45 protein-coding genes, 1 tRNA gene and 3 pseudogenes (2 of these 49 cut by a window edge) are annotated in these 57671 nt (G+C 70.9%); 32 read left to right on the top strand and 17 right to left on the bottom strand.

Features of this window, described 5'->3' with window-relative positions; translation table 11 throughout:
- The 6 genes from ACZ45Z_RS12855 to ACZ45Z_RS12830 form a co-directional block, all read left to right on the top strand.
- Positions 1–872, top strand: the 3' portion of a protein-coding gene (locus ACZ45Z_RS12855; RefSeq protein ID WP_468360815.1) for a TIGR03619 family F420-dependent LLM class oxidoreductase. Its footprint begins 40 nt before the window's first position; the window shows 872 of its 912 coding nt (coding positions 41–912); its start codon lies beyond the left edge, outside the window; the stop codon is at positions 870–872.
- Positions 873–1038: 166 nt separating this feature from the next.
- Complete coding sequence (locus ACZ45Z_RS12850) at positions 1039–1824, top strand: SDR family NAD(P)-dependent oxidoreductase (protein WP_468360614.1); 786 nt, start codon at positions 1039–1041, stop codon at positions 1822–1824.
- A gap of 192 nt (positions 1825–2016) precedes the next feature.
- A complete protein-coding gene (locus tag ACZ45Z_RS12845; protein WP_468360812.1) occupies positions 2017–3147 on the top strand; it encodes an LLM class flavin-dependent oxidoreductase in 1131 nt (376 codons plus the stop codon).
- 107 nt (positions 3148–3254) lie between these two features.
- Positions 3255–4994 carry an N-acyl-D-amino-acid deacylase family protein gene (locus ACZ45Z_RS12840; protein WP_468360611.1) on the top strand — a complete coding sequence of 580 codons (1740 nt, stop codon included), beginning with the start codon at positions 3255–3257 and terminating at the stop codon, positions 4992–4994.
- Entirely contained in the window at positions 4991–6472 is a 1482-nt protein-coding gene (locus ACZ45Z_RS12835) for an aldehyde dehydrogenase family protein (RefSeq protein WP_468360608.1), read from the top strand. The genes ACZ45Z_RS12840 and ACZ45Z_RS12835 overlap by 4 nt, the downstream gene beginning before the upstream one ends.
- Positions 6473–6528: 56 nt before the next feature.
- The gene (locus ACZ45Z_RS12830) at positions 6529–6882 is read left to right on the top strand and encodes an antibiotic biosynthesis monooxygenase family protein (RefSeq protein ID WP_468360605.1); all 354 of its coding nucleotides are present in this window, start codon (positions 6529–6531) and stop codon (positions 6880–6882) included.
- 2 nt (positions 6883–6884) lie between these two features.
- On the opposite strand, the gene ACZ45Z_RS12825 is transcribed toward ACZ45Z_RS12830, so the two are convergent.
- Positions 6885–8447 (bottom strand): CehA/McbA family metallohydrolase, encoded by a 1563-nt coding sequence (locus ACZ45Z_RS12825; RefSeq protein ID WP_468360602.1) that lies wholly within the window; start codon positions 8445–8447, stop codon positions 6885–6887.
- Positions 8448–8607: 160 nt separating this feature from the next.
- On the opposite strand from ACZ45Z_RS12825, the gene ACZ45Z_RS12820 reads away from it, so the two are divergent.
- From ACZ45Z_RS12820 to ACZ45Z_RS12810, 3 genes are all read left to right on the top strand, one after another.
- Positions 8608–9432, top strand: coding sequence for a TIGR03619 family F420-dependent LLM class oxidoreductase (locus ACZ45Z_RS12820; RefSeq protein ID WP_468360599.1), 825 nt, complete (start codon positions 8608–8610; stop codon positions 9430–9432).
- A 234-nt stretch (positions 9433–9666) separates the two neighbouring features.
- A complete protein-coding gene (locus ACZ45Z_RS12815; RefSeq protein ID WP_468360596.1) occupies positions 9667–10086 on the top strand; it encodes a VOC family protein in 420 nt (139 codons plus the stop codon).
- Positions 10087–10212: 126 nt separating this feature from the next.
- Positions 10213–12876: a bifunctional FO biosynthesis protein CofGH gene (locus ACZ45Z_RS12810; protein WP_468360593.1), complete on the top strand. Its 2664-nt coding sequence runs from the start codon at positions 10213–10215 to the stop codon at positions 12874–12876.
- Between the two features lie 69 nt (positions 12877–12945).
- Here ACZ45Z_RS12810 and ACZ45Z_RS12805 read toward each other — a convergent pair whose 3' ends face one another.
- Entirely contained in the window at positions 12946–13203 is a 258-nt protein-coding gene (locus ACZ45Z_RS12805) for a hypothetical protein (RefSeq protein ID WP_468360590.1), read from the bottom strand.
- Between the two features lie 284 nt (positions 13204–13487).
- On the opposite strand from ACZ45Z_RS12805, the gene ACZ45Z_RS12800 reads away from it, so the two are divergent.
- Entirely contained in the window at positions 13488–14609 is a 1122-nt protein-coding gene (locus tag ACZ45Z_RS12800; RefSeq protein WP_468360587.1) for an ADP-ribosylglycohydrolase family protein, read from the top strand.
- A gap of 109 nt (positions 14610–14718) precedes the next feature.
- On the opposite strand, the gene ACZ45Z_RS12795 is transcribed toward ACZ45Z_RS12800, so the two are convergent.
- Together ACZ45Z_RS12795 and ACZ45Z_RS12790 are read right to left on the bottom strand one after the other, a co-directional pair.
- Positions 14719–15504: an SDR family oxidoreductase gene (locus ACZ45Z_RS12795; RefSeq protein WP_468360584.1), complete on the bottom strand. Its 786-nt coding sequence runs from the start codon at positions 15502–15504 to the stop codon at positions 14719–14721.
- Between the two features lie 202 nt (positions 15505–15706).
- Positions 15707–16960, bottom strand: coding sequence for an aminotransferase-like domain-containing protein (locus tag ACZ45Z_RS12790; RefSeq protein ID WP_468360581.1), 1254 nt, complete (start codon positions 16958–16960; stop codon positions 15707–15709).
- 183 nt (positions 16961–17143) lie between these two features.
- Between ACZ45Z_RS12790 and ACZ45Z_RS12785 the strand changes: the two genes are divergently transcribed.
- The gene (locus ACZ45Z_RS12785; protein WP_468360579.1) at positions 17144–18085 is read left to right on the top strand and encodes a hypothetical protein; all 942 of its coding nucleotides are present in this window, start codon (positions 17144–17146) and stop codon (positions 18083–18085) included.
- A 215-nt stretch (positions 18086–18300) separates the two neighbouring features.
- On the opposite strand, the gene ACZ45Z_RS12780 is transcribed toward ACZ45Z_RS12785, so the two are convergent.
- The 3 genes from ACZ45Z_RS12780 to ACZ45Z_RS12770 form a co-directional block, all read right to left on the bottom strand.
- On the bottom strand, positions 18301–18510 hold the full coding sequence (locus tag ACZ45Z_RS12780) for a DUF397 domain-containing protein (RefSeq protein ID WP_468360809.1): 210 nt from the start codon (positions 18508–18510) through the stop codon (positions 18301–18303).
- A 296-nt stretch (positions 18511–18806) separates the two neighbouring features.
- On the bottom strand, positions 18807–19673 hold the full coding sequence (locus tag ACZ45Z_RS12775; RefSeq protein ID WP_468360577.1) for a helix-turn-helix domain-containing protein: 867 nt from the start codon (positions 19671–19673) through the stop codon (positions 18807–18809).
- 450 nt (positions 19674–20123) lie between these two features.
- Positions 20124–20903 carry a GOLPH3/VPS74 family protein gene (locus ACZ45Z_RS12770; protein WP_468360574.1) on the bottom strand — a complete coding sequence of 260 codons (780 nt, stop codon included), beginning with the start codon at positions 20901–20903 and terminating at the stop codon, positions 20124–20126.
- Between the two features lie 238 nt (positions 20904–21141).
- Between ACZ45Z_RS12770 and ACZ45Z_RS12765 the strand changes: the two genes are divergently transcribed.
- Complete coding sequence (locus tag ACZ45Z_RS12765) at positions 21142–24027, top strand: D-alanyl-D-alanine carboxypeptidase (RefSeq protein WP_468360571.1); 2886 nt, start codon at positions 21142–21144, stop codon at positions 24025–24027.
- A gap of 312 nt (positions 24028–24339) precedes the next feature.
- Entirely contained in the window at positions 24340–25821 is a 1482-nt protein-coding gene (locus tag ACZ45Z_RS12760) for a glycosyltransferase family 39 protein (protein WP_468360806.1), read from the top strand.
- 137 nt (positions 25822–25958) lie between these two features.
- Here ACZ45Z_RS12760 and ACZ45Z_RS12755 read toward each other — a convergent pair whose 3' ends face one another.
- Positions 25959–26300: a hypothetical protein gene (locus tag ACZ45Z_RS12755; RefSeq protein ID WP_468360568.1), complete on the bottom strand. Its 342-nt coding sequence runs from the start codon at positions 26298–26300 to the stop codon at positions 25959–25961.
- A 474-nt stretch (positions 26301–26774) separates the two neighbouring features.
- Here ACZ45Z_RS12755 and ACZ45Z_RS12750 point away from each other — a divergent pair, with 474 nt between their 5' ends.
- Positions 26775–27566, top strand: coding sequence for a hypothetical protein (locus ACZ45Z_RS12750; RefSeq protein WP_468360565.1), 792 nt, complete (start codon positions 26775–26777; stop codon positions 27564–27566).
- Complete coding sequence (locus ACZ45Z_RS12745) at positions 27563–28837, top strand: sensor histidine kinase (RefSeq protein ID WP_468360562.1); 1275 nt, start codon at positions 27563–27565, stop codon at positions 28835–28837. The genes ACZ45Z_RS12750 and ACZ45Z_RS12745 overlap by 4 nt, the downstream gene beginning before the upstream one ends.
- 81 nt (positions 28838–28918) lie before the next feature.
- On the opposite strand, the gene recQ is transcribed toward ACZ45Z_RS12745, so the two are convergent.
- The 4 genes and pseudogenes from recQ to ACZ45Z_RS12725 all read right to left on the bottom strand — a co-directional run bounded on the left by recQ (position 28919) and on the right by ACZ45Z_RS12725 (position 33920).
- The gene (gene recQ, locus ACZ45Z_RS12740; protein ID WP_468360559.1) at positions 28919–31120 is read right to left on the bottom strand and encodes a DNA helicase RecQ; all 2202 of its coding nucleotides are present in this window, start codon (positions 31118–31120) and stop codon (positions 28919–28921) included.
- A gap of 873 nt (positions 31121–31993) precedes the next feature.
- Positions 31994–32293, bottom strand: a pseudogene (locus ACZ45Z_RS12735) (transposase); the annotation flags it as partial.
- 200 nt (positions 32294–32493) lie between these two features.
- Positions 32494–32928: a nuclear transport factor 2 family protein gene (locus tag ACZ45Z_RS12730; RefSeq protein WP_468360556.1), complete on the bottom strand. Its 435-nt coding sequence runs from the start codon at positions 32926–32928 to the stop codon at positions 32494–32496.
- 65 nt (positions 32929–32993) lie between these two features.
- The gene (locus ACZ45Z_RS12725) at positions 32994–33920 is read right to left on the bottom strand and encodes a zinc-binding dehydrogenase (RefSeq protein ID WP_468360553.1); all 927 of its coding nucleotides are present in this window, start codon (positions 33918–33920) and stop codon (positions 32994–32996) included.
- A 154-nt stretch (positions 33921–34074) separates the two neighbouring features.
- On the opposite strand from ACZ45Z_RS12725, the gene ACZ45Z_RS12720 reads away from it, so the two are divergent.
- Complete coding sequence (locus ACZ45Z_RS12720) at positions 34075–35049, top strand: LysR family transcriptional regulator (RefSeq protein ID WP_468360550.1); 975 nt, start codon at positions 34075–34077, stop codon at positions 35047–35049.
- A gap of 222 nt (positions 35050–35271) precedes the next feature.
- Here the strand turns inward: ACZ45Z_RS12720 and ACZ45Z_RS12715 are convergent.
- The 3 genes and pseudogenes from ACZ45Z_RS12715 to ACZ45Z_RS12705 form a co-directional block, all read right to left on the bottom strand.
- Positions 35272–35447, bottom strand: a pseudogene (locus ACZ45Z_RS12715) (IS1380 family transposase); the annotation flags it as partial.
- A gap of 702 nt (positions 35448–36149) precedes the next feature.
- Positions 36150–36605, bottom strand: coding sequence for a hypothetical protein (locus ACZ45Z_RS12710; RefSeq protein ID WP_468360547.1), 456 nt, complete (start codon positions 36603–36605; stop codon positions 36150–36152).
- Complete coding sequence (locus ACZ45Z_RS12705) at positions 36589–37719, bottom strand: hypothetical protein (protein ID WP_468360544.1); 1131 nt, start codon at positions 37717–37719, stop codon at positions 36589–36591. The genes ACZ45Z_RS12710 and ACZ45Z_RS12705 overlap by 17 nt, the downstream gene beginning before the upstream one ends.
- Before the next feature lie 257 nt (positions 37720–37976).
- On the opposite strand from ACZ45Z_RS12705, the pseudogene ACZ45Z_RS12700 reads away from it, so the two are divergent.
- A pseudogene (locus ACZ45Z_RS12700) lies at positions 37977–38543 on the top strand (tyrosine-type recombinase/integrase); the annotation flags it as partial.
- A gap of 119 nt (positions 38544–38662) precedes the next feature.
- Here ACZ45Z_RS12700 and ACZ45Z_RS12695 read toward each other — a convergent pair.
- Positions 38663–38738: transfer RNA gene (locus ACZ45Z_RS12695), tRNA-Arg, on the bottom strand.
- Between the two features lie 814 nt (positions 38739–39552).
- Between ACZ45Z_RS12695 and ACZ45Z_RS12690 the strand changes: the two genes are divergently transcribed.
- Positions 39553–39705 carry a hypothetical protein gene (locus ACZ45Z_RS12690; protein ID WP_468360541.1) on the top strand — a complete coding sequence of 51 codons (153 nt, stop codon included), beginning with the start codon at positions 39553–39555 and terminating at the stop codon, positions 39703–39705.
- Between the two features lie 10 nt (positions 39706–39715).
- On the opposite strand, the gene ACZ45Z_RS12685 is transcribed toward ACZ45Z_RS12690, so the two are convergent.
- A complete protein-coding gene (locus ACZ45Z_RS12685; RefSeq protein WP_468360538.1) occupies positions 39716–42817 on the bottom strand; it encodes an AfsR/SARP family transcriptional regulator in 3102 nt (1033 codons plus the stop codon).
- Positions 42818–43069: 252 nt separating this feature from the next.
- Here ACZ45Z_RS12685 and ACZ45Z_RS12680 point away from each other — a divergent pair, with 252 nt between their 5' ends.
- The 14 genes from ACZ45Z_RS12680 to ACZ45Z_RS12615 form a co-directional block, all read left to right on the top strand.
- Positions 43070–43264, top strand: a complete 195-nt coding sequence (locus tag ACZ45Z_RS12680) for a lysine biosynthesis protein LysW (RefSeq protein ID WP_468360535.1) — start codon at positions 43070–43072, stop codon at positions 43262–43264.
- On the top strand, positions 43261–44130 hold the full coding sequence (locus tag ACZ45Z_RS12675) for a RimK family alpha-L-glutamate ligase (RefSeq protein ID WP_468360532.1): 870 nt from the start codon (positions 43261–43263) through the stop codon (positions 44128–44130). The genes ACZ45Z_RS12680 and ACZ45Z_RS12675 overlap by 4 nt, the downstream gene beginning before the upstream one ends.
- A gap of 14 nt (positions 44131–44144) precedes the next feature.
- Positions 44145–44774 (top strand): DegT/DnrJ/EryC1/StrS family aminotransferase, encoded by a 630-nt coding sequence (locus tag ACZ45Z_RS12670; protein WP_468360528.1) that lies wholly within the window; start codon positions 44145–44147, stop codon positions 44772–44774.
- On the top strand, positions 44771–46090 hold the full coding sequence (locus tag ACZ45Z_RS12665; RefSeq protein WP_468360525.1) for a DegT/DnrJ/EryC1/StrS aminotransferase family protein: 1320 nt from the start codon (positions 44771–44773) through the stop codon (positions 46088–46090). Before ACZ45Z_RS12670 ends, ACZ45Z_RS12665 begins: the two co-directional genes overlap by 4 nt.
- Positions 46083–47150 (top strand): N-acetyl-gamma-glutamyl-phosphate reductase, encoded by a 1068-nt coding sequence (gene argC / locus ACZ45Z_RS12660; protein ID WP_468360522.1) that lies wholly within the window; start codon positions 46083–46085, stop codon positions 47148–47150. Before ACZ45Z_RS12665 ends, argC begins: the two co-directional genes overlap by 8 nt.
- A complete protein-coding gene (locus tag ACZ45Z_RS12655) occupies positions 47147–49003 on the top strand; it encodes a M20/M25/M40 family metallo-hydrolase (RefSeq protein WP_468360519.1) in 1857 nt (618 codons plus the stop codon). The genes argC and ACZ45Z_RS12655 overlap by 4 nt, the downstream gene beginning before the upstream one ends.
- Positions 49000–49818, top strand: a complete 819-nt coding sequence (locus ACZ45Z_RS12650; protein WP_468360516.1) for a thiamine pyrophosphate-dependent enzyme — start codon at positions 49000–49002, stop codon at positions 49816–49818. The genes ACZ45Z_RS12655 and ACZ45Z_RS12650 overlap by 4 nt, the downstream gene beginning before the upstream one ends.
- Positions 49815–50762, top strand: coding sequence for a transketolase family protein (locus ACZ45Z_RS12645; RefSeq protein WP_468360513.1), 948 nt, complete (start codon positions 49815–49817; stop codon positions 50760–50762). Before ACZ45Z_RS12650 ends, ACZ45Z_RS12645 begins: the two co-directional genes overlap by 4 nt.
- A 56-nt stretch (positions 50763–50818) precedes the next feature.
- Entirely contained in the window at positions 50819–52081 is a 1263-nt protein-coding gene (locus ACZ45Z_RS12640) for an ATP-grasp domain-containing protein (protein WP_468360510.1), read from the top strand.
- Positions 52078–53373: an amidohydrolase family protein gene (locus tag ACZ45Z_RS12635; protein WP_468360507.1), complete on the top strand. Its 1296-nt coding sequence runs from the start codon at positions 52078–52080 to the stop codon at positions 53371–53373. The genes ACZ45Z_RS12640 and ACZ45Z_RS12635 overlap by 4 nt, the downstream gene beginning before the upstream one ends.
- On the top strand, positions 53370–54617 hold the full coding sequence (locus ACZ45Z_RS12630; protein ID WP_468360504.1) for an MFS transporter: 1248 nt from the start codon (positions 53370–53372) through the stop codon (positions 54615–54617). Before ACZ45Z_RS12635 ends, ACZ45Z_RS12630 begins: the two co-directional genes overlap by 4 nt.
- Positions 54610–55569, top strand: coding sequence for an NAD-dependent epimerase/dehydratase family protein (locus tag ACZ45Z_RS12625; protein WP_468360501.1), 960 nt, complete (start codon positions 54610–54612; stop codon positions 55567–55569). The genes ACZ45Z_RS12630 and ACZ45Z_RS12625 overlap by 8 nt, the downstream gene beginning before the upstream one ends.
- Positions 55569–55865: a putative quinol monooxygenase gene (locus ACZ45Z_RS12620; RefSeq protein ID WP_468360498.1), complete on the top strand. Its 297-nt coding sequence runs from the start codon at positions 55569–55571 to the stop codon at positions 55863–55865. The genes ACZ45Z_RS12625 and ACZ45Z_RS12620 overlap by 1 nt, the downstream gene beginning before the upstream one ends.
- 120 nt (positions 55866–55985) lie before the next feature.
- Positions 55986–57671, top strand: the start of a protein-coding gene (locus ACZ45Z_RS12615) for a type I polyketide synthase (protein ID WP_468360495.1). It continues 7488 nt past the right edge of the window; only the first 1686 of its 9174 coding nucleotides appear in the window; it begins with the start codon at positions 55986–55988; the stop codon falls past the right edge of the window.

Below are 57671 nucleotides of genomic sequence, written 5' to 3'. Positions count from 1 at the left end.
AGAGCTGGGAAGCCGCGGCGGGGCCCGCCGAACTGGTCGAGGTCGCGCGGGCCGCCGACCGGTACGGGTTCGCGTACATCGCCTGCTGTGAGCACATCGCGATCCCGCGGCGGCTGGCCGGTGCGATGGGGACCGTCTGGTACGACCCGGTGGCCACGCTCGCGTATCTGGCGGCCGTCACCGAGCGGGTGTGGCTGCTCAGCCATGTCGCGGTGGTGGGCCTCAAGCACCCGCTGGTCGGTGCGAAGCAGTACGCGACGCTGGACCGGCTGTCCGGCGGGCGGCTGATCCTGGGGGTGGGGGCCGGGCACGTGCGCGAGGAGTTCGAGGCGCTCGGGGTGGACTTCCGGCGGCGCGGAGTGGTGCTCGACGAGACCGTCGACGCGCTGCGGGCGGCGCTCGGGCCGGAGGAGTTCCCCGAGTTCGAGGGGGAGCGGTTCGCGTTCGAGGGGCTGGGGCAGGGACCTCGGCCCGTGCGGATGCCGCGGCCGCCGATCTGGGTGGGCGGCTCGTCACCGGCCGCCCTGCGCCGGGCCGCGGTCCGCGGCGACGGCTGGCTTCCGCAGGGCGACCGGCGCGATCAGATGCCGGAGCGGATCGCGACCTTGCGCCGGCTGCGGGAGGAGGCCGGCATCGCGGAGCCGGTGGAGATCGGGGCCATCGCCGAGCCGCTGTACGTCGGCGAGCCGGGGTGGGAGGTCGGGCGGCGGACCCTGACCGGGAGCGCGGACCGGATCGCCGCGTCGTTGCGGGAGTACCGCGCGATGGGCGTGGGGCAGGTCCAGGTGCGCTTCCGCAGTCGTGACCGGGCCGAGCTGGTGGATCAGATGGCGGCGTTCGGGGCGGAGGTCGGGCCGCTGTTGGAGGACTGAGGGCGGGCGAGGGGGTCCGTCGCATCGGGCAACGGGCTCGCCGTACAGGCGGCCCGTCGCACCGAGAAGCGCGAACTTCTCCGCACGCGAAGCGGGCCTTCCGCACGCGAAGCGGACCGCTTCCGCACATGACGTCGGCGCGTGACAACACACGAGGAGTGCAGGCATGGGCAAGCTCGACGGTCGGGTCGTCATCATCACGGGTGCGGCGCGCGGGCAGGGGGAGCAGGAGGCGCGACTGTTCGCCGCGGAAGGGGCGCGGGTGGTGCTCGGGGACGTCCTCGACGGGCAGGGCGAGGCGCTCGCCAAGGAGCTGGGAGAGGGCTCGGCGCGGTACGTCCGGCTGGACGTGACGCGGGAGGAGGACTGGCGGGCCGCTGTCGTCGCCGCGAAGGACGCCTTCGGGAAGATCGACGGGCTGGTCAACAACGCGGGGATACTGCGGTTCAACGAGCTGGTGTCCACCCCGCTGGAGGAGTTCCAGCAGGTGGTGCAGGTCAACCAGGTCGGCTGCTTCCTGGGTATCCGTACGGTGGCGCCCGAGATCGAGGCGGCCGGCGGCGGCACGATCGTCAACACCGCGTCGTACACGGCCCTGACGGGCATGGCGTTCGTCGGCGCGTACGCCGCGACCAAGCACGCGGTCCTGGGGCTGACCAGGGTGGCCGCGGTCGAGCTGGCGGCGAAGAAGATCCGGGTCAACGCGGTGTGTCCGGGGGCGGTGGACACCCCGATGACGAATCCGGCCGCGCTCGACCCGGACGCCGACCCGGTCGAGGCCGGGCGCGCGGTGGACGAGCTGTACCGCAAGCTCGTGCCGATGGGACGGATCGGGCGGCCCGAGGAGGTCGCCCAGTTGGCGCTCTTCCTGACGGGTGAGGACTCCGCGTACATCACCGGGCAGCCGTTCGTCATCGACGGCGGGTGGCTGGCGGGCGTCAGCCTCTTCTGACGCGCCTGCTTCGAGGCGCCTGCTTTGAGGCGCCTGCCGCGACGCGCCCGTTCTGACGCGCCTCCTCTGATGCGGCGGTACTGATGGGTCGTCAGCTATTGACGGCCCCCGGTGCCGGTGGAACAGTCGACCACATTCGAATCTGACGCTCCGTCAGTTCGGTTGGGCAAAGACTTCGGGACGGTGAACCCCTTGGAATTCGGGCTGTTTGTGCAGGGATACGTGCCGGCGGCGCGGGCGGCTGTGGACCCCGAGGCCGAGCACCACGCGCTGATGGAGGAGACCGAGTACGTCATCCAGGCGGACCGGTCGGGCTTCAAATACGCCTGGGCCTCCGAGCACCACTTCCTGGAGGAGTACTCGCACCTCTCGGCCAACGACGTCTACCTCGGCTACCTCGCGCACGCCACCGAACGCATCCACCTCGGCTCGGGCATCTTCAACCCGCTCGCCCCCGTCAACCACCCGGTGAAGGTCGCCGAGAAGGTCGCCATGCTCGACCACCTCTCCGGCGGACGCTTCGAGTTCGGCTCCGGGCGGGGAGCCGGCAGTCACGAGATCCTCGGCTTCATGCCGGGCGTGACCGACATGAACCACACCAAGGAACTCTGGGAGGAGACCATCGCGGAGTTCCCCAAGATGTGGCTCCAGGACGAGTACCCGGGCTTCCAGGGCAAGCACTGGCAGCTCCCGCCGCGCAAGGTCCTGCCCAAGCCGTACGGAAAGTCGCACCCGGCGATGTGGTACGCCGCCGGATCGCCCACCTCCTACGCGATGGCCGGCAAGAAGGGCCTGGGCGTTCTGGGCTTCAGCGTGCAGAAGGTCTCCGACATGGAGTGGGTCGTCGACTCCTACAAGACGGCCGTGAAGGAAGCCGAGCCGGTCGGGGACTTCGTCAACGACAACGTCATGGTGACCTCGACGGCCATCTGCGCCGAGACGCACCAGAAGGCCGTCGAGATCGCGGTCGGCGGCGGGCTCAACTACCTCCAGTCGCTGCTGTTCCGCTACCACGACACCTTCCCGCGCCCCGACGGCGTCCCGGAGTGGCCCGAGCTGCTGCCCGAGTACACCGAGGAGATCATCGAGCTGCTGATCGCCGAGGAGTTGATGATCTGCGGCGACCCCGACGAGGTGCTGCGGCAGTGCAAGCGCTGGGAGCAGGCCGGAGCCGACCAGCTCTCGTTCGGCCTGCCGATCGGTGTCGGCTACGAGGACACCCTCACCTCGATCAAGCTGATCGGCGAGCACGTCATCCCCAAGATCGACACCGATCCGGTGCACCGCACCAGCCGCTTCCGCCGGGCCGCGGGCACCGCGTAGCCACCGGGGGCGGGAGGGGCCCGGCCCATGCGGCCCACCCGGCCCGGCCCATACGTCCCAGCAGCCCCAGACGGTGCCCCCGCGCACGCACCGGAAAGGAGCCCGCCATGCTCGACCACCTGATCCGGGGCGCGACCGTCGTGGACGGCACCGGCGCCCCCTCCTACCCCGCCGACCTCGGCATCCGGGACGGGCGGACCGCGATCGTCGCGGAACCGGGGACGGTCGCCGAGCCCGCCCGCACCGGCGAGGACGCCACCGGCCTGGTCCTCGCCCCCGGCTTCGTCGACCCGCACACCCACTACGACGCCCAGTTGTTCTGGGACCCGTACGCCACCCCCTCGCTCAACCACGGCGTGACCACCGTCGCCGGCGGCAACTGCGGCTTCACCCTCGCCCCGCTGCACCCCGACCGCCCCCAGGACGCCGACTACACCCGGCGGATGATGAGCAAGGTCGAGGGCATGTCCCTGGTCGCCCTGGAGGAGGGCGCGCCGTGGAACTGGCACACCTTCGGCGAGTACCTGGACGCGCTGGAGGGCCGCATCGCGGTCAACGCGGGCTTCATGGTCGGCCACTGCGCGCTGCGCCGCTACGTCATGGGGGCGGACGCCATCGGCGGACAGCCGTCCCCGGAGCAACTGGCGGCGATGCTGCGGCTGTTCCACGACGCGATGGACGCCGGCGCCTGGGGCCTGTCCACGACGCAGTCCGCCACCCACTCCGACGGTGACGGGGCGCCGGTCGCCTCCCGGCACGCCCGCCCCGACGAACTCCTCGCCCTGTCCCGGGCGGTGGCCGACCACGAAGGCACCCAGCTCGAAGCCATCGTCGCGGGCTGCCTGGACCAGTTCGGCGACGACGAGATCGACCTGCTGGTGGAGATGTCGGCGGCGGCCGGGCGCCCACTGAACTGGAACGTGCTGACCATCGACGCGGCCGTGCCCGAGCGGGTGCCGCGCCAGCTCGTACCCAGCGCCCGCGCCCGGAAGGCCGGCGGCCGGATCGTGGCGCTGACCATGCCCATCCTCACGCCCATGAACATGTCCCTGGGCACCTTCTGCGCCCTCAACCTCATCCCCGGCTGGGGCGAGATCCTCGCCCTTCCGGTGCCCGAGCGGATCGCGGCCCTGCGCGACGATGCCGTACGCGCCGGGATGCTGCGCCGCGCCGACAGCAAGGAGGCCGGGGTCTTCCGCCGGCTCGCGCACTTCGACCGCTACGTCATCGGGGACACCTACTCCCCGGCCAACGCGGGGCTCAGCGGCCGGGTGGTCGGCGACATCGCCGCCGAACGCGGCCAGGACCCCTTCCACTGCCTGGTCGAGATCTGCTCCCACGACGACCTGCGGACGGTTCTGTGGCCGATGCCCGCCGACAACGATCCGGCCAGTTGGGCGCTGCGCCAGGAGACCTGGCAGCACGAGGACGTCCTGCTGGGCGGCTCGGACGCCGGCGCGCACCTGGACCGGATGTGCGGCGCGCCGTACACCACCCGGTTCCTCGGGGACTGCCTGCGCGGGCGCCGGCTCGTCGGCCTGGAGCGGGCCGTGCGGATGCTCACCGACGACCCGGCCCGCCTCTTCGGCCTGCGCGACCGCGGCCGGATCGCCGAGGGCTACCACGCCGACCTGGTCCTCTTCGACCCCGGGCGGATCGACGCCGGGCCCGCCACGCTGGTGCACGACCTGCCGGGGGACAGTCCGCGGCTGGACTCCAAGGCGCTGGGGATCGTGAGCGTACGCGTCAACGGTGTCGAGACGATCCGCGACGACGTGGTGACCGGCGCGGTGCCGGGGACGGTGCTGCGGTCGGGGCGCGACACCAGGACGGTGAGTACCCGATGAGCGGCGGCGAAGCGGCCGTCGACCAGCGGTTGTTCATCGGTGGGCGGTGGGTGGAGCCGGATCTGGGGCACTACGAGGTGCGTGATCCGGCGACCGAGGAGGTCGTCGGCCGGGCCCCGGAGGCGAGCCGGGCGCAGGTGGAGGCGGCGGTGGACGCGGCCCGGGAGGCGTTCGGGAGCTGGTCGCGCACCGCGCCGCGGGACCGGGCGGCCGTCCTGGACCGCGCCGCGGAGGTGATGCGCCGCGAGTTCGTGCCGTACGCCCGACTGGCGAGCGCGGAGAGCGGGGCGACGACGGCCACCGCGCGCGCCCTCCAGGTGGGCGTGTCCATCGCCCGCTTCCAGCGCTACGCGCGGGGCGCGCTGGAACCGGTGGAGACCGGGCTGCCGCCGCAGGTCACCGAGGCGGGGGTGATGGGACGGGCGGGGGTGTACGGGGCGCTCGCGGTACGCCGCCCGGTCGGCGTGGTCACCTGCGTCACCTCGTACAACAACCCCTGGGCGAATCCGGCGGGCAAGATCGCGCCGGCGCTGGCGATGGGCAACACGGTCGTCGTCAAACCGGCGCCGCAGGACCCGCTGTCGGTGTTCCGGATGGCCGAGGCGCTGGCCGAGGCCGGTGTGCCGCCCGGGGTGGTCAATGTCGTCACCGGGGCGCGCCCCGAGGTAGGGGCGGCGGCGGTGGCCGCCGACGGGGTGGACATGGTCAGCTTCACCGGCTCCACGGCCGTCGGGCAGCGCATCGCCGAGGTGTGCGGGCGGGGCATGAAGCGGCAGTTGATGGAGCTGGGCGGCAAGGGCGCGGCGCTGGTCTTCGACGATCTGGACGAGGCCGGGCTCGCGTCCGCGGTGGCCGGTATCGGCACCACCTTCTCCTTCTACAGCGGGCAGATCTGTACGGCGCCGACGCGGGTGTACGCGCAGCGGGCGATCCACGACCGGCTGGTCGACGCGCTCGCCCGCTACGCGCGGGCGCTGAAGATCGGCGATCCGCGGGAGCCGGACACGGTCGTCGGCCCGGTGATCTCCGCGGCGCACCGCGAGCGCGTCGAGGCGTACACGGAGCTGGCCCTCAAGGAGGGCGCGCGGCTGGTCACGGGGGGCGTGCGGCCGCCGCTGCGGCGCGGCTTCTATGTCGCGCCGACGCTCTTCGCGGGCTGCACGAACGCGATGCGGGTGGCCCGCGAGGAGATCTTCGGCCCGGTGGTGGTGGTCGTGCCCTTCGAGGACGAGGAGGAGGGCATCGCGCTGGCCAACGACAGCGACTACGGGCTGCTGGACTACGTGTGGTCCGGGGACGTGGCCCGCGGCTTCCGGGTCGCGGGGCGGCTGCGGGCCGGCGGTGTCGGGGTCAACACGGTCGGCCGGAACATGGAGGCGCCGTTCGGCGGGTTCAAGCGCAGCGGCGTCGGGCGGGACGGAGGTTCCTACGGGCTGCACGCCTACAGCGAGCTCCAGTCGCTCGTGTGGCCGGGGTGAGGTGGGGCAACTGGCCCTCCTCAAAGGGGCAGTTATCGGTCGGATAGTGTCCGTTCATGACCATAGAAAGCCAGCCGGTGAACGCACCGGACGCGTCCATCACGTTCATCAACGTCTTCGAAGTGGCCGCCGAACAGGTCGACGCGTTCGTCGCCCAGTGGCAGGAGCGCGCGGCGCTCATGAGCGCCAAGCCCGGTTTCCTCGACTCCCGGCTGCACCGGGCCCGTTCGTCGGAGAGCCGGTTCCAGCTCGTCAACGTGGCGCACTGGGAAAGCCGGGAGGCGTGGGAGGCCGCCACGGCGGATCCCGCGTTCCGCGACCGCACCCGAGCCGCGCGCGAGGACGCCCCGACGCCGATCACGTCGAGCACCGGCCTGTACGACGTCGCGGTCGAGTTCGGCCACGGCTGACCTCAACCCCGGCCCAGGAAGACCGGGTTGGTGAGGGCCGCCATGGGTCCCGGCAGGCCGGGCGCGGTGGCGGGGTGGCGGACCTCGGCGCGTATGTAGGCGGCGTAGCGGGCGGTGGTCTGCCAGCCGACCGTGCCCTCGCCGGAGGGCGGCAGCGGGGCGGTGTGCAGGCGGCCCTCGTCGGTGACGAAGGAGACCGCGCAGCCGGGGGCGCCGGAGACGGTCAGCCGGGCGGTGACGCGCGCGGCGGGGCCGACCGCCAACCGCTCGCCGATACCGGCGTGTTCGCCCCGCTCGCCGGTCACCGTGAACGACAGGCCGATCTCCGAGGACTCCGCGATCCACACCCGGCCGGCCCGGATGCCGTCCTGGAGGGCGCGCCGGGAGAGCTCCTCGGCCAGCACGACCGTCTGCGGCAGGCCGATGACGTCCGGATCGCGGTGGGCGTCGCTGTGGCCGACGGCCGGTAACCAGGCCGCGCGGCCGCGGGTGTGCGCGACCAGGGTGTGGTCCCACTCGGCCAGGGAGACCTCGTCGTCAAGGGTGTACGGGCCGTTCCACACCTCCACCGCGTCGGCGTCGTCCAGGCCGAACTTCCAGCCGCAGCCGATGCAGGGGGCGTGCGGATGGGCGGGGATGACCAGGCCGCCGGCCCGTCGGATCGCGCGGGCGTACCTGGCGAAGGCGTGGTCGCGGGCGCGGTAGCGCCAGTCGAGGAACACGCCCGGGTCCGTGCCCATCGCCACGACGTGCCCGTTGCGGGTGGTGATCTCCTCGCCGGTCAGGATCAGCAGGTCATCGCCCCACAGGCCCTCCCACGCGGAGTGCGACGAGGTGGTGTTGTGCTCGGTGGTGGTGAGGAAGTCCAGCCCGGCGGCGCGGGCCAGCGCCGCGATCTGGGCGGGCGTGCGCTTGCCGTCGGAGTGCACGGAGTGCAGATGGTTGTCGCCGCGGTACCAGGCGCGGCCGCGGCCCCGGGCCCGCTCCGGCGGATACACGGGCACCGGGGTGCGCCCCGGAGGGCCGTGGCGCAGGGTGACGGTGACCTCGTAGGTCAGGCCCTGGGGCGCGACGGTGTACGGGCCGAGGACGAGGTGCCAGGTGCCGGCGTCGATCGGGCCGGGGAGGTAGCCGGGCGTGGCGGCGTCGGCGCGCAGGAAGAACTCCGACCGGGCCCCGCCCGACCAGCCGCGGAAACCCGCGCCGCCCGGCGCCGTGCCGCGTTGGTCGAAGATGCCGATGTCGCAGGCGTTGCCGACCGTGCCCTCGGGGACGGCGGGCTTGTCGTAGCGGTACGACACGGCGATCTCGCGGACGCCGGGCGGGATGTCGAGCGGTAGGTAGACGAAGTCGGGGGCGCCCGTGGGCAGATGCCCGGTGACCGTCCGGGACTGCTCGCCGGAACCGCCCGCTCCGTCCCCGCCGCCGCCCGACCCGTCGCCGTCGGCCGCCCCGGCCCCCGGCCGCCCGGCGGGCGCCGCCCTGGCGAAGCGCACCGTCGCGAGCGTCAGGGCGCCCGCCGCGCCCGCGCCCGCCGAAAGCCTCAGCACATCCCGTCGTTCCATCCCCACCCTGCCTCCCGGCGTGTCCTCGCCCAGGCCGTTCGCGCCGCCGTGTGAAAACTGTTGTACGCGGGTGTGACAGGCAGCGAAAGCCCTGTGGATAACCGGCGGACGGTACGGCAACATTCGGTCCCCCACACGCCTGACGCGGAGGTGCCCACCCATGCGGATCGCGACCACGATCTTCCTGACAGACGAGACGATCCGGCCCGATCATCTGGCCCGTGAGCTGGAACAACGCGGATTCGCCGGCCTCTACCTCCCCGAGCACACCCACATCCCGGTCAGCCGCGACACCCCCGCCCCCATGGGCGGCCCGCTGCCCCGCGAATACGGCCGCACCCTCGACCCGCTCCTGGCCCTGGCTCAGGCCGCGACCGTCACCGAGCGGATCGGCCTGGGCACCGGGGTCACCCTCGTCGCCCAGCACGATCCGATCGTGCTCGCCAAGCAGATCGCGACCCTCGACTTCCTCTCCGGCGGCCGCTTCACGCTCGGCGTCGGCGTCGGCTGGAACGTCGAGGAGGCTGCCGACCACGGGGTGCGCTGGTCGACCCGCCGCGACCTGGCGCGGGACCGGCTGGCTCTGATGCGCGCCCTGTGGGCGGCCGAACCCAACGCGTACGAAGGCGAGTTCGGCTCCGTACGGGCCTCCCTGGCCCATCCCAAACCGGCGAACGGCGCGCCGCGCGTCCTGATGGGTGGCGCGGCCGGCCCCCGGCTCTTCGCCCGGATCGCCGCGTCCGCCGACGGGTGGCTGCCGATCGGCGGCCGGGGACTGGCCGAAAACCTGCCGGTGCTGCGTCGGGCGTGGACGGACGCCGGACGCACGGGCGAGCCCGTCGTCGTGCCGTACGCGGTCCGCCCGTCGGCGGGGAAGCTGGCGCGCTACCGCGAGCTGGGCGTGCCGGAGGTGGTGCTGCAACTGCCGCCCGCCGACGAGGCGGAGGTCCTGCGGACGCTGGACGACTACGCCCAGTACCTCTGAGGCCGGAGCCCGCAGGCCGGTCGGTTTCGGCCACCGGGGCGGCCGGGCGAGGGCGTACGCCTAGGACCATCGGCGTACGCGCCCTGAGCGACGGTTGGGACCGTGGACCGATCCGTGGCCCGCCCGGCCGGCCGTAGCGTCGGGCGGGAGCCGCCGCCGGTCCACGCGGCGGCCTCCGCCGGTCCCGGCCGGACCCGCCCCGGACCGGCGGCCCGAACGAAGAGGGAGACCCCCATGCCCCGACTCGACCACACCATCATCCTCAGCACCGACCGCTTCGCCTCCGCACGCTTCCTCACCGGCCTTCTCGACGCGCCCGAGCCCAAGGCGTACGGGCCGTTCGCCGCCGTCGCGATGGACAACGGAGTGACGCTGGACTACATGGAACGCCCCGCCGACGGAGGGGACTTCGTGCCGACGCACTACGCGTTCCTGGTGACCGAGGACGAGTTCGACGCGATCCTCGCCCGCATAGAGGAGCGCGAACTGCCGTACTGGGCCGACCCCCGACACACCCAACCCCAGACCGTCAACCGTCTGGACGGGGGCCGCGGCCTCTACCTGAACGACCCCGACGGCCACAACCTGGAGTTCTTGACCCGGACGTACTCCGAGGAGCTCCTCTCCGGCCTGCCGACCGTGCCCCGGGCCTGACCGGTGGCGCCGCCGGGGTGTTCCCCGGACCCCCCGGAGGGAACCTCCGCCTCTGGTGATCAGAGGCACACCCGCGGCCGGATGTCCCGCGGCAGCGCTGTCAGCGGGCGCTCGTATGCTCGGAGGATGACTTCCAGCGCGCAGGGACCTGACCGGGGATCCGACCGAGGGGCCGCCCGGGAAGCGGGCGGCCCCGCCGGCGAGCCCGGGCGGCCGACGACCAACGCGATGCGCCGCGCGCTCAAACGCGCCCGCGACGGCGTGGCGCTGGACGTCACCGAGGCCACCGTGCTCCTCCAGGCCCGCGGCGACGACCTGAAGGACCTGTGCGCCTCGGCGGCCCGGGTGCGGGACGCGGGCCTGGAAGCCGCCGGCCGCCCCGGCGTCATCACCTACTCCAAGGGGGTCTTCATCCCCCTCACCCGGCTCTGCCGGGACAAATGCCACTACTGCACCTTCGTCACCGTCCCCGGCAAACTGCGCCGCGACGGCCACGGCATGTTCATGTCCCCCGACGAGGTCCTCGACATCGCCCGCCGCGGCGCCGAAATGGGCTGCAAGGAAGCCCTCTTCACGCTCGGCGACCAGCCCGAGGACCGCTGGCCCGAGGCCCGCGAATGGCTGGAGGCGCACGGCTACGACGACACCCTGTCCTACGTCCGCGCCATGGCCATCCGCGTCCTGGAAGAGACCGGACTGCTGCCCCACCTCAACCCCGGCGTGCTGTCCTGGACGGACTTCCAGCGCCTGAAGCCCGTCGCGCCCTCCCTGGGCATGATGCTGGAGACGACCGCCGAGCGGCTGTGGAGCGAGCCCGGCGGCCCGCACCACGGCTCGCCCGACAAGGAGCCCGCCGTCCGGCTGCGCGTCCTGGAGGACGCCGGACGCTCCAACGTCCCCTTCACCACCGGCCTGCTGATCGGAATCGGCGAGACCTACCAGGAGCGCGCCGAGTCGGTCTTCGCGTTGCGCCGCGTCCAGCGTGCCTACCACGGCATCCAGGAACTGATCATGCAGAACTTCCGCGCCAAGCCGGACACGGCCATGCGCGGCATGCCGGACGCCGAACTGGAGGAGCTGGCCGCGACGATCGCGGTGGCCCGGCACATCATGGGCCCCTCGACGCGCATCCAGGCGCCGCCCAACCTCGTCGACGGCGAGTACGCCATGCTCATCGGCGCCGGCATCGACGACTGGGGCGGGGTCTCCCCGCTCACCCGCGACCACGTCAACCCCGAGCGCCCCTGGCCCCAGATCGACGACCTGGCCGCGCACACCGCCACCGCCGGCTTCGCACTGCGCGAACGGCTGCCCATCTACCCGGAGTTCATCCAGCGCGGCGAGCCCTGGCTCGACCCCCGGCTGCTGCCGCACGTCCGCGCCCTGGCCGACCCCGCCACCGGCCTGGCCCGCGAGGACGCCGTCGTCCAGGGCCTCCCCTGGCAGGAGCCCGACGAGGGCTTCTCGATGAGCGCCTCGGGCCGTACGGACCTGCACCACACCATCGACACCGAAGGCCGCACCACCGACCGCCGCGACGACTTCGACGAGGTCTACGGCGACTGGGAGGCGCTGCGCGAGGCCGCCGCCCCCGGGATGCTGCCCGAGCGCATCGACACCGACGTCCGCGCCGCCCTCGCCCGGGCCGCCGACGACCCGACGAAGCTCACCGACGACCAGGCGCTGGCCCTGCTGCACGCCGACGGGCCCGCGCTGGACGCCCTGTGCCGGATCGCCGACGACCTGCGCCGCGCCACGGTCGGCGACGACGTCACCTACATCGTCACCAGGAACATCAACTTCACCAACGTCTGCTACACCGGCTGCCGCTTCTGCGCCTTCGCGCAGCGCCGCACCGACGCCGACGCCTACACCCTCTCCCTCTCCCAGGTCGCCGACCGGGCCCAACAGGCGTGGGACGTCGGCGCGGTGGAGGTGTGCATGCAGGGCGGCATCCACCCCGACCTGCCCGGCACCGCGTATTTCGACATCGCTCGCGCCGTCAAGGAGCGGGTCCCCGGCATGCATGTGCACGCCTTCTCGCCGATGGAGGTCGTCAACGGCGCCTCCCGCACCGGCCTGTCGATCCGCGAGTGGCTCACCGAAGCCCGCGACGCCGGCCTGGACACCCTCCCCGGGACGGCCGCCGAGATCCTCGACGACGAGGTCCGCTGGATCCTCACCAAGGGCAAGCTGCCCACCGCCACCTGGATCGAGGTCATCAAGACCGCCCACGAGCTGGGCATCCGCACGTCCTCGACCATGATGTACGGCCATGTCGACCAGCCCCGCCACTGGCTCGGCCATCTGCGCCTCCTGGCGCGGACGCAGCAGGAGGCGCTGGCGCACAACGTCGCCGGCTTCACCGAGTTCGTCACGCTGCCGTTCATCCACACCAACGCCCCCGTCTACCTCGCAGGCATCGCCCGCCCCGGCCCCACCACCCGCGACAACCGCGCCGTGACGGCCATGGCCCGGCTGCTGCTCCACCCGTACATCACCAACATCCAGACGAGCTGGGTCAAGCTCGGCGCGGAAGGCGCCGCCGAGATGCTCCGCTCGGGCGCCAACGACCTGGGCGGCACCCTGATGGAGGAGACCATCTCCCGCATGGCGGGCTCCAGTTACGGCTCGCACCGCTCCATCAAGGACCTCGTTGCCATCGCCGAGGCGGCGGGCCGCCCGGCCCGCCCCCGCACGACGACCTACGGCCCGGTCCCCGCCGAGCGGCAGTCCGCCGCCCTCGCCTCGGACGGCCACCTGCCCGAGCTGCTGCCGGTGGTGGAATGAGGACGGACCACGGCCGCGGGCCGGCCTGATCCGAAGAACACGTCCCTGGCCCTCCCCCTGGCCCTCCCCCTAGTCCTCCCCTTCGTACTCCGCCTCGTGCTGCAGGATGCACTGCTGCCACTGCGACAGCGCCTCCGCGCGGTCGCCCCCGCTGTCCAGCGCGGCGGCGATCAGCGCGTCGGCGGCCATCGCGGCCAGCCGGACGGCGATGTGGCAGACATCGCGCTGGGGGAGAGGCCGGAGGAGTTCCACCGCGCCGTCGCTGTCGCCGGAGAGGGCGGAGGCGACGACGGCCATGGTGGTGCGATCCCACTCGTACTCGGACATGGGGGGAGCATGCCCAGTGGGCGCCGTCGCCACTATCGAATGTGCGCGCGTGTGCGGCGGCGCGGCGGAGACGGTTCCGCCCCGTGCGCGGACCGGATGTGCCGGGAAAAAGCGGCCAACCGGAGAAAGGCGTCAGACGGGACGCGCACCGGTCAAAAGCCGCCCGCCGGTCCACTGTTCACAATACGATCCGGGCCTGAAATTGATCAATCCCGGTCGATTACAGTGCTGCGCCAGGGGAGTCCACAAGGCCCCGGGACGTTGTGAGCTTCTGGAGGGGCGCAGTGAGCGCGACGGCAGGCAACACCGCCATCTGGGGCCGCGCCGAACAGCAGGACTTCCGCAGCCGGGTGCGCGGCTGCCTGCTCGGCGGCGCGATCGGCGACGCGCTCGGCGCGGGCATCGAGTTCGACTCGCTCGACGCGATCCGCCAGGCGCACGGCCAGGAGGGCGTCACGGACTTCGTGCCGGCCTACGGGCGGCGCGGCGCGGTCACCGACGACACCCAGATGACCCTGTTCACCGTGGACGGCCTGATACGGGCGCAGGTCCGCCGCGACACCGGCGCCTGGCACCCGCCCACCGACGTGCACCGCGCCTACCTGCGCTGGGCCGCCACCCAGCGCGACTGGGGCCCGGACGAGCGGAAGAAGGACGACGGCTGGCTCGCCCGCCAGGAGTGGCTGTACGCGCGGCGGGCGCCCGGCAGGGCCTGCCTGAGCGGGCTCGGCGACGAGGTGATGGGCACCCTCGACAAGCCCAAGAACCCCGACTCCAAGGGATGCGGCGCGGTGATGCGCTCCGCGCCGTTCGGCCTGCTCGTCGGCTGGGAGCCGCAGCTCGTCTTCCAGCTCGCCGCCGAGTGCGCCGCACAGACCCACGGCCACCCCACCGGCTATCTGGCCGCCGGCGCCTTCGCCGTCATCAGCCACGCCCTGGCGCGCGGCGACGACCTCGACGGCGCCGTCCAGAAGGCGCTGGTCCACCTGGCCACCCGCCCCGGCCACGAGGAGACCACCGACGCCCTCAAGCGCGCCCTGGGAGCCGTACGGCAGGGAATGCCGACGCCGGCCCGGGTGGAGTCGCTGGGGGAGGGCTGGACGGCGGAGGAGGCCCTCGCGATCGGCGTGTACTGCGCGCTGGTCGCCGAGGACATCCGGCACGGGCTGCTGCTCGCCGTCAACCACGGCGGCGACAGCGATTCCACCGGCGCGATCTGCGGCAACCTGCTGGGCACGCTGCACGGCGAGACGGCGCTGCCGCCGGTCTGGCTGGTCGAGCTGGAGGGCCGGGACACGATCCTGCAGCTCGCCGACGACTTCGCCATGGAGATGACGCAGGGCCCCGCGCTGCACGGCCCGGCCGGCTCCGCACCGGGCTGGCTGGCCCGCTACCCGCGCGCCTGACCCGGCGATCGTCCTCACCGAAGGGGGCCGTCACCGGGAGCCGTCACCCGTAGTCCTCACCGGGAGTCCTCACCGGGAGTCCTCACCTGGGGCCGCTCACCGCCGCCGGTCAGCGCATCAGCTCGCCCGCGTTGACCAGGAGTGACTGGCCCGTGATGGCGCGTGCCCGGTCGGAGGCCAGGAAGACCGCCGCCTCCGCCACGTCGGCGTCCGTCGCCAGATCGGGCAGCGCCATCCGTTCGGTCAGCCGGCCCCGCACCTCCGACTCGGTCACCCCCTCGCTCCGCGCCGTGAACCGTACGTACGCCTCCACCGGCGGGCCCCACATCCAGCCCGGCTGCACGGTATTGACCCGTATCCGGTCCGGCCCCAGCTCGCGCGCCAGGGAGTACATCGCCGAAACCAGCCCGCCCTTGGACGCCGCGTACGCCGCCTGCCACACCTGCGAGGGGGCGGCGACCGACGACTGGGTGCCGATCATCACCACCGACCCGCCGCCGCGCGCGGTGAGCGAGGGCAGGCAGGCGCGGGTCATCCGCAGCGTTCCGAGGAGATTGACGTCGACCACCTCGCGCCAGGTGTCGAAGTCGGCATCCCGCAGGCCCCCGAAGACCGAGTCGAGCGCGGCGACGTGGATCACCGCGTCGATGCCCCCGAAGCGCTCCACGGCGAGGGCGGCCAGCGCCTCGCACTGCGCCTCGTCCCCGATGTCGGTGACCCGCCAGGTCGTACGCTCCCCCGACGGGTCGATCCGCGCCGCCGACCCGGCGAGACGCTCCCGCGTGCGCGCCCCCAGCACCACCGCCGCGCCGTCGCGCACACAGGCCGCCGCGATGCGATGGCCGAGCCCGGCCCCGACACCCGAGACGACGACGGTCTTGTTCCGCAGCGGCATGGAGGCCCTCCTGGGGCGGGTCCGGCGGGTCCGACGGGTCCGACGGGTCCGGCGAGTCCGGCGAGTCCGAGCACCCTGACGGACGCCGAGCGTTCTGACGGTTCGTCAGGTTACGTGCGGGCCGGCGGGAAAACCAGACCGGGGGCGTCCATTGAGCCCCGGGGGTCTTCGGCCGTCCCGCCGTCCCTTCGCTCCGCCCGCCTCAGTCCCGCCGCCCCGCGCCCCGCCGCCCCGCTCCCCGCTGCCCCGCGCCCCGCAGCGCCGTCGCCAGCCGCGTCAGGCCCTCGCGGATCTCGTCCGGGGAGTGCGTCACGAACGACAGCCGGGCGGCCGCGGTGTCCGGCGGGCCGGCGAAGAACGGCGCGCCGGGGACGTACGCGACGTCATGCCGCACGACCTCGGGCAGCAGCTCCGTCGTGTCGTAGCCGTCCGGCAGTCGCACCCACGCGAACATCCCGCCCTCCGGGCGGTTCCACCGCGCGCCCTCGGGCAGCGCCGCGGCCAGCCCGTCCACCAGCGCGTTCCGCCGCTCGCGGTAGGCGTCACGCACCCGCGTCAGATGGGCGTCCAGATCCGCGACGGCCAAGTACCGCGCCGCGGCGGCCTGGTCGACGGTCGACGTGTGCAGGTCGGCGGCCTGCTTGGCGACCGTGCAGGCGCGCCGCAGCGCCGCCGGAGCCCGCAGCCAGCCCAGTCGCAGCCCCGGCGCCATCACCTTCGAGAACGAACCGAGCAGCGCCGTACGGTCCTCGGCGCCCGGGAGGGACGCGATCCACGGCTGCGGCTCGCCCTCGAAACGCAGCTCGCCGTACGGGTCGTCCTCCGCGATCCACAACCCCCGCCGGGCGGCCACCTCGGCCACCGCCGCCCGCCGCTCCGCGGGCAGCGTCCGGCCGGTCGGATTCTGGAACGTCGGCACGAGGTAGAGCAGCTTGGGTCGCTCCCGCGCGGCGATCTCGTCCAGCGCGGCCGGGTCCAGCCCCTGGTCGTCGGTCGGCACCGGCACCACCCGGGCGCCGGCGAAGGAGAATATCTGGAGCGCCGCGAGGTAGCAGGGATCTTCGACGAGCACCACGTCGCCCGGCTCCAGCAGCGCGGTGGCCAGCAACGACAGGCCCTGCTGGGAGCCGGTCGTCACGATCAGGTCGTCGGCCGTGGTGGGCAGCCCGCGCGCCGCGGTGCGCGCCGCGACGGCCGCGCGCAGCGCCGGATCGCCCTCGCTCGTGGAGTACTGCAACGCCCGCCGAGGATTGTCGGTGAGCACATGCTGGAAGGCGGCCGCCATGCCCGGCGCGTCGAACAGCTCCGGGGCGGGCAGGCCGCCGGCGAACGAGATGACCTCGGGGCGGGCGGTCAGCGCCAGGATGTCGCGTACGGGCGAGCTGCCGGTCCGCGCCGCGCGCGCGGCGAGCGGGGGGACGGGGGCGGCGGTATCGGCAAAGGTCGCATCCGGCATGGCGGCTCCAATCGCTCGGGGTCTGCGTTAACCGTCGTTAGCTGCAGATGGCAGGGAGCTTAAGCGGGCCGGGGCCCGGTGCACACTCCTGCCCGCATGATGAACCGCCCCACCGCACCGCGAGCCGCCCCACCCGTGCCGCACCCCTCCCTTTCTGACGTCACGTCAGCTAGACCTCTCCCCATGACCGAAGACGAAGGCCAAGACGAAGGCCAAGACGAAGGCCAAGACGAAGGCCGCGACAACGGCCAAGGTGTGGGCCAAGGTGCGGGCCAGGGCGCACGCCAAGACGAGGGCACCGGCAGCGCCCGCTACGCCGACCTGGCGGCCACCGGCCCCTACGGCGTGCACCCCGGACACGCGCTGATCACCATGGTCGAGCCGCACCCGGGTCACGAACGCGCCTACAACCGCTGGTACGAGGACGACCACTACATCGTCGGCGCGATGGCGATGCCCTGGATCTTCGCCGGCCGCCGCTGGGTCGCCACCCGAGATCTCCAACTCCTGCGCTACCCGGCCGACTCCGCCGTGGCCCGGCCGGTCACCACCGGCTGCTACCTCTCCACCTACTGGATCACCGAAGGCCGCTACGACGAGCACATGAAGTGGACCGTCGCCATCAACAAGCGCCTCAACCGGGACGGCCGCGTCCACCACGCGCGCACGCACGTCTTCACCGCCTTCCAGGACCACGTGGCGACGGTCTACCGGGACGGCGCGGCGGGCCCGCGCGATTTCCACGCGCTGGACCATCCGTACGCCGGGCTGGTCCTGGAGGTGATCGACGCGGACGGCCCCGAGCGCCGGTCCGCACTGGCCGAGTGGCTGCGCACCCGCCACCTGCCGCGACGGCTGGCGGGCTCACCGGCGGCGATGGTCACCGTCTTCAGGCCGACGCCCCTGCCGGGCGACCGGATGACGTACGTGAAGCAGGTCGAGGGCGTCGATACGCGGCTGACGCTGCTGTGGTTCCTCCAGGAGGACCCGAGGGACGCGTGGGAGCCGCATTTCACCGGCCGCGCGGCCGGGGTCGCCGAGTCGGGGCTCGGGCGGGTGGAACTCGTCGCGCCGTTCGTGCCCACCGTCCCCGGAACGGACCGCTACGTGGCCGAACTCCGGTAGTGCGTGCGGGAGGAGGCGAGCGGGGGCGAGGGGTGGGGCAGGGGGCGGGCATGGCCGAGCCCCCTCGGCCGGGACGGCGATCCAGTCGAGAGGGCTCGTTTCTGCGGTGCGGTCACACGGGCCGCGGCGCCGCGAAGGGCGGCTGCGGCGGCGCGGCGGCGGCTCCGGCACGCCGCCGGTCCCGTCGCACCGCGGACCGCGGTCGAGGAGGTCGGCTACGGAGCGTCGTACGAACCGCCGGCGACGCCCGACACGAAGCTGCTCCAGGCGGAGTTGTCGAACGTGAGCCGCGGACCGTCGGGGTCCTTGGAGTCGCGCACCGCGATGGCCGCGGTGGTCGGCACGGCGATCTCCACGCACGCGCCGTTGCCACCGGAGTACGACGACTTCGTCCAGGTAAACGCTGAATTGGGCTGGATGACCATGTTCACTCCGACTCACTCTGAGTTGCCGCGGATTCGGTAGTGCTGACGCTACGCGCCAACATCACCTGGCACAGGGGCCGTTCACCCGTCCGAATGGCATATTCCTTGATCTCTTTCCAAGGAACTCGGCGCAGGTGTACCGTGCGATCCCTCCACACGGAATCAGTCATTCCGCCACTACTCTTCGGCCACTCGGTGAGCATTCAACAATTACTGTCGACTGCTCCTGACCGCCGAGCGACCACCCGGTGACCCGTCGGTGACCCCGCAGTCATCCCCCCTCACTCAATCACCGCTCAGCCCATCTCATCCGCGTGCGTCTTCGCCGCCGCGGCGATGAACTCCCGGCTCTGGTCCGCGTTCAGCGCCTGGGCGCGCAGATGCTCGTACATGATCGTGTACTTGTGCACGTCGTTGGTCTTCTCCAGATACAGATCACTGGTGACGCCCTCGATGTACACGACGCTGGAGTCGGACGCGTCGTCGAATTCGAGGATGGAGAACGTCCCCGACATCCCGGCGTGCGCACCCGTGTCGTACGGCAGCACCTGCACCGTGACATGCGGGAGCTGGCTGACCTCCACGAGGTGGTCCAACTGCTCCCGCATGATCAGGTGGCTGCCGACCACCCGCCGCAGCGCGCTCTCGTCCAGCACCACCCACAGCCGGAGCGGCCGGTCGGGATCATTGACCCGCTCCTGGCGCCGCATCCGGACCTGGATGCGCTTCTCCAACTGCTCGGGCGCCAGCTCGGGGACCGTGCCGGGGATGACCGCCTCGGCGTACCCCGGCGTCTGGAGCAGGCCCGGCACCAGCAGCGATTCGTAGACCCGCAGCGAGGCCGCTTCGGTCTCCAGGCCGATGTAGACGCTGTACGGAATGTCGCCGAACGCGTGCCACCAGCCTTGCTGCCGCGAATCCTTGGCCATCTGCATCAGCGAATCGACTATGCGGTGGTCCTCGACCTCATAGACCCCGCACAGGTCGCGGACATCGCGCTGGCTGATGCTGCGGCGGCCGTTCTCCAGCCGGCTGATCTTCGACTGGGACACGAGCAGACGCTCGGCCACCTCTTCCGCCGTCATGCCCTTGAGCTCCCGGAGCCTGCGCAGCTCCTGGCCCAACCGGCGTCGTCTGACGGTGGGATTGACATTGGACGCCACGGGACGTGCACCTCCGGCTCCGTACTGCTGTCGTTTCCTGTTCAGCAGACTGCCACTCCGGGTCGACGCCGCGCAGTGAAATGCACACAGAAGGCGAGCGAGCATGCGCGCGGGGTGGCGGTCGGCCGTCGTCGAGGACAGCCGCCCGCCACCCCGCGCTCTCTTGCCGTGGCTCCCGAACGGGACACTGGGACGGTGACGCGCGCGCGATGCGCGTGTGGCGCCCGAGCTCGCGTTCGGGGGTGCGGTGGTGTTTCTGCGGTGCTGGTGGTTCTGGTGGTTCTGGTGGGGCTGGTGGTGCTGTGGTGTCTTGCGTGTGGGGCGTGCTTCTTACGTCCGGCTCCGGACGCGTCCGACTCCTACGCGTGCGGCTCCTACGCGTCCGACTCCGTTACACGTGCGGCTCCTTGCGCGTCCGGCTTCTTGCGTCCGGTGGTGCGGTGGCGTAGGTCAGCGGGCGCCGACGCGCGCCATGCTGCCGTGCCGGTGCCGCGACTGGACCGGCATGCCCGCCGGTTCCGACGTGGCCCGGACCGCGGGCTGCCTGACGGGTGCCGGGACCGCGCCCGGTGCCGCTCCGGCGGCCTGCGTACGCCTCGGCTGGACCGCGGCGCCGTTCTGGACATCCATGACGGCGTGTGCGACCAGCCCGCCCATCGGGTCGTGCCGGATCAGATCCCGAAGACGCGAGCGCGATGAACGCCCCTCGTTGCCGGGGTAGAGATGCTTGCCGAGTCCGACCGCATGGGCCAGCGCGGCGAGCGCCGCGGTCCGCGGGTCCGGTGGTACGCCGGTGCGGATCGCGTTGTCCAGCCGGGCCCTGATTTCCCGGCTGATGGCCGACTCCGTCGCTTGGTAGCGCGTCGTCGGCAGTACCCCGCACATCTGTCCGGCCACGGCATGCACCATGCCGCACCGCTCCAGGTGCGTGAGATACGTCTGGCGCAGCCCCAGTCGGGGCCCGCCGATCCAGTGGACCGCGCGCACCGGACTGCCGCGTCGGCGCAGCAGTTCGAGCGCGGAGTCCAGAGTCGGATCTCCTGTCGGCCGTGGCATCACCACGGCGATACGATCCCCGTCTGGGGCTATCCGTCCTGCCAGAGCCAGCTCTACTAGCTGGGCCCCGGCCAGGCCGAGGTCGAGCGACTGCGGCTGCGCTGTGGTGCCCGTGGCCGGGTCCAAAGCGAGCAGCAGAAGCTCCTCCGGAATTGTTCTGCGGCTCCTGCCCATCCATGCCTCCCCGCGTGGATGAATGACAGGGTGACCCCTCTCACATTCATCTGTCGAGGGTGCGTGGGGGGTTCGGTAGGGAACCGGTAGGTATGTCGTTCTCGTCTAGCACGTCGGCGACAACATCCGCGGGGTGCGGCACGTACTGGTTCGCGTGGCGGCGAGGTGGCGCCACGCGGACACAGGACACTTGGGAACACTGGGCCAGGCAGCAGTGCGACGTATGAAGGAGACATCGGTGGCGGGCGAGTCCCCCGACAAGTCGGACAAGAAGCAGTCGTCGGGGAAGCCGGCGCGGAGCGAACGCGATCCGCGCCTGACGGTCCTCCGCGAGGAGCCGGCCGAACCGGCGAAGAAGCCGGCGTCCGAACGCCCGGCCACCAAGCCGACGTCCGAGACCGCGAAGGCGGAGCCGGCGAAGGGCCGGGGGGCCGCTGAGGCCGGGTCGGAGACGGGCGAGGAGTCCGTGAAGGCCGGGTCGGAGACGGGCCGGGAGTCCGTGAAGGACGAGACCGAGACGAGCCGGGGCTCCGTGAAGGACGCCGAGCCGTCCGGGGAGTCCGAGCCGTCCGGGGAGTCCGGGGAGGCGGAGAAGGCCGAGGCGGGGGACGAGGAGGCCGAAGCGGGGGCCGAGGGCTCCGGGGGTGGCGACGACCGCCTGCGGGCGGCGGTGGCCGCCTGGGTCGCGCGTACGGACGACGAGGACGCTCCGGCGGACGAGGCTGCGGATTCGCGCTCGGCGGCGACATCGGGTTCGGGAGCCGACGACGAGACCGGTGCCGAGGGCGAGGCCGGAGCCGATGCCGATGCCGCTGCCGGTGCGGGCTCCGAGGCCGAGGATGAGACCCGCGCCGACGCCACGTCGGACGCGAAGGCCGAGCCCAAGCCGGACGCCAAGGCCGACTCCGTGCCTGCCCCTGCCTCTGTCCCCGACTCCGAGTCTGACGCCGAGTCCGACTCGGCCTCCGAGCCTGACTCCGCCTCCGAGTCTGAGGCGAAGGCCGCGCCCAAGGTCGTGGATCAGCCGACCGCCGTGTTCAAGACGGTCGGCGCCGGGCCGCAGAAGGCCAAAGCCGACGACGAGAGCAGCGCCAAGGACGGGGCCCAGGACGGCCCCAAGGACGACGGGGACGACGCCGAGGCCGCCGACGCGCAGCCCGTAGACGACGCCACCCGCGCGTTCACGATTGCGAAGCTCAAGGGGAAGGGTGCGGCGGACCGACCCGTCGACCAGCCGACCACCGCGTTCAAGGTCACCCCGCCGGCCGCCAAGAGCACCCCGAAAGCCGATAAGGCCGAGAAGGCCCCGCAGGTCGACGACGGCTCGAAGGCCGACGACGCCCCCAAGGCCACCGACGGCGCCAAGAGCGAGTCCGGTGCGAAGGCCGCCCCCAAGCCCGGGGACAAGTCCGGCGCCAAGCCCGAGAACGAAGCCGACAAGCCCGAGAACAAGGCCGACGCCAAGGCCGACGCCAAGTCCGGCGCCGCCAAGGACGCGGCCAAGCCCCGCGGTGCCGAGCGGGACGTCGAGCGGACCAGTCAGTTCGTCGCGCTGAAGTCCACGGACGCCGGTGCGGCGGAGAAGTCGCTCGGCAAGACGGCGGACCGTACGCCCGCCAGGACGCCCACCCGGCCGTCCGGCAAGCCCGCCGCGGCGCCACTGCCCGCCGAGTCCAAGCCCACCAGCCCCGCGAAGCCCACCACGCCCCCCGCGGCCACGGGAGCGACGGCCGCCAGGGGAGCCACCGCCGGTACCGGTGCCGACGCCCCCGCCCGCCCCCAGACGGAGCCCGGCGCGCTGCCCGAGTCCGAGCGCACCCGGCAGGAACCGCTGCCGCCGCTCGACCTGCTGGCGCAGCTCACCAACACCCCGCCGCCGCCCGAGACCCCGCTGCGGGTGGCCGTACGCCGCTTCAAGATCTGGACCCCGCTGGTGGTGCTGCTGGGGATCATCTTCGTGGTCGTCCAGTCGGTGCGACCGCTGCCCGCGCCCGAGCTGGCCGTCGGTTCGTCGACCGCCTTCACCTTCAAGGGCGGCAAGCTCTCCGTGCCGTGGCCGGACCAGGGCCAGTCCGCGGTGGAGGTCGTGGGCGTCGGCCGCATGGGTACGTCGGGCCAGGCCAAGCCGGTGCCGACCGCGAGCGTCGCGAAGGCGATGACCGCCTATGTGATCCTGCGCGATCATCCGCTCAAGAAGGGCCAGAAGGGCGAGACGATCACGATCGACGCGGAGGCCGAGGCGGACTCGAAGAGGAAGGACGAGTCGCGGGTGCCGCTCACGGCGGGGCAGCGGTTCAACGAGTACCAGATGTTGCAGATGCTCATGATCCCGTCCGGCAACAACGCCGCCCGCCAGCTCGCTCGTTGGGACTCCACCACCGAGGACGCGTTCGTGAAGAAGATGAACGCCGCCGCGAAGAAGCTGGGGATGACCAAGACGACGTACACCGACCCCAGCGGCCTGGACAAGGCGACCGTGAGCACCGCGGTCGACCAGCTCAAGCTCGCTGAAGAGGTGATGAAGAACGACGCCTTCCGTGAGGTCGTCCGCACGGAGAACGTCCAGATCGAGGGCCTGCCGGTCCGGCTCTACAACAACAACAGCCTGCTGACGACGATGTCCGGCGAGGTGAGCGGCATCAAGACCGGGTCGAGTTCGGCGGCCGGCGGCGCGTTCATGTGGTCCAGCTACCGCACCGTCGGCGGCAAGGACCAACTGCTGCTCGGCGTGACGATGGATCAGCGCACCAACAGCCCCGACCCCAACGCGCACCTCAAGCTGGCCCTGGAGAACACCTCCAAGGTCATCAGCGCGGCGCGCGACGCCCTGGTGTCGGACACCGTGGTGAAGAAGGGGCAGGTCGTCGGTTACGTGGACGACGGGCTCGGCGGTCAGACCCCGGTCGTCGCGACCAAGGACCTGTCGGCCGCCGGCTGGGCCGGGCTGAAGGCGACCTTCTCGATGAGTGACGGCGGCAAGCCCCTTCCGCACACGGCCAAGGCCGGCACCAAGGTCGGCATGCTGACGGTCGGCAACGGCGAGAGCCGGCAGAAGGTGGCGGTGGTCCTCCAGAAGGACTTGGTCGAGCCGACCTTCGGAGCGAAGCTGACGCGCATCGGTTGATCGATTGATCGGTCGATTGATCGGTCGGTCGGTTGACTGAACGGTTGGCCGGTCGGTCGATCGGCCGGCCAACCGGTCGACTGTGAGGGCACGGCTCCGGGGACGGCGGCGGGCACGTATCCGCCCCCGCCCGGAGCCAACACCTCTTCCCTCTCCACCTCTTCCCTCCCGACCTCTTACGTTCCGTTCTTACGTTCCGTCCCGTCCCGTGCGTGACCGGAGTCCGTCATCGACGTAGTGCAAGGACACAAGACGTTCGCGCCTTCCCCGGCCGCCCGAAGCACCTGGGCGGCGCGGAGCGCGGTGGTGCTGATGCCCTCCGGGCTGATGCTGGTCCTGGGCGCGTGGGGCGTCCGTCGGCAGGACGCCATATGGCGGGACGAGGCCGTCACCTACGACATGGCCCACCGGGCCCTGGGCGACCTGTGGCCCACGCTTCAGCACGTCGACGTCGTACACGGCCTGTACTACGCGTTGATACACCTCTGGTTCGTCGTCTACGGCGCCACTCTCGACGGCCTCTTCGGCGACATGGTCGGCCTGCGGCTGCCGTCCGTGGCCGCCATAACGGCCGCCGCCGCGGGGGTCGCCCTCCTGGGGCAGCGCCTGGCGGGGCGCCGGGCGGGACTCTTCGCCGGCGTCACCCTCGCGCTGGTACCGGTGGTGCAGCAGTACGCGCAGGAAGGACGCTCGTACGCGATGGTCTGCGCGCTGGTCGTATGGTCCACGTACCTGCTGGTCCTGGCCTCCGCCCGCCCGCGCCGAAAACTGTGGCTCGGCTACACCGCGCTCATGCTGTGCGCCTGCCTGCTCCACGAATTCGCCGCGCTTGCGCTACCCGCCCACGGTGCCGCGCTGGTCCTGGCCCGGTTGCCGCGCCGCGTCCTGCGTTCCTGGGCCCTCGCCTGCGTCACCGTCTTCGCCGCTCTGGCGCCGCTCGCGGTGTTCAGCATCCGGCAGTCCGCGCAGATCGGCTGGCTGATGTGGCCCGATCCGGTGCAGCTCCTCACCTTCGCCGTCCTCGCCCTCCTCGGCATCGCCTGCGCCCGGATCCCGATGGGCTCCCGCGGCCCGATCGGCCTGCGCCCCCTCGCACTCGCCCTGCTCCTCCTCCCCACCCTGCTCCTGCTCCTCCTCTCCCACGTCGAACCCGCCTACGTCGATCGCTACGTCCTCTACTACGTGACGGGTTTCGCGCTGCTCGCCGGCGCCGCGCTCGCCCGGCTGCTGCGCCCGGCCGGCGAGGGCGGCCAGACCCGCGGCCGACGGCTGCGGCGGACGGTGGCGCTGGCGGTCGCCGTGGCGGCGCTGGTACCCGTCAACGTCCATCTGCGCAGCCCCGACAGCCGGGTCGACGACGTCACCGCGGTCGCCGAGGCCGTACGCGAGGTGGCGGCACCCGGTGACGGCCTGCTCTTCATGCCGGCCCGGCGACGGATCTGGAGCGCGGTCGATCCGGACGCGTTCCACGGGCTGCGCGATCTCGCCCTGGCCCGGAGCCCGTTGGCCTCGCACACCCTTTACGGCACCGAGCGGTCCGGCGACGCGATCCGGGACCGGATGCTCACCGCGCGCCGGATCGTCGTCGCCGGCGACCCCGAAGGCCAGCCGATCGACGGCAACGATCAGGAAATCGCCAAACGCGCCACGCTGCGGGATGCGTTCGAGGTCTGCGGCGGACGCGAGGTCCGGGGCGCCCGGGTCGTGGTGTACGGGCGGGCGGGGGATTGTGGGGGAGGGGGCGGTGGGGCCGGCCCGGCCGGCGGTGCCGGCCCGTCGGGCGGAGGTCAGTGAGAGGAGGCGGGGGCGGGTGCGCCGCGCTGTCTCCTCGCGGGGGCCTCGGTCAGGTCCGCTGGGTCAGCAGGTCCGCTGGGTCAGCAGGTCCGCTCGGCCAGGCTCGCCAGTCATGACCGCTCGTCGTCTCGGCTCGATCAGGCTCGCTGCGCGCCGCCGTCCTGTCGCGACCGGGCCGCCGCCATGGCCACTCCGGCCGTACGGGACGTGCCGTCCCCCTGGCGCCGCCGGTGTACGGCGACGCCCGCGCCCACGGCACCCAGCGCACCCGCGCCCCCGATGAGCCCGGCCTTCGGCAGATGGCCGGCCTTCTCGGCGAGCCCGGCCAGCCCGTTGTCGGGCAGCATGATCGAGGTCCGGCCGCCCGTGGGCGCGGTGGAATCGGCGGCGAAGGCGGCGCCCGCGGGAAGCAGCAGGACGGCCAGGGCACCGGCGGCGACGGTGGCGGTGCGGATCACGGAGCGGCGCTGGGCCCGCATGGGTACTCCTCGTCGTGGGCGGCTCGGGCCGCCATGGGTGCGGCGCGGTGCGGTACGGCGTGGACGGTGCCGTACGGCGCGATGCGCTGCGGGGCAGAAGTGCGGAAGTGCTGTATGGAGCTGTCGTGTCGGCGAGCGGCTCCTGGCGCCCGGTCGGGGCAGCGGCCGCTGACAAGCTGACGTCCCGAACGCTACGGAGTCTCCTTAACGGCGATCCGTACGTTGTGTAACAGTCACCAAGATCTCTGGGGACATTCCTGTGACGGTTACGGCGCGGAGCGGGGTTCCGGAGCGCGCCTCCCCCTGCCCCCGCCGCCGGAATGGCCGTCCCAGAGAGTCCCCACCACCCCACCTTGGGTAACTTGGTCACCCTATGTCCCTCTAGGTGTATGTATACAAGCCCCTACTACATGTACCTCCTCCATCTACCTATAGGTGGGGGCAGGCGGCGAAGACGGCGAAGGCGGTGACGGCATGCGGCAACGGCGGACCCGGACGGCTCTGACCACCATCCTGACCGCTCTCGCCGCACTGGCCCCGCTCGCCCTCGTCTCCGGATGCGCGGGCCTGGAGGGGCTCAAGAACGAGGGCCGGGCCAGGGACGTCAAGGCGCCGCTCGCCCTGTGGCCCGAGTATTCGCCCGCCCCGCTCAGCCGGGACGAGAATCCGTCCGCCGTCCAGCCCCTGCCGGACCTCCCGCGCGTCGCCGACGGCAAGATGACGGCCGCGGACCCGCTCGCCGTCCTCAACGCCGACATGCGAGCGGAGGGGCGCCGCCCGCCCGACCCAAAAACGGTACGCCGCCCCGACCTCCACGACCTCACCGACGACGGCAAACCCGACCTGATCACCGTCGTCGACGTCGATCCGCGCACCAGTGAACTGCGCGTCTACAGCGTTCGGAAGCAGATCGTCACCCGCGTACTGGCGCTGCGCGGCGTCCTGGCCGGCGTCGAGCTGGCGGCCGGGCACCTCGCGGTCCGCGAGCCCACCAAGGACCCGCGCTACGTCAGCGTCACCGACTACGTCTGGGACGGCGACTCGATGGCCCTGTGGGACCTCACCCTCGACGACGCCCGCAAGTCCCCCACCCCGACGGCCAACAGCCGCACAAGCCCGTCCCCGTCACCGTCCCGATCCGTATCCCCATCACCATCGCCAACTCCACCACCATCCCCATCGCCATCCCCATCGCCATCCCTATCCCCATCCCCGTCACCGGTCGGCCGCACGAGCCCGTCGCCCGCAGCCGGCAGCCGCCCATGAAGCGCCCGGCCGTATCCCTCCGCTGGAAGATCGCGCTGACCGTGACGGCGGTCTGCTGCGCGGTCGCCGCCGTCCTCGGCGTCCTCGTCCACAACGCGGTGGCGCGCCAGACCGTCGGCCAGGTCCGCAAGGAGGCCCGCGCGGACCTCGACACCGCGCTGGACCTCTTCGAGTACGGAACCTCCCGCGAAGGCATCAACTCCGTCCTCGACCCGCCCGAACTCCCCGAGCCGCTGCACAGGTTGGCGCGCGCCGGGCGGCGCGGCAGCATGGTCGGGACGTATCGCGGGCGGCCGGTGATGTGGGCGGCGGCGCCCGCGGACGGCAAGGTCATGGCCGTCTGGTCGCCGTACGGCAACACCCGCCGCTCCCTGGAGATGTTCGATACGGCCATCCTCGGCTCGGCCATCCTCGCCGCCACCGCCGTCGCGCTCGCCGGACTGTTCCTCGCCCAGCGCATCAGCCGCCGGCTGACCGCCACCGCGGCCGTGGCCCGCCGGATCACCGCCGGGGACCTGGACGCACGGGTCGGCGACACCACGGACCAGCGGCCGGGCCGCAGGCCGGCGGGCCAGGACGAGGTCGCGGCGGTGGCCGCGGCGCTCGATTCGGTGGCCGGTTCCCTGCAGAGCCGCCTCCAGGTCGAGCAGCGCTTCACCGCCGATGTCGCCCACGAACTGCGCACCCCGCTCACCGGCATCCTGGCGTCGGCCGAACTGCTCCCGGAGGGCCGCCCCAAGGAGATGATCAACGACCGGCTGCGGGCGCTGCACCGGCTCACCGAGGATCTCCTCGAAATCTCCCGCCTCGACTCCGGCGCCGAACACGCCGACCTGGCCGCCTACGAACTCGGCGCCCTGGTCGAACGCTCCGTACGCGCCACCGGCCTCGACACGGAGGTACGGATCGTCGCCCGCACGGTCGTCGACACCGACCAGCGCCGTCTCGACCGCATCGTCGCCAACCTCGTCCTCAACGCGCACCGGCACGGAGCGCCCCCGGTCGTGGTCACCGTGGACGCGCCACCCGGCGCCGGCCCGACCGTGGAGGTACGCGACCACGGGCCCGGCTACCCCGACGAACTGCTCCACCACGGCCCCCAGCGCTTCCGCACCGACGCCCCCGGCCGCGGCAAGGGCCACGGCCTCGGCCTGACCATCGCCGTCGGCCAGGCCGCCGTCCTCGGCATCGACCTGACCTTCACGAACGCCCCCGACGGCGGCGCCCGCGCCCTCCTCCGCCTACCCCCACCGGCCTCCCCGCCGACCTAGGCGCGGGTCGCGCCCAGGCCCCTGCCCCGGGCTCCGCCCGGCCCACCGGCCTACCTGACGCGCCCTCGCCCCCTCGGCCCCTCACCAATCAATCACTTCCTCCCCCGCCCCACCCTCCTCAGGCTCCGGCTCGTACTGCTCCTCCTCCGGCGGCTCCTCGACAGCCGCCGCCCCCGCACCAGCCGTCCGGCCACGCACCGGCCGGCGGCCACCCCTCGCAGCCCCCGCCCCACTCGCAGGACCGGTGCTGCCGACCGGCACGGGCTGGTCCCCCGCCCCGCCGACCCCGGTGCGGGCATCAGCGTCAGCAACCCCGTGCCCGGCCCCGGCACCGGCCCCGGCCCCGGCACCAGCAGTCCCGACCCCGGCGCCGACCCCCTCACCGGGGCCCCCGTCCTCATCCCCGTCTCCGTCCCTCCCCGCCAGCACATCCAGAATCTGCTGCCCGTACTTCGCGAGCTTGTTCTCGCCGACACCGTTGACCGTCCCCAGCTCTGCCGTCGTCGCCGGCCGGGCCGTGGCGATCTCCCGGAGCGTCGCGTCGTGGAAGATCACGTACGCGGGCACGCCCTGCTCCTTGGCCGTACGGCCACGCCAGGCGCGCAACGCCTCGAAGACCGGCAGCGCCTCCTCGGGCAGATCCACCGGCACCGCACGCTTGCCCTTGGCCTTGACCTTCGCCGCCCGCGCGGCCTTCTCCGGCTCGCGCCGCATCGGCACCTCGCGCTGCCCGCGCAGCACCTCACCACTGGCCTCCGTAAGCACCAGCGTGCCGTAATCACCCTCGACGGCGAGCAACCCCTGGGCGAGCAACTGCCGCACCACGCCCCGCCATTCGGCCTCCCGCAGATCCTCCCCGATCCCGAAGACGCTCAGCCCGTCGTGATCGAACTGAATGACCTTGGCGGTCTTGCGCCCCATCAGGATGTCGATGATCTGCCCCGCCCCGAACTTCTGCCCCCGCTCGCGCTGCAACCGCACGATCGTGGACAGGAGCTTCTGCGCGGCCACCGTGCCGTCCCAGGTCTGCGGCGGCGCCAGGCACGTATCGCAGTTGCCGCACGCCGCGCTCTCCTGCCCGAAGTACGCCAGCAGCCGCACCCGCCGGCACTGCACCGTCTCGCAGAGCGCCAGCATCGCGTCCAGATGGGCGGACAACCGCCGCCGGTGCGCGTCGTCCCCCTCCGACCCGTCGATCATCTTCCGCTGCTGCACCACATTCTGGAGCCCGTACGCCAGCCAGGCGGTCGACGGCAGCCCGTCACGGCCCGCTCGCCCGGTCTCCTGGTAATAGCCCTCCACGGACTTCGGCAGATCCAGATGCGCCACGAACCGCACGTCGGGCTTGTCGATCCCCATCCCGAACGCGATCGTGGCGACGACGACCATGCCGTCCTCCCGCAGGAACCGCGACTGGTGCTCGGCACGCGTCCGCGCGTCCAGCCCCGCGTGGTACGGCAGCGCGTCGACACCGTTCTCCACCAGGAACTGCGCGGTCTTCTCCACGGAGGCGCGCGAGAGGCAGTAGACGATGCCCGCGTCCCCGGGATGCTCGGTGCGCAGCAGCTCCAGCAGTTGCCGCTTCGGCTCGTTCTTCGCCGCGATGCGGTACTGGATGTTGGGCCGGTCGAAGCTCGCCACGAAATGGCGGGCGTCCTCCATCCGCAGCCGCGAGGTGATCTCGCGGTGGGTGGCATCGGTCGCGGTGGCGGTCAGCGCGATGCGCGGCACCTCGGGCCAGCGCTCGTGCAGCATGGACAGTGCCAGATAGTCCGGCCGAAAGTCGTGCCCCCACTGCGCCACACAGTGGGCCTCGTCGATCGCGAAGAGCGAGATCTTCCCACGGTCCAGCAGGTCCAGCGTCTGCGCGACCCGCAACCGCTCGGGCGCCAGATACAGCAGGTCCAGCTCCCCGGAGAGGAACTCCGCCTCGACCAGCCGCCGCTCCTCCATGTCCTGCGTGGAGTTCAGGAACCCGGCCCGCACCCCGAGCGCCCGCAACGCGTCGACCTGGTCCTGCATCAACGCGATGAGCGGCGACACCACCACCCCCACACCGCTCCGCACCAGCGAGGGAATCTGATAACAGAGGGACTTCCCGCCACCGGTCGGCATCAGGACAACCGCGTCCCCGCCCCCTATGACGTGCTCGATGATCTCCTGCTGACTGCCGCGGAACGCGTCATAGCCGAACACCCGGCGCAGGACCTGCACCGCCTCGCTCGCGTCTGCCGCGCCTTCCACAACCATGTCCTCGACCACTTCCACGTCCGCCAGAGCCATCCCAGAAGCGTACGAGCTCCCGCACCCCTCCCGCTGACCCTGTGGATAACCCCACCCACAGCCGGCCATCCGCCACCTCCCCAGACGCCCCGGCACTTCCCACCCTCCACGCCCCTGACGTGCCTACACACGCCCCTGACGTGCGTACGTCTCATCGAGCGGGCTTCCCTCTCATCGAGCGGAAGGTGAATGCGGCTGGGCGGGGTACGACCCCGAACCCGAAGGCCACGGCAGCCGGGACCCCGCCCCCGGCCGATGCGAGCAGCGGCGGCAGCCCGGTGGCGTAAGACCAGGCTGCTGCCGGTTCACGTAAAAGACCCCGGAACATGGTGCGTCCGGGGTCTTTCCTGCTGGTGCCCCCGGCAGGATTCGAACCTGCGACACCCGCTTCAGGAGCATGATCATTAGATCATCCATCTTTCTTGCTCCGTCTTGATGAATGACCGTTTGTGCAGGTCAGCGGTGCGGTGGAGCGAATCCAAGGCGAGGGCTTTAGTGATCCTTCCCGGGCCTTCTTCATCCTCATGTTCCCACCACGTTCCCAGCCGGGGGCCTGGGAACGACGTTGCGGGTGAGTGGTCGAGCTTCCGTCAAGGGCGGGCTGACGATGCGTTCAGGTGGGCACCGCAGATCTTTGGAGGGGACGCGAACTCGATTTCCTGAGCGCGGGGTTGAGCCCGTGGCCGTTTCCACAGGTCAGCCGTGTAGCGCCAGCTCATCGCCCCGGGTCGTCGATCGCGTGTCTCTTCGTGCGTGTTCTCGTAGCAGTGTCTCTACGATGGGGCACCGCTACCTCCCCGCCGCACGGCGTCGCCCTGGTCTGTCGAACTTAACCTCGATCTTTCGTGAGGGGTCCGACAGCTTGCTGACGGACCCTCTTTCGGGGAGGGCATCAAGCGGGGCGAGGGCGCTGGTGATCTCGTCGGTCCAGGGCCAGGGTTTTGGCAGGCGGAGGATGCGGCGGCGGCCGGTGGTGACGAGCTGGGTCGGCGGCGGAGAACAGCCGCAGTCGCAGGCGGCGAGGCTCCCACCGGCGGGCGGCGCCGGTCAGCGCGAGCATGGGCATCCAGGCCGGCAGGTCCGAGCGATCTGGACGATCTCCAGCCGGATCTGGTTCTGTGCGGCGTCGTGGAGGGGCAGGTCGCACAGGCCGCTGGCGCGTGCGGCACGGATGGGGCCCCGGCAGGAGCTGCAGTCAATGACCGGTGCCGGCAAGGGAGCCCAGCCCTTCTCGCTGCGTGCACGGGCGAATCACAGCCGGACCGACACCGTCATCGTGCCCTTGGCGAAGACCCAGGGGTTCGTCCAGGCCGTCCTCGACGTTGCGGAGCACGAGGGACTCGAACCACGAGCCGGGACCGATCCGGTCCGGCTCAGCGCCCGGCGTCTGCGGATCGGCCTTCGGGGAACAGCACCGCGGCGACATGGTGCGTGTCCGCGTACTCCCGCACCGACGTGATCTTTCCGTCCCGGACGGTGAAGACCGCCGCGCACCGGTTGTCGTAAGTCTCCCCGGTGGCCGCGGTGGCCTTCGACGTCCACTCCGCCAGCACCTGGTCGCCGTCGGCGAAGGCGTTGACGAGCTCGATGACGATCGGCGCGGAGGCGTCCAGGTACCGGCCCATTCCGCCGAGGAAGTCGTTGATGATCACGTCGCGGCCCTCCCAGAGCCGCGAGATCGGCAAGCTGCCCGGATAGAGCCAGGTGGCGTCCTCGGCGAAGCTTTCCCGGATCAGCTCGGCGTCCCCGTCGCGGACGGCTTCGACGTAGCGGACGACGACGGTCTTGGGGTCGGTGACGGCGCTCATTCCGGTTCTCCTCGTTCGTTGATCAAGTAAAGCTGTCGGCGGCGGGCGGCCAGGTGGCCAGGTGGTCAGGCGACGGTGAGGACAGCATTGCCGCGGACGGCCCGGTCGCGCAGCCGGTCCAGGACCTCGGCGGTTTCGGTCCAGTCCGCGGCCAGACCGATCTCGGGGTGCAGGCGCCCAGTCGCGACCAGCCGGACCAGGGTCTTGAGATCCTCGCCGTAGGTCGTGTCGGAATCGGCGTAGTGGAAGTGGCGTATGGTCGCCGACTCCGGGCCGCTGAAGAAATCGAAGAAGTCCAGCGTGACCGGCTGCCGGCCGGCCTGGCCGAACCAGATCAGCGTGCCGCGGCGGGCCAGCTTGGCCAGGGCGGTCGGCAGGTTCGCGCCGCCGGTGGATTCCAGGACGACATCGAAGGACCCGCGGGCCGCGGCGACGTCCTGCACGATTTCGGCGGCGCCCAGGTCGAGCAGCCGACGCCCGCGCTCCGGCGATCCGGTAACCGCAGTGATCTCGGCGCCGGCGGCCGCGGCGAGCTCGACGAAGTAGTGCCCGACACCACCAGAGGCTCCGGTGATCAGGATCCTGCGGCAGATGCCGTCTGCCGCGCCCACCACACGCAGCAGGCGCAGCGCGGTCAGCCCGGCCAGCGGCAGTGCCGCGGCCGTCACGCTCGGGACGGCGTCGGGGATCTCGGCCAGCGAGTGTGTGGGGATCGCGACGTACTCGGCCCAGCCGCCCATCGGCGGGTGGGCCACGACCCGGCGGCCGACCGCCGGGCCCGAGCCGTCGGCGGCTGCCTGGACCACAAGCCCCGCCACGTCCTTGCCGGGACGCCAGTTCGGCTGCGGGTTCTCCAACTGGAAGGTCTCGCCCCGGTTGACCGAGAACGCCTCCACCTTCACCAGCACCTCGTCCGGCCGGAGCACCGGCTGCGCGACCGACCCGAGCTCGACCGACGGGCCGGGGCGACCGGTGGCGACGAACGCCTTCATCAGGGTTCTTCCTCTCTTCGCTTCGCCGACCGCTCCTTTGTCGGCGACTTGTCGGCGACCGGCTGTGGATCAAGGAAACCGCCCATGCCTGAGGCCGGTCCAACAACCGGACGGAGGGTTTGACAACCAACGGTGGTCCGCCAAGGTGGAGGACGTGGATCTTGACCTCGCGCGGGTGCGCGCCTTCCTCGCGGCCGCCGACCGGCTGCACTTCGGGCAAGCCGCCGAACAGCTCTCACTGAGTCAGCAGGCGGTCTCCAAGCGGATCGCCCGCCTGGAGAACGAACTGGGGGTGCCGCTGTTCCTGCGCAGCAAGCACGCCGTCGAGCTGACGGAGGCCGGGCGCCGGTTCCTGGAGCCCGCCCGGCAGGCCCTCTCCGCGGGCGACCGCGCCGTGGTGGCCGCCCGGCACGCGCAGCGGCCGCTGCGCATCGACTTCTGGGGCCACCTGTTCGCCCCGATGCGGACCCTGCGCCAGGTCATCGACCACGTCCCGGGCCTCGCCACCGAGACCGGGCCGGGCCGGGACCTGCCCGGCGTCCTCGACGCGCTCCTCCGATCGGCAACCGACGTCGGCTTCGGCCGGATCCATGCGCTCGGCGACGCGCGGGACACCGAATACACCCACCGGCTGGTCCGGCTCGAACCGGTCGACATCGTCGTTGCGGCCGGACACCCGCTCGCCGACCGCTCCGCGGCGCGTCCCGGCGAGTTGCGGTCGAGCGTCCTGTGGTGCCCCGCCGCCCTGGACCGGCTCGACTTCCTCACGCGCTTCGCAGAGCACTTCGGCATCACCACCGAATCGGGGTCGGCGAACCTCGGCATCGACCACCTCCTGGACCAGATCGCTGCCGAACCTCGACGGTTCTCGCTGATCCCGGCCGACCTGACGCTGCCGGACCACACGCGGGTCCGGTGCGTCCCGCTCGTCGACCCGACACCGCTGTACGCGTGGTCGCTGATGTGGCGGGGAGCCGACGCGCATCCGGGTGTGGAGCAGCTGGTGCGCGCGTTCACGGAGGTCGGCGGCCGCAGCCGCTGGCTGGAATACCGCCCGGGTCGGGACTGGCTGCCGGCCGCCGACTTCGAGGACTTCGGATCGGTCCGCGGTGGCGTCGGCGGACCCTGACGCTTCGGCGCCGGCCGGCAGGTAAAGTGCCGCGCGGCAGATGGATCATCGAACAGCTTGCCCAAGGGGCGAAGTCGGCCCCGCCGCCCCGGGTGGCCACTGTCGCAGTCGACCTGCTCGGCACCGGATACGCACTCACCGGACTGACCACCGTCCCGGACGCTACCCTGGTGGAGATCGTGGACCAGGCGTCACCGCCCCCTGTTGCTGCATCCCTCGCTTCTGCATCCCCTCTGGCCAGTCCCTGAGGCAGTTGGCGTCGAGTTCGGCGGCCCATGCGCCGTTGCGGATCTCACCGTCGGTTCGACGGTCGGCGTCGGCGGGCTGGACGGGTCCTTCGGAACGGCGGCGTGGATGGCGTCGGTGATGGTCATGCCGACCAAGTACGACAGCAACCGCCGCGGGCCGACAGTCACTTGACGAACACAACACACGAGGGCGTTATCCCTAAGACCCATGCCGGCAAGCGCGCCGGCGGCGAGAACCGTTCTCCGCCCAACCGCTGCTGGTCATCCAGGACATCGGCTCTCCCACCCGTACCCTGTCACGCTGCCCACTGGTGCCTTGAACGGGGGAAGTCCGGTTTGTGATCATAAGCGTTCCGGCCCTGGCCTGCAGCCGCCTCGACGGTCTCTATACACGCTGACCGATGGCGCAAGAGCAACGCCGGAACCTTCCGTTACGTCGGGGCGCAGCCCACGCAGCCCACCCCTTGAAAAGTTTCCCGCACCAAGCGATTCGTTCGAAAATGCCCGAGTTATCCGCTGCTCTGTTCCCAGGGTGTTTCCATCGAGCGTAAAAAAGACCCTCCGCAACCTCCGCGGAGGGTCCATGCGCCCTCTGACCTGCAATTTTCCAGTGCCCCCGGCAGGATTCGAACCTGCGACACCCACTTTAGGAGTTCGACCGGACATCCCTCATACCTGCTCGCAGCATGGGGAACAATGCCACTGGGGGCCGCTCGGTACTGTTTCTGCCCGCCGTCGTTGATGTCAGACGTGGATGTCAGGCTGCCCCTCGATGCGATGCGAACCATCGGAACGACGGTCGCTGATGCATGCTCGCCTGGCCAGCCGCTCGTCGGGTAAGTAACGGAAGGCTTAGCCTTCCTCGACTTCAGCCCGGTAGGCCCACCCGTAGCCCGAAGATTCATCGCGCAAAAATCCGCCCAGCTTCTTGCGGCGGTTCCCGCTTTTCACGGACCTGAAATCTATGTAAGCATGCCCGGGTGGGAGGTCGTCTTCCTGTTCAACTGCGGAGTCATCAACTACGCGAAGTCCGAACGTCGTCACATTTGCGACGGCAACAGCTTTTGTGCCAGATGCCTTAAGTGCAAGGGTGTTCACGTAGTACTCAAATGACTGCCGTGCTGTAACTATGGAGCTACGATTGACTGACAGCTCGCCTTGGTCTTTTTCTGTTGGCGTGAAAGCTTGGCCCGACACTTGCCCGTCGTGAACGAACGCTGGATTTATTTGTCGCCATAGCTTCTCGTTGGCATCATCTAGCTCTACCTCGCCTGCACGAAGATGCTCGAATTCACCTGGAGTAGCCATTTACCCCCCCATGAATGAAAGTGGCAGCTTCCTCAAGTTGGTGCCAGGCGTATATGGCCTCTTCCTCGCTGTCATCTTTCTTCGAGAACGAGTAGAGTCTAATTTTTTCATCTCGATCGATTTCGGCGATTACCTCGCCGCGACTGAAAGTCCATTCGAATTGAACTCCCCCCTTTTCCGTGGGGAAAATTGACGGCCGCTCGATCCCGGCGTAGAGGCACTCCAATAGAAGCGACTCTGCCTCGCGTAGGACGTGTCGCAAGATCACATCCCCAGAGCCCTCCAGCCATCCGCTTTCGAGTTGTGAGAGCTCTTTTAGTCTTTCCGACCAGTCCGTTGGCAGTACGGGCTCGACGCTGAGCACGTCTTGAATCTCCATGATTTCTTCGGACATTGATTGAATCGCGACCGCATTAAGCGCCACAGTCGGGGCCATGGTTGAAAGATCCAGGTATTGTTTTAGGTCAGAAACTACGTCGTCATCTGAGAAATGACCGGTTACGCCTCGCCCATTCGATAGGCGAAACTTGAAGACCCCTTCATCTGTGTATAGCCCGGTAACCTGGCCCACTACGAGGGTTTCAACCTCGAACCTGTCGAGGCGTGCTCGTTCTTGCAAAGTGCGTCGGATTGATTGAGAGTAGACCGCTGCGTTACTTGTGCCCTTGTCGAACTCGATCAATTCTTTTTCTTGCAGGCTGCGGCCAAACCTTGCAAACTCGCGCAGTGCCGGAGAAGGGAATTTTGTAGGAATTGACCGGCCCTCGGAAACTTCTCGAAGAGTCTCCTGGATCAGTAGGCGTGCTTCGTCGAAAATTCCACTAGTCTCGTCATCGAATATCCCCGAGTCCGCACTCACGCCTCTCGCAACTTCGAGAACCGGCATTACGCTCCCCTCCCGGACTTCTGCTAGTCGGAGGGAGAATGAGGAGGCAAATCCTCTAGGGACGCGGTGGCGAGCAACGTGACGCTGCTTATAAATGCCCCTCGCTACATCAACTACGAGACGTTCGTAGCGGGCAAATTCGGACAGAACTTCGACCGGCAAACCGTGCTGTTCGTAACGGCCGCCGCGCAGATGCCATGATCCAAAAGAGCGCCTCTCGATCCCCATGTCACCACCCTAGCGAGATTCAGGTCTTGGTCGATCAGTGTCTTAATGGTGACACGGATGCATAGTTACAGCCAGTGTTGTGTCGTACACAGCTTTCGCGGTGCTGCATCCAGCGGGTCGACCAGTTGCTGAGGTCGGCGGAGCGGGTTTGGCCGGTGGCCTGCCCGGTTTGGGGTCGAGCATGATCAGGGGGCCGTACGCTGGCCGGCAAGTCGGGCAGGCTTTGCCCCTGCCCGGAATTTGAACGAGTGGCCCGCTGGTCCCTCGACGAAACGGTGGATTTCCTTGCCGCCGCCCGCAAGGACCCGCTGTACGCGTCCTTCGTCCTCGCCATCGCCATGGGCCTCCGTCGGGGCGAGATCGTCGGCCTCCGGTGGCTCGACATCGACCTGGACAAGCGCGTGCTCTACATCCGCCAGCAGACTCAGCGTCGGCGCGGCGTCCTCTACAACGACGATCCCAAAGGGTGCCGTCGTCGGGCCGTGCCGCTCCCAGCGATGTGCATCGCGCCGCTTCGCTGGCACCGGACGCAGCAGGCCGCCGCCAAGCAGCGTGCGGGGGAGTCGTGGGATGACGGCGGCTATGTCTTCGCCACACGCAACGGCCGACCGGTCGAGCCTCGCAACGTGTACCGCTCCTTCACTCGCGTTGCCGAATCCTCCGGCCTCCGGGTGCTCCGGTTGCACGACGCCCGGCACGGCTGCGCGACGTTGCTCACTGCTGCCGGGGTGGCTCCCCGTGTCGTGATGGAGATCCTCGGGCACAGCCAGATCAGCATCACCATGGACGTGTACACGCACGTCGTCCAGGACACCCAGCGCTAGGCGATCAGTCACATGGACCGGCTGCTCAAGAGGTCTCCCGGCCCTCAGTGACCGTGCCCGTTGATGTCAGGCGTAGATGTCAAAGACCCCCAGCCATGATCGGCTGGGGGTCTTTGCGCTGGTGCCCCCGGCAGGATTCGAACCTGCGACACCCGCTTTAGGAGAGCGGTGCTCTATCCCCTGAGCTACGGAGGCGGGGCCTTGCGTGAAACGTGGATGAATGCGCTGAGTGATGATTCATCGGTCCCTGGCAAGGGAGCGGACCGCCGTGAGCGGCGGTCCCAGACAGGGTAGCGGATGGGGCTGGGGTGTGGTTGGCCCCCCGGGGCAGTTCATGATCGCGATGTCACTCGTCGGTCGCCGCTCAGGTCTGCTGTCTCGGTGTGGGCGTCGGAGTGGGTGGGTCTTCTTGGTGGCGGGCTGCGGTGGTGGCGTTCTGGGCGAGGCGAGGAGGAAGCCGAGGACGGCGAGTCTTTGGGCTTCGGCGCCGAAGGTGATCGTGCGGCGGTTGCGCAGGGGGGTCGAGGTGGGAGAAGCCGATCAGGACCGGAGCGGTACCTCGATCGGCGGGTTGCCATCGCTGTCGCCATCGCCATCGCCATCGCCATCGCCATAGCCGTCGCCATCGCTGTCGCCGTAGCCGTAGCCGTCGCCATCTCCAGGGTCTCGTGGGCGAGCGGGCACGCCATTCGATGCCTGAGTGGATCGGCAAGGGGCCGAATCGGATGAGTAGTGGCTGACGTCAGCATTCCGGCAGTCGAGTTCGAGTTCGAGCTCGGGGGCGGGGGCGGGGTCGGCGATCGCGGGGGCGAGGTGGCGGCGTTCTTGGCCGGAGGGTCGGGCGTTGCCGGCAACGGGTTGAGCAGGTCCGGTGTGTGCGTGTCCACTGCGCGGGGCTCTCGGTTCCCGGTCCGGGTGGTGGCGCTGGTATCCGGACGGAACAGAAACGGTCTTTTGTTCCACGACGATCTGTTCCGTTCGAGAGGATCATGCACATCAAGGGGGAAACATGCGTAGGAAGCTGACCGGCCTGATCGGCATTGTCGCCTTGGCCGTTGCCTTCGGGACCGGAGCGATCGTGCACAACTTTGAGGCCGACGGGATGGGGAAGGGTGTGCGCGTTCTGGCCACCAATGAGGGGCCGGGTTCTGGCCACCAGTGAGGGGTTCGGACTACTGACCCGCGCCCTGCGCCTGTGTGCTGCCGCAGAAAGAACCAAGAGTGCAGCACACAGGCACCCGGCCGGGCGAGCCGAGGACGGCTCGGGGGATGTTCATAGCGGCGAACAGTTCCTCGGCGCCGCGCATGTGCTCCTGGGCGACTTCATGCTTTCCCAGCGACTTCTCGGCTTTTGCCATGCCGTGCAGTCCGTGCGCCATACCCATGCGGTATCCGATACCCAGCGCCCTCTGGTGGGCACTTCGGTGCAGGTCGAGCGCCTTCTCGTGGTTCCCTCCGCACTGGTGGACCAGTCCTGCGATGTTCTCGACCTCGCACTGCCACGTCACCGTGCCCAGAGGGCCGACGAGCGCGAGTGCTTGATCGATGTACGTCATCACCTCGTCGCCCTGTCCGTTCCGTTGGTGGAGAACGGCTCGTAGGGCCAGGGACATGGCGCGGTTCCTGGGCATCACGGAGTCTTCGCCGAGCGCCAGGGCCCGGTCGAGGTACGTCTGTGCCGACGCGTCGTCGCCTCCGTCCAGGTGCGCTATGACCAGGTCGTTGAGGGCGGCTACTTCGTGCTCCCGCTCCCCGACTTCCTGGCAGAGCATGACGGCCCGTTCGGCGGCGGCGATCGCTTCCGCGGTCCGGCCCTGCCACAGGTGCAGCGTGCTGAGATTGCACAGCGCGATGGATTCCCGTCTGAGGGTTCCGAACTCGCGGTGAAGCGCAATTCCCCGCGACAGGAGGTCGTATCCCTCAGAAAGGCTGCCGAGCACGATGTGTGCCCAGCCGAGCAGGTCCAGGAAGGCCGCCTCGCTGACGGGATCCCGGTACGACCGGGCGACCCGCAGACCCTCTTCCGCGGCCTCCGTCGCCAACCGGAACTCTCCGAGTATCTGGTGAGCCGAGGCCAGGTTGGCCAGGCTCAGACACAGGGCTTGGGTGTCCGCCGCCCGGCGGGCCGCGGCCACCGCGACCTCCGCCAGCTCCCGGAAGTCCTGGATGGCTCCCTGCGCATGCAGGTGGAGCACCGTATTTCTGGCCAGGTAGCTGGCCAAGCGGTGAAAGTCGTGTTTCTGTCCCAGTCGGACGGTGGCCTGAAGGCCCCTGCTCTCCCGGTCATACCACTGGCGGGCGCTTAGCGCGTCGCCGAACGCGGGCAGCCCCGGCGCGTTGCCGGTCGGAGCGGACGGACACTGGCGCAGTCCGGGAAACAGGATCCGGCACGCCTCATTGGTGGCGCCCAGGTAGTAGTTCATCAGCCGGCCGACCGCTGTGTCCTTGTCGTGCCGCACGGAATCGTCCCAGAGGCTGCGGGCGAAGCTGCGGATGAGGTCGTGGAAGGAGTACCGCCCCGCCTCGTGCTGCTGCAGGAGTTGCGAGTCGAGCAGGTCTTCCAGCATTTGCTCCGCGTCTTTGGGCGTCATGTCCGTGAGAGCCGCGGCCGCGTGAGGGTCGAAGTTCGGACCGGGGTGTACTCCGAGGAGCATGAACGCCCGGCGGTGCTCCTCGCCCAGGGCCTCGTAGGAGAGCTGGATGGTCGTGGCGACGCTGCGTTCGGTGGAGCGGAGCTCGGTGAGCAGCGCACCCTCCTCGCGGAGCCGGTCGACGAAGTACTGCAGCGTCCAACGGGGGCGATTGTGGAGCCTGGCCGTGGCGATGCGCAGGGCGAGCGGCAGATGCCCGCAGAGAGTGGCCAGTGACTTGGCGGCTTCGGGGTCGGCGGCCACGCGTTCCTCGCCGAGGGTGCGGGCGAGCAGCGCCGCGCTGTCCTGCGGCGCCAGCGTTCCCAGGGATATCCAGTGGGCCCCGTCGAGGTCGAGCAGCCGGCAACGGCTGGCCACGAGGACCAGGCACTCGGAGGTGACGGGCAGGAGCGGGCGTATCTGAGCGGCCTCGGCCGCGTTGTCGAGGACGAGGAGCAGTCGCCGCGTGGCCGAGGCGGCCTGCCACATCGCGAGACGGCTCTCGGTGTCATCGGGGACGGCGCTGTCGGGTGTCCCCAGGGCGCGCAGCAGTATGCGCGCCGCCTCCTCGGGCGCAAGAGGGTGTTCCCCCGGAGTGAAGCCGCGCAGATCGATGTAGAGCTGCCCGTCCGGATACGAGGCGGCCAAGCGGTGGGCCGCACGCACGATGAGGGTGGTCTTGCCGGCGCCGCCCATCCCGTCAACGGCGACGATCCGCACCCCTTCGCCCGCCTGTCCCCGGTCGAGCAGGTACCGGAGTTCCAGGTGACGGCCGGTGAAGTCCGGTAGTTCGTACGGCAGGGTGCACGGGGCGCTCTCGGCGGCTCGCGCTGCCTCGGACGGTCGGAGGGAGGGGGCCGACGGCGCTTGTGCGGGCGTGTCCAGTTCGGGGCTGGCCCGAAGGATCTTCTCGAACAGGCCGGCCAGGTCCGGACAGGGGCTGATCCCGAGCTCTTCCGCCAGCAAGTCCCGCACGGCGGCGTACTCGTGGAGCGCCTCGGCCTGGCGACCGGCACGGTACAGAGCGAGCATGAGCTGGGCGCGCAGCCCCTCGCGCAGCGGATAGGCGTCGACGAACTCGCGCATTTCGCTGACGATGTCGCTGTCCTCGCCCAGTTGGAGTCTGAGCGCGAATAACTCCTCCACCGCGGCCAGTCGCCGTTCCTCCAGGACGGTGGACGCGGCGTCGAGGACCGGCCCGCCCGTCCCGTTCAACACCGGGCCCCGCCACAGCGCGAGGGCCTTCCGCAGCTCGGCGACCGCCCCGCTGAGGTCTCCCTCGGAGCGGTCGGACGCGGCCATCTGGACATGGCGCGAGAAGAGGTGCAGGTCGACCTGGAGCGGGCCCACGGACACGCGGTACCCGGCGTCCTCGGTCACGATCAGCGCCGGACCGTCGGGTATGCGCCGCCGGAGGTCGGCAATGGCTTTGCGGACCTGCTGCTTGGCGGTATCGGGTCCGGATTCTCCCCAGGCCGTCTCGATGAGGCGCTCGATGGACACCGTCCGCCCGGACTCCAGGAGCAGGGACGTCAGAATGCGCTCCTGAAGCGGCCCGCCGAGCTTGATCCGATGCCCGTCGGCCAGGCATTCCAGGGATCCGAGAACGTTGAATCGCAGACCGCGATTTTCTGTGGTCGTCAAAGTGCACCCCCCATGTGCTGCCTGGAAAGTAGCAGTTCGAGGTGACTACCGCAGCGAGCGGTACCGGACCGGTAGGTGAGTGGTATCACCGCCCGGCAGGCTCCTTACAGCCACCGAAAGTGGCGCTCCTCCGTGCACCCCGAGGCATCCACCGGTGCCGGAGGCGGCGGATCCGGAAATGCGCTCGGGCCGAAATCCCGGCGCGAGTAACGGCGCGGCAAATCGTGCGGCGCCATTCCAGCTAAAGGAGTCATGACCATGACACTCGCGACCACTGTCGCCAGTTGTCTCGTATGCGACACCGCATTCGAGGTGCGCGAGGACTGGGAAAAGGGCGAGATCACCGAGTGCGGGGCCTGCGGCCAGGAACACGAGGTCGTCGAGAAGTCCGCGACGGGCATACGCCTGGACCTCGCCCCTGAGGTGGAAGAGGACTGGGGCGAGTGACAACCTCCGACCAGGTCCTGCTCTCGGTCACGATGCTGCGCCCGGAGGAGAAGCTGCTCCTCGGCGCACTGCGTGACGAGGGCCTGACGGCGCGACCGCTGCTCATGGAGGATCTGGCCGAGATCGTGGCGGGCCACACCGGCCCGCCCGCTCTCGCCCTGATCAGGAACCTTTCCCACCGGGATGCGATCAGCGTCTCCCGCCGCCTGGAACACGCCGGAGTCCCCACCCTCAACCGCGCGGCGACGATCGAGACGTGCAACGACAAGGGCCTGCAGTCGTTGCTCTTCGCGCAGCACGGAATTCCGCACCCTGACACCAGGCACGCCTTCAGCCTCGATCAGGTCCGCAAGACCGTCGCCGACATGGGCATGCCCGCCGTGGTCAAGCCCGTCAGCGGTTCCTGGGGACGGGGCGTCAGCAAGATGACCCACTCCGACTGCGTGGAGGCGTGGGCCGCGGGCCGCGAGTCCGCCGATGCCATGGGAAAGCAGTTCCCCGTCGTCGTGCAGGAGTACGTCGACAAGCCCGGCCACGATCTCAGGGTGGTGGTCGTCGGGCGGACTCCCGTGGTGGCCATCCAGCGGGTGTCGGACGACTGGCGCACCAATACCCACCTGGGCGCCGAGGTCCGGCGCGTCGAGGTCACCGCGGAGATGGAGAAGCTCTGCGGCCAGGTCGTCGACGCCCTCGGCCCCGGCTTCTACGGGGTGGACCTGGTCGAGGACCGGTCCGCGGGCGAGCTGCTCGTCCTCGAAGTCAACGCCAATCCCGAATTCGCCCGTTCCTCCGCCCAGCACGGAGTGAACGTGGCCGGCCACCTCGCCGCCTACGTAGCGGAGACCCTCACGGCCTCAGCCGTGTGACACGGAGAAGATCCATGGAACTGTTCGACACCGCAACGGTGCTCGCCCGCGTCCTCACCACCGGCGTGGTCATGAGCATCGAGAAGAGTGACCGGGAACTGCCCGGCCTTGAACGACTGCTGACCAAGCAGTCCGGACGCGCCCGGGCCGTCCTCGTCAACAGCCGTACCGCCGCGATCCACGCGGCGCTCGCCGGCCAGGGCATCGGGCACGGCGACACCGTCGCCGTCCCCGAGCCGGACGCGGCAACCGGCCGCTTCCTGAGCTGGCTCGGCGTCAGTGTCGAGGACCGGGGGCCGGCCGCGTACGACCACGTGTCGCTGGACTCCGCGAACGCCGATCGGCTGGGCGAGCTGACCCGGTCCGCCACCGCCCCCGCCCTTGTCGTGGACCTCACCGGACTCGGCTTCGGGCCGGCCGCCGCCGTCCTCACCGACGACGACACGGTCTGGGCCCGTGCCGAGCGACTGAAGATCTTCGGCGCCCACGACCTGCGCACGATGTGGACGCAGGAAGAGGCCGACGCCTCCCTGGTGCCCGGGGTCCAGTTCAACTACCGGCTCAGTCCCCTCGTGGCCGCCTGCGTGCGGATGGCCCTGACCCAGGCGGTACGTCCCGCCACTCCCACCGGAGCACGCTCATGATCACTGATTTCCCGGCAGCCCCGCTGCCCCTGCCCGACCCCGCCGAACTCACCCGCGAACTCGCCGCCCTCGGCGGCGAGGCCGTGATTCCCAAGGCGTCGCGTCGCACCCTCTTCCCGGTCATCACCAAGGAAGACGTCTTCAACCTGATGCTCGCCCAGCGGCAGACGCCCGAGAAGGTCGTCGCCGACTTCGCCGAGGCGTACCGCTCCTACGTCGGTGCGGCACACGCGCTGCCCACGGCCAGCGGCACCTCCAGCCTGCACATGGCCCTCGTCGGCGCCGGTGTGCGGCCCGGCGACGAGGTCATCGTGCCGGCGTTCACCTTCATCGCGACCGCGCAGGCCGTCGTCGCCGCGCACGCGATCCCTGTGTTCGTCGACATCGACCCCCTCACCTACTGCATGGACCCCAAGGCCGCGGCCGCCGCGATCACCGACCGCACCCGCGCGCTCATGCCGGTCCACGTGCACGGACTGCCCGCCGATGTGTCCGCCCTGCGCACCCTCGCCGACCGGCACGGCATCGCCCTGGTCGAGGACGCCTCGCACGCCCACTCCGCGAAGGTCGGTCAGCAGGTGGCCGGCTCCATCGGAGACGCCGCGGGCCAGAGCCTGATGGCCGACAAGAACTTCCCGCTCGGCGGCGAGGGCGGCATCGCGTTCTTCGCCACCGAGGAGAGCTACGACCGGGCCCTGGCCTACCTGGAGCGGCACGGCATCGACTACGGCATGTCGTGGGTCGCGGCGGCCTTCGGCGCCAGCCAGCTCCAGCGGCTGCCGTACTACGACGAGATCCGGGCACGCAATGCCGCGCTGCTCGGCGAGGCCCTGAGCGAGACCGGCCTGTTCACCCCGCCGCACGTACCCAGCGGACACGTCCACGCGTACAACATGTACCGCACCACCCTGCACCCCGAGGCCGTGGGCCTGGACGACATACCGGTGTTCGCGGTCAAGGAGGCCGTGCACGAGCTCCTGGTCGCCGAGGGCGTCCCGGCCCGCGAGTGGCAGAACACCCCGATTCCGTGCCACCTGCCCTTCCAGCACCGGGACGGCTTCGGAAGCGGCTACCCGTTCACCCTCAACCCCGGTGCCGTGCGCGACCACCGGCCCGAGGACTTCCCGGTCACGCTCGGCATGCTCGACAGCACCCTCGTCCTCTGCCGTGAGCTGCGCTCCCCGGTGGAGTACGAGCGGATCCTGCGCTACGCCGACGCCTTCCGGAAGGTCGCGCGTCGTCCGGACGCCATTCGCAAGCTCGTCGAGAGCCGCGACTACCGTCGTCCCTACGACAAGGCGGCCCGCCTTGGCTGAGGCAGCGCACGAGAAGCTCCGCGTCGCCGTCCTCGGCGCCAGCGGCTACACCGGCGGCGAGGTGATCAGGCTTCTCCTGGAGCACCCGCGGGTGGAACTCGCCTTCCTGTCGGCGGAGCGCGCCGCGGGCACCGCCGTCGGCACCAGCCACCCCTGGCTGCGCAACCACCCCAAGGCGGCCGGCCTCACCTTCCGGCCGCTGGCCGAGCTCGCGGACACCGACACCGTCGATGTCGCCTTCGGCTGCCTGCCCACCGGCACGCTGCCCGAGCGGCTGCCGCTGGTCGCCGACCGGGCCAAGCGCGTGCTGAACCTGGGCGGTGACTTCCGGCTACGCGACGAGAAGGAGGTCGGCAAGCACTACCCGGGGACGGCGTCCCACCCGCCGCTGGAGGATTTCGCCTATTACGTACCGGAGTTGAGCCCCGGAATCCCCGAAAGCCGGTTCGTCAGCCTGCCCGGCTGCATGGCCGTCACCACGGTCTACGCCCTGTACCCGCTGTTCGCCGGCGCCGGTCCGCTGGTCGCCGATCGGGTGGTGGTCGACGCCAAGACCGGGTCCACCGGCGGCGGTCGCGGGAGCGGCGAGCCGCCGGCCGAACGCAGCGGCAACTTCCGGGTGCACAAGCTGCACGGCCACCGGCACGCGCCGGAGGTCCAGCAGGCCCTCGCCGACTTCACGGGCGCCGCCGTCGATCTGCGGTTCTCCACGCACAGCCTGGATGTGGCGCGCGGCATCATGGTGACCGCCTACTCCGAGCTGCGGCCCGGAGTCACCGCCCTCGACGTCAAGCGCGCCTACGCCAAGGCGTACGTCGGCAAGCCGTTCGTGCGGGTCCGCCCGGCGCCCAAGGCGCCGCAGGACTTCCCCATGCTCAAGGCCGTCACCGGCTCCAACGTCGCCGAGGTGGCGGTCGCCGTCCGCGACGGCCAGTGCGTCACGGTGGCCGCCCTCGACAACCTGATCAAGGGCGCGGCAGGCCAGGCCATCCAGGCCATGAACCTCATCCACGGCTTCGACGAGGCGGCCGGGCTGCCGATCACGGCGGTGTCACCATGACCCGACCGCTGTACGTCATCAAGGTCGGCAGTGCGACGCTCGACCGCGAGGCCATCCACAAGGAGATCGCCGACGTCGCCGCCCGCGGCGCCCGAGTGCTCCTGGTGGCGGGCGGGGCCACGGGAATCGAACGCCACTACGCGGCCGTCGACCGCCCGATCCCCACGCTCCGGCTGACCAACGGCGACGTGGTGCGCTACTGCCCGCCGAAGGAGATGGACCACCTCGTCGACGCCTATGAGCGGGTCACCCTGCCCGCCGTGGAACGCGACCTGCGGGCTCTGGGCCTGAGGGCGTTCACGGCCGTCGCCGCGCGCGGCGGCCTGGTCGCCGGCCGGGCCAACCGCCCGCTGAAGGCGCTGTCCGCCGAGGGCCGCCCCGTCGTGGTCCGGGACCACCGGGCGGGCGTACCCGCCGACGTCGACAGCGAGGCGCTCAATGCCCTGCTCGACGCGTACGACGTGGTCTGCCTGTCCCCACCGGTCGCCGACCGGGACGGCGGCGCTCCCCTGAACGTGGACGCCGACGTACTGGCCGCGGTGCTCGCGGTCGCTCTGGACGCCGACCACCTCCGGCTGGTCACCGGCACCGCGGGACTGCTGACCGACCCGGACGCCCCGGACTCGACGCTGCGCGACGCCTACCCGGGCGACGGGGCGCGGTACGCCGGCGGGCGCATGCGCCAGAAGGTGCGCGCGGCCGAAATCGCCCTGGAGGGCAGCAGCGCCGACGTGGCCATCACCGGCCCGCACACCATGAGCGAGGCGTCCGGGTGGACCCGGTTCTGGCGTACCCGTGGGCCCGCCGACGACCTCGACCTGCTCACTCGCGCGGTCTGTGTGCCGTCGGTCTCCGGCGACGAGGCGGAACTCGCCTCCTGTCTCGTCGAGTGGTGCCGCGAGCGGGGCATCGAGGCCCACGTCGACCCGGCGGGCAACCTCGTCGCGTCCCGGGGCACCGGTTCCCGGCGGCTCCTGCTCCTGGGCCACCTCGACACGGTCCCACACCGCTGGCCCGCCGAGTGGCGTGACGGTGAGCTGTGGGGGCGCGGCAGCGTCGACGCCAAGGGCAGCCTCGCCGCGTTCCTCGAGGTGCTGGCGGACGCGGCGATCCCCGGGGACGGCCGACTGGTCGTGGTCGGCGCGGTCGAGGAAGAGATCTCCTCCTCGAAGGGGGCGTTCCACGTACGGGACCACTATCCGGCCGACGCGGTCGTCATCGGCGAGCCCAGCGGCTCGGGCAAGCTGACCCTCGGCTACTTCGGGCTCTTCAAACTGGCGGTGACCGCCTCGGTGCCGACCGGCCACTCGGCCGGCATGGACGCGGTGTCGGCCCCGGACCGCCTGATCCGCGCCCTCGGAGAGATCCGCGCGTCGGTCCTCCCGCACGCGCCCGAGGCGCTCAGCGCGGTCATCGACATCCGCTGCGAGCGCGGCCGGGAGCGCGACCGGGCACACGGAATCCTCAACTTCCGGGTGCCGCCGGGAGCCGACCTGGAGGCGCTGCGCACCGCCGCGCTCCGGCACGTCGGCGACGGCGTCGAGATCGAGGCGCTGCGCGCCACTCCGGGCCACAAGGGCGGCCGGTCGGGCCCCCTGGCCAAGGTCTTCACCCGGGCCTTCGCCGAGGCCGGGGTCAGGCCCCGCTTCGTGGTGAAGAAGGGGACGTCGGACATGAACACCCTGGCGACCACCTGGCACGACGTGCCGATGGTGGCGTACGGGCCGGGCGACTCCGCCCTCGACCACACCGACGAGGAGCGCATCGGCGGCGAGGAATACCGCGCCGCCCGCGCGCTGCTCGCCGACGCGGTGAACCGATGGTTCGCCCTTCCGGAAGGGAGCCGACGATGACCGCCGTGCTCGACATTCCCACGGGCGCCGAGGCACTCGCGTCCACCCTGGCCGAACGGGCCCTGGAGGCCCGGCGGCTGGTCGTCGACATGGCGGCGTCCGAGCGCGGCTGCCATCTGGGCGGCAGCCTGTCGGTGCTCGACATCCTGATCGCCGCCCTGCACCGGACCTTGGCCGCGGACGGCACGGAGGTCGTGCTGAGCAAGGGGCACGCCGCCGCCGGCCTGTATGCCGCGCTGCACGTCAGCGGCATGCTGCCGGAGAACCCCGCGCCGCTGTACGGCCAGGCGGGCCGGCCCTACACCGGCCATCCGGGCCCCAAGGTGCCCGGCGTCCGGTTCCCCACCGGGAGCCTCGGTCACGGCGTCCCGTACGCGGCGGGCTGGGCCCTGGCCCGCCGGATCGGCGGACAGAGCGGTCTGGGCATAGCCGTCGCAGGCGACGGTGAGCTTCAGGAGGGGCTGGTCTGGGAGTCCTGCCAGGTGGCCGCGGCACAGGAACTGGGCAACTTCGTGCTGGTCGTGGACCGCAACGGCGGGCAGAACGACGGGCTTGTCGCGGACATCTCGCCGCTGCCGCACCTCACCGAGCGGTTCGCCGCCTTCGGGTTCGAGGTCGCGGAGGTCGACGGGCACGATCCGGCCGCCCTGGCCGAGCTGTTCGCCAGGGACCGGTCGGCCGCGCGCCGCCCCCTCGCCGTCGTCGCCCACACCGTCAAGGGCAAGGGCGTGCCGGCCGTGGAGGGCAAGGCGGGTTCTCACTACGTGACCATCGACGCCGCGCGCGCCGCGAAGTGGAAGCGAGCGATCCGATGACTCTCTCCGGCCGTGACGCCTACCGCGACGAGCTGACCGCCCTCGCCGCCGAGGACGCCTCCCTCGTCTGCCTGGAGGCGGACCTGGGCGGCAAGAAACATCCCTTCCAGACCGCGCACCCGGACCGGTTCTTCAACCTGGGCATCGCCGAGGGCGCCATGGTCGACATGGCGGCGGGACTGGCCGCCGGTGGCTACAAGCCCTTCGTCAGCACCTTCGCCCCCTTCGCGGCGCTGCGGGCCGCGGAGAGCCTGAAGCTGACGCTGGGCTACCTGAACGCCGGGGTCACCGTCGTGGCACCGTACGCGGGCGTGTCCGGTGCCTGGTTCGGCACCACCCACCACTGCCTGGAGGACCTCGCGGTGCTCCGCAGCTTTCCCGGCGTGACCATCGCGGCCCCCTACGGCGAGGCCGAGATGCGTGCGGTCGTCCGGTCCGCGGCACGGAGCGGCAGACCGCACTACATCCGCACCGGCCGGAACGCCGCGTACGAGTCGCTCGACCTGCCCGGCGTCGAACTCCCCCTGGTCAACTGGGAGTTCCAGGCGGACCCCGATGACGTCTGCCTGGTGTCGGTGGGCGAGGAGGGCACCCGCCTGTCGCTGGCCGCCCGCGCCGCCACCGGGGTCTCCCACGCGCACCTGGTCCACCTGGACCACGCGCACCTGGCCGAAGCGGCCACGGAGCTGGCAGGCCGGCACACCCGGTTCGTCGTCGTCGAGGAACACCGCGGCCAGGGCGGAGTGGCCGAAGCGCTCGCACTGCTGCTGCCCCGGTGCGAGGTGGTGGGTGTGAACGCGGGCCACGACTGGCCCGCCGAGGGCGGCGACCACCACGAGGTCATGGCCCGCCTCGGCTTCGATCTGCCCGCGGTGCTGTCCGCGGTGGACCGGATGCGCACCGGCGCCTCGGGTCCGGTACTCGCGGGCGGCGGCGTCCGCTGACCCTCACCCGTCTCTCCGCATTAGCCCCGAAACCCTTTGAAGACAAGGAAGTTCCCATGCATATCCTCATGATCGAGTGCAACCCCAACGGCATCGCCGGCATCGCCAACGCCCTGGAGCTCGGGCACGAGGTGACCTTCGTGTCCGTCGACCCCGACTTCTACCTGGGCGCCTCGCCGCTGGCCGAGGCCGCGTTCGCGCACCCCCGGTGCGATGTGATCAAGAGCGAGACGGTGTTCTCCATCGACGAGCTGGAGCGGCTCGCCAAGGAGGTGCACGCGGCGAAGCCGGTGCACGGCGTCATGACATACAGCGAGTACCACACGGTGCACGCGGCGTCGGTCGCCCGCTCCCTCGGCCTGCCGGGCATGAGCGTCGACGGCGCCCTCAACGCCCGCCACAAGCACCGCACCCGGCTCGCCCTGCGGGACACCGACGTGCGCCAGCCGCGGTTCGTGCACGTCGCCGAGCCCACGTCCGGCGACGCCATGGAGGCCGCGGTCCGTGAGATCGGCTTCCCGTGCGTGGTGAAGCCCTCCGACGGCACCGCGAGCCTGCACGTCCTGCTGCTGCGCGACGAGGAGGAGCTCGCCGCGTACCTCGCGGAGCTGGCCTCGGTCGGCGACTACGGGCGCGGCGTCACCCGCATCCCGGACATCGTGGTCGAGGAGTTCGTCGAGGGCGAGCTGGTCTCCGTCGAGGCCTGTGTGCTCCAGGGCGGCGAGATCGTCAACCTCGGTATAACGGACCGCAATCTGAGCGGCTTCCCGTACTTCATCGAGATGGGCCTCACCTATTTCCGCGGCCACCCGCTCCAGGACGAGCTGTTCGCGATGAACGAGAGGGTCCTCAAGGGCATCGGTATCGACTTCGGCTTCATCCACGCCGAGTACATCCTCGCCGCGGACGGCCCGGTGCTGTGCGAGGTCAACGGCCGCCTCACGGGCGGCATCGTGCCGCAGCTCATGGAGCTCTCCAGCGGCGTCAACGCCTACCTGGAGGTGATCCGCCAGGCCCTGGGCGAGCGTCCCGAGCTGCCGATTCCCGGCGACGTCATCGCCAGCGGCCACTGGTTCGGCTCCCCGGTCGAGGGCGAGCTGGTCGCCATCGGCTTCGATCGGATCAAGGACGCTCCGGGCTTCGTCGAGGCCCTCGCGTACGCCAAGCCGGGCCGTCGCGTGTCGCGCCTGTCGAAGAGCAACTTCGACTGGCTCGGCCACCTCATCTTCACCGGCCAGGACCGGGACGAGGCGGCCGGACGCGTCCAGGCGGCCCTGGACGACATCGAGTTCACCCTCTCCGTGCAGGTGGCCCGATGACGCGCGTCGCGATTCCGGAGCTGGACCCGACGGCGGTCTTCGACGTCACCGTCGAGGACGGGCACTTCTCCCGTATCCGGCCCGTCGCCGAGCGGAGGGCCGGTGACCTCGCGACGCCCGAGCTGTGGCCGGGCTACGTCGAGACCCACGCCCACGTGGGCCTGCCCGCCAACTTCGACGACTCGCTGGAGGACGCCCGGATCGTCGCGCTGCAGTACGTGTACAGCGGAGTCACGCATGTCGTCGACATGTTCGGATTCCCGCTGGTCCAGGAGGGCTGGGAGCGGGGCCGCGCGGAATCGGCGCTGCCCTACCCGGAGCTGGTGCACTGCGGTTACGCGGCCACCGCGATGACGAATGCCGCCGGCCTCACCGGCCACGGTGTCGAGTTCCCGGCCCCGGTGCACATGATCGCCACCGAGACCGACCTCGAACACGCGATACGTTCCAACGTCGAACGCGGCGGCACCTTCCTCAAGGTGATGTTCACGGACGGCACCGAACAGCCGGACAGCCCGGTGAAGTTCTCCCGGCTGTCCCGGCGGGTGCTGGAGTTCACCGCCCGGATCGCCGCGGAGCGCGGCGTCACCGCCGTCATCGACTGCAACACCCTCCAGGAGACCCGCTGGGCCTACGAGTGCGGCTTCCGCCTCTTCGCCCACACCGTGCGGGACCGGACGCTCGACGCGGCCGACTGGAAGGAGTTCGAGGGTGCCCGGTTCGTCTCCACCCTGGCCGGCCTGCGCACCATGATCATGACGGGCGACGAGTTCCGGGCCGAGTACGGGCGCGAGGGCTTCGCCGAGACCCAGGACCTCCGCAACCTGGAGTTCGCCCAGGGCATCGAGAAGCCCTACGGCATCGAGTTCGGCTGCCAGGAGACCCGCACGGCGGCACTGGCCGACATGCGCCGCAACGCCCTGGCCACCCTCCGCGAGGGCACCTTGCTGATCGGTACCGACTCGGGCAACACGGGCGCGTACCACGGCTACTCCTTCCTGAGCGAACTCGACCTGCTGCGCGGCGACGACGCCTCGCTCGAAGGGCCGTTGCGGCACCAGGCGACGATCGGGGGCCGCCGCTACTTCGACGAGCTGAGCGGCGACCCGCGCGGGACCCATCCGCTGAGCGTCGGCGCGGCCGCCACCTACAACCTGCACACCCCGGGCCGGCCGCTGTCCGCCCTCCCGCTGAGCACGGTCGTCCGGGGCGTGCCGATCGACCGGCAGGCCGTCGCGCGGGCCATCGCCGAGCTGCGCGCCGCCGGGACGGACCGGAAGGAGGAGTTTTGATCAAGGAACGTAAACGCGCGCTCATCGGCGTGACCGGGGGCATCCTCCTGGCGAACGTGGGGAGTTACATCTGGTTCCCCGTGCTCGTCGCCACCCTCGGCGGGACCGACAGCGGCTTCTGGGCGGGCGTGGTCATGTGTATGACGTACGTCGGCCGGCTGCTCGCCACCTTCTGCTACGAAGGGATCGCGGCACGCTCCGGTGTCCGCGGAGGCGTGTTCCTCGGTACCGCGCTGGAAGCCGTGGCGCTCGGGCTCATGGGATTCACCGATGGCGTGCTCGCGTACAGCGTGCTGGCGTTCTTCATCGGCTTCGGATCGGGGACCTCCTTCCCGGGCCTGAAGAACGTCCTGGTCTCCTTTCCCGAGAGCGAACGCCCCAAGGCGTTCTCCGCGTTCCAGATGGCCGGGCAGGTCGGCCTTTTCGGTGGCGCGCTGCTGGGCGCCGTACTGGCCGAGGTGGAGCTGCGGACCCTGTTCTCGGTGGTGTTCGCCTTCTTCATCGGGTTCTGCCTGATCGCCTCGGTGCTGATTCCCCGGGGCGGCTTCGAAAGCGCGGCGACCGCCGCCGGCAGCCGCGTCCCGCTGTTCAGCCTGACCGCGTTCAAGGGCATCGAAGTGCGCGGTGCCACCCGCTACTTCCTGCTGTCCGCCGCGTTCTGGTTCCTGTCCCTGGGCTTTGTGGTCGGTATCCCGCTGCACATGGCGGCATACGTCCCGAACTGGGCGCCGTCCTCGCCGTTCTGGATCACGGGTCTCAGCATCCTGGTGCTCCAGTACCCGCTGTTCAAGCTGTTCAACAAGCGATTCAGTCCGGGGGCGGTCATGGCCGTCGGCCTGGCCGGAATGACCCTCGCGTTCGTCGCCTTCGGAGCCGGTCGCACCGGCCCCTGGGTGGTGGTCGGCTGTCTGACGGTGGTGCTCGGAGAGATCCTCTTCGTGCCGTCGTTCGACCTCTGGATCGCCCGCAGGGTTCCCGAGCACCGACTGGCCAAGGCCATGGGCGCGATGCACTTCTTCCGCAGCGCGGGGAACATGGTCGGCTCCCTTGCCGCGGGGATCCTGTTCGACCTGTCGCGCTCCCTCGATGTGGCGGGCGGCAACTGGTACGTCGCGGCCCTGCTGGCGGCGGGCTGTGCGGTCCTCTGCCTGAGCGGCCGGAAGTCCGGCGCAGCCGACGAAACGGGGCGGACCGAGGACACGGAAGGCACGGAGAACGAGGAAAAGGTGAGGGAGAATGTCTGATATCTGCGTCATCGGGGGCACCCGGTACTTCGGCAAGGTCCTGGTCCAACAGCTCTTGGACGACGGGCACCGGGTCACCCTCGTCAATCGCGGGCAGACCGCCGACCCCTTCGGCGACGCGGTGCGGCGGCTGCGCGCCGATGTCACCGCCCCGGGAGAGCTGACCGCCGCGGTGGCGGGGGAGCGGTTCGACGCGGTGGTCCACCAGATGTGCTACACGCCGAACGCCGCCGTGGAGGTGTGCGAGGCCTTCGGCGACCGGGTCGGGAAGATCGTCATGACCAGCACCATCGAGGTGTACAACAAGGACACCTTCCGCTGGCGGTTCCCGGCCCCGCCGTTCAGCGCCCGCGCCAGCGAGGAGGAACTCGACCCGGCGGCCTACGACTTCGACACCGACCTGCCCTGGTACACACCCGGGTACCTGGACGCCCACTACGGCGAGGGAAAGCGCCAGGCCGAAGCCGCGCTGACCCGGTCCGCGAAGGTGCCGGTGCTGCTGGCCCGGGTCGCCCATGTCCTGGCCGCGGAGGGCGACTTCACCGGCCGGCTGCGGTTTCACCTCGACCGCGTCAGCGCCGGGCAGCCCGTCGTCGCCCACACGGCGCCCGGTCGGACCTCACTGGTACGGGCCGACGAGGCCGCCGGCTTCCTCGCCTGGGCGGCCCTCTCCGACGCCACCGGAGCGGTCAACGTCGCTTCCCCCGACACCGCCGATGTCTATGACGTCTGCGCCGCGGTGGAGAGCGCGACCGGACTCACCGCCGACGTGACCGAGAAGGAGGATCCCTCCGGCGACCCGGACCTGTCCCCGTTCTCCTGCCCGTCCGACTTCGGCATGGCGAGCGACCGGGCGGCAGCCCTCGGGTACCGCTTCACCCCGATCTCCCAGTGGCTTCCCGCGGTCGCCCGCAACGCCATGGCCGACTCCCCCCACTCCAAGGAGCAGTGATGTTCGACCTCCTCGTCATCGTCCGGGTCCCCGAGACCGACGACATCGTGCCGGTGGCCGATGCTCTGGCCCGCATGCGACCCCTGTGTCTCACCGAGGACGGCTGCGTCGCCTGGGAGGCATACCAGTCGGAGGGCGACCCGGGCCGCTTCGTCCTCGTCGAGCGGTGGGCGAGCCGCGCCCACTGGGAGGCCCACGACTCCGGCGACGCCATCCAGAAGATCTACCTCCAGGAGATCATGCCGCGCATCGAACGCGAGGTGCACCCGAGCAGCCCGGTAAGCCGCGCGCAGTAGCAGAGGACAGGGCGACGGGGTGTGGGCCGTCTTCACCAACGGCTCCGCACGCCGTCGCGGGACCCGCCGATTCGGCAACAACACTGGGGTGCATCAACGATGGGAATTGCTGGTCACGGCATGCGTAATCTCCCTTCACGCGCGGTCGCGGTCGTCGGGATCGGCTGCCGGTTTCCGCGGGCGGACGGGCCGGAGGCGTTCTGGCGGCTGCTGCGCGGCGGCGGAGACGCGATCACCGATCGGCGCGGCGGCCGGGGTCCGGCGCGCGGCGGGTTCCTCGATCGGGTGGACGGGTTCGATCCCGAGTTCTTCGGTATCTCGCGGCGCGAGGCCGTGGCCATGGACCCGCAGCAGCGGCTGGCCCTCGAACTGGCCTGGGAGGCCCTTGAGGACGCCAGGACCCTGCCGGGCACCCTTGAGGGCAGCCGGACGGGCGTGTTCCTGGGGGTGATCGCCGACGATTACGCGACGCTGCTGCGCGGCCTGGGTCCCGACGCGGTGACCGGGCACACGCTGACCGGGTTGCAGCGCGGCGTGATCGCCAACCGGATCTCCTACGCGCTGGACCTGAACGGCCCGAGCCTGGTGGTGGACACGGGACAGTCGTCGTCGCTGGCCGCCGTGCACCTGGCGTGCGCGAGCCTGCGGGACGGCGAGTCCGACCTGGCTCTGGCCGGTGGTGTGAACCTGATCCTCGCGCCGGAGAGCACCCAGGCGCTGGAGCGGGCCGGGACGCTCTCGGCGGACGGGCGCTGCTTCACCTTCGACGCTCGCGCGAACGGGTACGTCCGGGGCGAGGGCGGCGGGGTCGTCGTCCTCAAGCTCCTGGAAGCCGCCGTCCGGGACGGCGACCGCATCCATGCCGTCATCCGGGGCAGCGCCCTGAACAACGACGGTGCGACCGAGACGCTGCCGACGCCGGGCCGTGCGTCGCAGGAGCGGGTGCTGCTCGCCGCCTGTGCCGACGCGGGCGTCGAGCCGGGCGAGGTCCGGTACGTCGAGTTGCACGGATCGGGGACGCGGGTCGGCGACCCGATCGAGGCCGCGGCCCTCGGTGCGACGCTCGGCTCGGCCCGCGCGAAGGACGCGCCGCTTCTGGTCGGCTCGGTGAAGACGAACATCGGTCACCTGGAGGGCGCGGCCGGGATCGCGGGGTTCGTCAAGGCCGTCCTGTGCGTCGGCGCACGCGAACTCGTTCCCAGCCTGAACCACTCCGAGCCCGGTGAGCGGATCCCGCTCGATGAGCTGCGTCTGCGGGTCAACACCGAGACCCGGCCCTGGCCGTCGCCCCAGGGGCCGCTGGTCGCGGGGGTCAGTTCGTTCGGGATCGGCGGAACCAACTGCCACGTGATCCTTTCGGACTGGCAAGGTGCGCGGCACGGTGTGGAGCGGGTCGGCGGCGAGGACGACGCCGGGGCGCTGCCCTGGGTCCTGTCAGGGCGCGACGAACCCGCGCTGCGTGACCAGGCCGCACGGCTGCGCGCTCATGTGGCGGCGCGTCCGGAGCTGGGCGCGGCCTCGGTGGGCCGGTCGCTGGCCGTCACCCGCACCCCGTTCGAACACCGCGCCGTCGTCGTAGCCGACGACCGGGACGGCTTCCTCGCCGCACTGGAGGCACGGTCGGCCGGGCAGCCGTCGGCGGCCGTGGTGGAGGGCCGTCACGAGGGGCCGCCGGTCCGGCCGGTCTTCGTCTTTCCCGGCCAGGGCTCGCAGTGGGCGGGCATGGCGGCGGAGTTGATCGAAACCTCCCCGGTCTTCGCCGATCGGATCGGGGAATGCGCCGACGCCCTCCGCCCGTACGTGGAC

Source organism: Streptomyces sp. NPDC031210 (genome assembly GCF_055570395.1).
This window is presented reverse-complemented; position numbering and strand designations above follow the sequence as displayed.

Coding starts and splice junctions, on each gene's coding strand:
- ACZ45Z_RS12730 (WP_468360556.1), bottom strand. CDS start 32,928: ATGAGCGCCGTCACCGACCCCAAGACCGTCGTCGTCCGCTACGTCGAA.
- ACZ45Z_RS12790 (WP_468360581.1), bottom strand. CDS start 16,960: ATGCCGGATGCGACCTTTGCCGATACCGCCGCCCCCGTCCCCCCGCTC.
- ACZ45Z_RS12820 (WP_468360599.1), top strand. CDS start 8,608: ATGCGGATCGCGACCACGATCTTCCTGACAGACGAGACGATCCGGCCC.
- ACZ45Z_RS12645 (WP_468360513.1), top strand. CDS start 49,815: ATGACTCTCTCCGGCCGTGACGCCTACCGCGACGAGCTGACCGCCCTC.
- ACZ45Z_RS12780 (WP_468360809.1), bottom strand. CDS start 18,510: ATGGTCATCCAGCCCAATTCAGCGTTTACCTGGACGAAGTCGTCGTAC.
- ACZ45Z_RS12815 (WP_468360596.1), top strand. CDS start 9,667: ATGCCCCGACTCGACCACACCATCATCCTCAGCACCGACCGCTTCGCC.
- ACZ45Z_RS12690 (WP_468360541.1), top strand. CDS start 39,553: ATGCGTAGGAAGCTGACCGGCCTGATCGGCATTGTCGCCTTGGCCGTT.
- ACZ45Z_RS12810 (WP_468360593.1), top strand. CDS start 10,213: ATGACTTCCAGCGCGCAGGGACCTGACCGGGGATCCGACCGAGGGGCC.
- ACZ45Z_RS12625 (WP_468360501.1), top strand. CDS start 54,610: ATGTCTGATATCTGCGTCATCGGGGGCACCCGGTACTTCGGCAAGGTC.
- ACZ45Z_RS12680 (WP_468360535.1), top strand. CDS start 43,070: ATGACCATGACACTCGCGACCACTGTCGCCAGTTGTCTCGTATGCGAC.
- ACZ45Z_RS12670 (WP_468360528.1), top strand. CDS start 44,145: ATGGAACTGTTCGACACCGCAACGGTGCTCGCCCGCGTCCTCACCACC.
- ACZ45Z_RS12850 (WP_468360614.1), top strand. CDS start 1,039: ATGGGCAAGCTCGACGGTCGGGTCGTCATCATCACGGGTGCGGCGCGC.
- ACZ45Z_RS12795 (WP_468360584.1), bottom strand. CDS start 15,504: ATGCCGCTGCGGAACAAGACCGTCGTCGTCTCGGGTGTCGGGGCCGGG.
- ACZ45Z_RS12725 (WP_468360553.1), bottom strand. CDS start 33,920: ATGAAGGCGTTCGTCGCCACCGGTCGCCCCGGCCCGTCGGTCGAGCTC.
- ACZ45Z_RS12750 (WP_468360565.1), top strand. CDS start 26,775: ATGCGGCAACGGCGGACCCGGACGGCTCTGACCACCATCCTGACCGCT.
- ACZ45Z_RS12655 (WP_468360519.1), top strand. CDS start 47,147: ATGACCCGACCGCTGTACGTCATCAAGGTCGGCAGTGCGACGCTCGAC.
- ACZ45Z_RS12705 (WP_468360544.1), bottom strand. CDS start 37,719: ATGGGGATCGAGAGGCGCTCTTTTGGATCATGGCATCTGCGCGGCGGC.
- ACZ45Z_RS12640 (WP_468360510.1), top strand. CDS start 50,819: ATGCATATCCTCATGATCGAGTGCAACCCCAACGGCATCGCCGGCATC.
- ACZ45Z_RS12835 (WP_468360608.1), top strand. CDS start 4,991: ATGAGCGGCGGCGAAGCGGCCGTCGACCAGCGGTTGTTCATCGGTGGG.
- ACZ45Z_RS12755 (WP_468360568.1), bottom strand. CDS start 26,300: ATGCGGGCCCAGCGCCGCTCCGTGATCCGCACCGCCACCGTCGCCGCC.
- ACZ45Z_RS12620 (WP_468360498.1), top strand. CDS start 55,569: ATGTTCGACCTCCTCGTCATCGTCCGGGTCCCCGAGACCGACGACATC.
- ACZ45Z_RS12760 (WP_468360806.1), top strand. CDS start 24,340: ATGCCCTCCGGGCTGATGCTGGTCCTGGGCGCGTGGGGCGTCCGTCGG.
- ACZ45Z_RS12830 (WP_468360605.1), top strand. CDS start 6,529: ATGACCATAGAAAGCCAGCCGGTGAACGCACCGGACGCGTCCATCACG.
- ACZ45Z_RS12805 (WP_468360590.1), bottom strand. CDS start 13,203: ATGTCCGAGTACGAGTGGGATCGCACCACCATGGCCGTCGTCGCCTCC.
- ACZ45Z_RS12710 (WP_468360547.1), bottom strand. CDS start 36,605: ATGGCTACTCCAGGTGAATTCGAGCATCTTCGTGCAGGCGAGGTAGAG.
- ACZ45Z_RS12635 (WP_468360507.1), top strand. CDS start 52,078: ATGACGCGCGTCGCGATTCCGGAGCTGGACCCGACGGCGGTCTTCGAC.
- ACZ45Z_RS12840 (WP_468360611.1), top strand. CDS start 3,255: ATGCTCGACCACCTGATCCGGGGCGCGACCGTCGTGGACGGCACCGGC.
- ACZ45Z_RS12825 (WP_468360602.1), bottom strand. CDS start 8,447: ATGGAACGACGGGATGTGCTGAGGCTTTCGGCGGGCGCGGGCGCGGCG.
- ACZ45Z_RS12665 (WP_468360525.1), top strand. CDS start 44,771: ATGATCACTGATTTCCCGGCAGCCCCGCTGCCCCTGCCCGACCCCGCC.
- recQ (WP_468360559.1), bottom strand. CDS start 31,120: ATGGCTCTGGCGGACGTGGAAGTGGTCGAGGACATGGTTGTGGAAGGC.
- ACZ45Z_RS12770 (WP_468360574.1), bottom strand. CDS start 20,903: ATGGGCAGGAGCCGCAGAACAATTCCGGAGGAGCTTCTGCTGCTCGCT.
- ACZ45Z_RS12785 (WP_468360579.1), top strand. CDS start 17,144: ATGACCGAAGACGAAGGCCAAGACGAAGGCCAAGACGAAGGCCAAGAC.
- ACZ45Z_RS12650 (WP_468360516.1), top strand. CDS start 49,000: ATGACCGCCGTGCTCGACATTCCCACGGGCGCCGAGGCACTCGCGTCC.
- ACZ45Z_RS12745 (WP_468360562.1), top strand. CDS start 27,563: ATGAAGCGCCCGGCCGTATCCCTCCGCTGGAAGATCGCGCTGACCGTG.